The organism is Cryocola sp. 340MFSha3.1 (genome assembly GCF_000383315.1).
GTDB lineage: Bacteria > Actinomycetota > Actinomycetes > Actinomycetales > Microbacteriaceae > Leifsonia.
In genome coordinates this window covers 1,131,252-1,187,356 of sequence record NZ_KB911088.1, presented here as the reverse complement: position 1 = coordinate 1,187,356, position 56,105 = coordinate 1,131,252, and the positions used below count along the sequence as shown (strand labels likewise).

The window sequence follows — 56,105 nt, the reverse complement described above, 5'->3', positions numbered from 1 at the left end:
GTCGATGAAGTTGCCGCCCGCGTCGATGTAGTGCTCGAGGATGGCGTGCGAGGTCTGCTCGTCCGCCTCCGCTCCGAAGGTCATGGTGCCGAGGGCGAACTCCGACACGATCGTTCCGCTGTTTCCGAGGTTGCGTAGATCCATAGCGCGAAACTAGCCCCGTCCCGGCGGTTTGCGTACTGTGTGCCATCGTGAAGCTGCTCCTGATCTCCGACACGCACGTCCCGAAACGCGCTCGCGCTCTGCCCGCCCAGGTGCTGGCGGCGGTGGATGCGGCCGATGTCGTCATCCATGCCGGGGACTGGGTGGATGCGGCGACGTTCGACCTGCTGGAGGAGCGCGCACGGCGGCTCGTCGGCGTCTGGGGCAACAACGACGGACCCGAGCTGCGGCGCCGACTGCCGGAGGTCGCGCACGTGGAGCTGGGCGGGCTGCGGTTCGCGGTCGTGCACGAGACCGGCCCGGCGACCGGCCGCGAAATGCGGGCGGAACGCGACCACCCCGATGCGGACGTGCTGGTGTTCGGGCACTCGCACATCCCGTGGGACACGGTGTCGCCGCGCGGGCTCCGCCTCCTCAACCCCGGCTCGCCGACGGACCGGCGACGGCAGCCGGTCTGCACCTACCTGACGCTGGACGTCGCGGACAGGCGGATCGCCGACGTCACACTGGTGCCGGTCGAACGCAGCTGACGTTCCGTGGGGCGCAACACGCCGTTACACGCGCCCCATAACGGCGTGTTGCGACCCCGGGATGCCGCCCCGGGGAGGCGCCAGCGCGTCACGCGCGCAGGAAGCCGTCGACGAGCATGCCCCGGACGGCCGGCAGAAGGTCAGCGAGGAGCGCATCGTCGTCGACCTCCAGCAGCTGCGCCAGCGCCGCAGCGATCGCCGCGACGGACAGCTCGCCGTCGCACGCGCCGACCAGCGCGGCGAGTCCGGTGTCGGCCGACACCGTCCGCCCGAACCCTCCACCCTGCCGGAGCAGGATCGCCGTCGGTGCGTCGGCGCCCGGCCAGAGATGCCGCTCCTCCGTCACGTCGCCGGCGACCACCGGTCGCAAGCGGCCGAGCTCGTCGTCCGTCAGTGCGGCCTGCAGATCATGCGCTGCCAGCGCCTCGCCCAGGTGCACGCCGAGCCCTGCCTCGTTGGCGCCGAGCGAACCGTGCAGCCTCTCGAACCGGCGCAGCGTCGGCACGCCCGCCGACCGACGGAGCAGCAGGTAACCGAACCCGACCGAGCGCACATCGCGGGCCTCGAAGTCGTCGAGCCACGCGCCGAGCAGCCGCTCGAACTCCGGGGTGCCCGGGCGGGTGCCGCCGTCGCGGATCCACGTCTCCGAGTACCGCACCGCGTCCTCGACGTCGCGCTCGATGACCCAGGCGTCGACCGGGACGGGGGACGCATCCACCCAGTCGCGCACACGCAGGAGACCATCACCGGTGCCGCGGTACTCCCAGTTGCCGAGCAGCTGCGCGACCCCGGCGGGCTGGAGGTGCTCGCCGCATCCGCTCACGAAGGAGGCCACCAGCCCGTCGCCGACCATGCCGCCGTCGCGATACTCGTAGGCGGGCACACCCTCCGCTCGCGGCGTGATGACGAACGGCGGATTGGACACGATGTGGTCGAAGCGCTCGCCGGCGACCGGCTCGAACATGCTCCCGAGCCGCAGCTCGACGCCGTCGATCTCGTTGAGCGCGAGGTTCAGCGCCGCCAGGCGGAGGGCGCGCGGCGAGATGTCGGTCGCGACGACCCGGCGGGCGTGGCGTGCGGCGTGCATCGCCTGGATGCCGCATCCCGTCCCGAGGTCGAGCGCGCTGTCGACGGGGGTCTGCAGCATCAGTCCGCTGAGGGTGAGGGATGCGCCGCCGACGCCGAGCACATGGTCCTCGGGCAGCGCGTGGCCGAGGGCGAGCTCGCCGAGGTCGGAGACGATCCACCACTCGGCCGGGCCCGCCGCATCCACGAAGCCGTAGGGCCGGAGGTCGACCGCCGACGCGACCGTATCGCCCTCGACGGTGACGAGTTCGAGGCCGAGCGCACCGTCGATCCCGAGCTCGGGGAGGGCTTCGGCGACCTCGTCGCGCGGGACCGGCCGGCCGAGCACGAACAGTCGGGCGAGCGTAGCCAGCGCCGACGGACCGCGGCGTCGCAGCGCCCGCTCCGCCGGGACGCGCTGCCCGCGGTGCAGGGCGTCTGCCGCCTCCTCGCCCCAGAGGTCGGTCAGCGCGTCGACCGTGAGGCCGGCGCGGATCAGGTCGGACCGGAGGTGGGGGATGCGTTCGGCGGCCGGGACGGCGGGTGCGCTCATCCTTCCATTGAAGCAGGGGCAGAATGGGGCTGTGATCCGCAAGAGAGCGATCGTGTCCGGGGGCGTGCAGGGCGTCGGGTTCCGCTGGGGTGCGCGGGAGGCCGCGCAGCGCCTCGGCGTGACCGGATGGGCGGGCAATCGCCTCGACGGAACGGTCGAGGCCGAGATCGAGGGGACGCCGGAGCAGGTCGACGGGATGCTCGACTGGCTGCGCACCGGCCCGCCGGGCGCATCGGTCTCCAACGTCGCCGTCTCCGACCTCCCCCTCGCCCACGACGACGCCTTCCGCATCCACGAAACCCACTGACCCCCACCGTCGAGTCCGCAAACTTTGCACGTGACACGCCGCGGCGGTGTGCAAAAATCGCGGACTCGACGGTGGGCGGAGGCGCGGGAGGGATCGACGGAGAGGCGCGGGGCAGAATAGGGGCATGACGCGCGCGACACTGCTGACCATCACCACGCCGACCGGGACTCCGGAGGCCGGCGATCCCGGATTCGTGGTGTCCGACTTCGACGCGCCGCAGGTGCGCGTCACCGACCTGTCGGTCACCCGCGGCGACGGCGTCTTCGAGACGATCGCCGTCATCGCCGGCCACCCGCAGGCGCTCGAACCGCACCTCGCGCGACTGGCGCACTCCGCCGCGCTGCTCGACCTCCCGGCCCCGGCGCTCGACGTCTGGCGCGAGGCCGTACGCGCTGGCGTCGCCGACTACCTGACCCGCAACGGCGACCGGGATGCGGAGCTCTACGCCAAGCTCATCTACAGCCGCGGGATCGAGGGCTCTGGCGTCCCGAGCGGCTGGCTGTTCGTGGATCTGGGCGAGGACTTCTCGCGGGCCCGCCTCGGCATCCGGGTGGTCACCCTCGATCGCGGGTACCGCCACGACGTCGCCGAGACGTCGCCCTGGCTGCTCGCCGGCGCGAAGACGCTGTCGTACGCGATCAACCGCGCCGCGCAGCGCGAGGCGGTCCGCCGCGGGGCCGACGACGTGCTCTTCGTCAGCAGCGACGGCTACGCACTCGAGGGCCCCACCTCGAACGTCGTGACCCTCACCGACGGCGTCGTCCGCACGCCGAACACCGACCAGGGCATCCTCGCCGGGACCACGCAGGCGGCCGTCTTCGACTTCTTCGAGAGCCGCGGTCTGCGGACGGAGTTCGCTCCCATGACCCTCGACGACGTGACCGCCGCCGACGCCCTCTGGCTGGTGTCGAGCGTCCGCCAAGCAGCTCCCGTCACGCACCTGGACGAGCGCGAGTACCCGGTGAATGCGGCCCTCACCGCTGCGCTGAACGCCTACCTCCTCGCTCGCACCGAGTGACATCGCGCGACACGTAGACCCTTCGTTGCACCCCGATTGGCGTGGTGTCGCCGGCACCGCCTAGGCTGTTCCCACTGCGCGGGCGATGGGGCCGGCGCGGCGGGCGAACGACCCGTCCACGACCCGGGGAAGGAGGGTGCGAGATGACCGAACCGGTGCCGCGCAGCATCGAGCTGCTCCGCCAGCAGGCGCGCGACGAGCTGTCCGCGATCATCGAGCACCGCTGCCGTGCCGGGGAGGATCCGTGGCAGTTCATCCCCGATCTGCCGAGTGTCGACGAGCAGGTCGTCATCGGCCTCCGCGCCGCCGCGATCGAGGCGTTCGACCTCGCCGACGAGCAGTCCCGCGCACACCATCCCTCGGCCGGGCGCGATGTGTTCGCCCGCTTCGAGTACGGGGTGCTGCGCCGGATCGCCCTGGAGCATCCCGAACTCAGCGAAGCGGTCTGGGGGATGCTCGACAAGGTCGAGCGCGCCTGACTACTCTTCCCGCATGGGAATCGTCACCGCCGACATCGCCATCTCGCTCGACGGCTTCGCGGCCGGCCCCGACCAGTCGCTGGAGCAGCCGCTGGGCGGTGGAGCGGCCAACCGCCTGCACGCGTGGATGTTCGAGTACGCCGACGCGCACGCGGAGGAGATCGACGCCATCACCGCGGCGGGCGCCTACGTGATGGGACGCAAGATGTTCGGCCCGGTGCGGAACGAGTGGCCCACCCCGGACGAGCCGCTCGGCGACTGGATCGGGTGGTGGGGCGAGGAGCCGCCGTATCACGCGCCGGTGTTCGTGCTCACGCACTACGCCCGCGACCCGCTGGAGCTGACCGGGACCACGTTCCGGTTCGTCACCGACGGCATCCACTCGGCGGTCGAGCAGGCGCGAGAGATCGCCGGGGATGCGGACGTCGCCATCGCCGGCGGCGCCGAGACCCTCAATCAGGCGCTGTGGGCGGGGATCGTCGACGAGCTGCGGCTGCACATCGCTCCCGTCACCCTCGGCGCGGGTGAGCGTGTCTTCGACCGTGTGCCTTCGCTCGAGTTGGAGCTGCTGCGCGAGCGCGTGACCCCCGAGGTCGCGCACCTCACCTATCGCGTGCGCCGCTGAGAGGGCGGTCACCGGGCGCGCATACCCGCCCGGGATGCCGCTCGCACCTCATCAGGTTTAAACGCCCGATCCGGTCATGTTCGCGCGTCCGTCTCCGTCGGTTAAGGCGAGGGATGGAGTCGACATGGACCGGAGAACACTGCTCCGCACCGGATTCGGTGCGGCGATCGGCGCGGGGCTGGGCCTCTCGCCCACGACGATGGCGCACTCGGCGCCGGAGGCGGCGGCCTTCGGCGGTGACGGCCCCGATCTCGAGGAGCTCCGTCGAGCCCTCTCCCGGCCCGACTACCTCCTGATCCCCGGCCAGCCGCGGTACGAGCAGCTCGCGCCTCCGTTCAACCGCCAATTCGCCTCCGTCCGCCCGTTGGCGATCGTCACGCCGCGCAGTCCTGCCGACATCGCGGCGTGCGTCCGCTGGGCCGTGCGCAACGGCGTGCCGATCACGCCGCGCAGCGGGCTCGGCCACAACTACGCCGGGTTCTCGACCACCGGCGGCCTGCTGCTGGTGCTCTCGCTGATGACGGATGTGGTCTGGCGGGATGACGCCCGCGCGTCCGCGCCGGTCGTCGGCTACTCGACGGGCACGATGACGAAGAAAGCGGGAACCCTCTTGGTGGAGGCCGGTGTCACCAACGGCATGCTGCATCCCCAGCTGGAACGGGGCAACATCGTCCTCCCGACCGGTCGATGCAGCAGTGTCGGGGTTGCCGGGCTCGTGCTCGGCGGAGGCATCGGATTCAGCGACAAGATGGCGGGGCTCACCTGCGACCGGTTGGTGGAGACCCGGCTGATCGGGGCCGACGGCGAGTGGATCACGTGCAGCGAGAAGGAGAACGCCGACCTCTTCTGGGCGGTGCGCGGTGGAGCGGGCGACAACTTCGGCATCCATTTCGATTTCACCCTCGACTACGACAAATACCACGGGACGGTCGCCTTCTACCGCTTCAGCTGGAGCATCGACACGGCGGTGGATGCGGCCGTCGCGCTCCAGCGCGCGTGCGCCGACGCCTTCCGCGACCCACGGCTGCACATGCGCATCGGCCTGGGGACGTCCGGCACGTCAGCCCAACAGGTTCGCGCCAACGCTTCGGTGACGGCCATCGGGCAGTTCTATGGCAGCGCCCGTGAGCTGCGCGATCTGCTCGCCTCCGCGCTACGACTCGGCACGTCGTCGGAGCAGGCGACCAACGCGGCGAGCATCCGCGACGTCACCCTGGCCGAGGCGAGCGAACTGCTCAACGAGGATGTCGCGCCCGCTCCGTTCACGGGAGCATCGGCCGTGCTGACCGAGCCGCTTCCCGGCGAACGGATAGCCGCCGTCCGCGACCACCTGCTGACCTGGCCGGGCAGTTCCAACCCAGACGGCGTCGACATCGCCCTCTTCGCGCTGGGCGGCGCCGTGAACGACGTCGCCGCGGAAGCGACGGCATACGTCCACCGCGATGCCCTGTTCATCGCGCAGTTCAACGTCAACTGGTCGGAGCGCGATCCGGCGTCGAGCCTGCGGGTGCACCGCGAGTGGCTGGACGGTCTGACCGCCCTGGTTCCGTCGACGCGCGCCTACCAGAACTTCCCGGATCCGTATCTGCGAGATCCGCAGCAGGCCTATTACGGGCGCAACTACGCGCGGCTGCGAGCGGTCAAGTCCGCCTACGACCCGAGCGGCGTCTTCGGGTACGCCCAGGGCATCGCACCGCAATGATCCCGTCCGGTCGGAGGTTCCCGGTTGCGAGCCGGCTGCTACAACGCCGCCGCGTCCGTCACGGGCAGACGGCAGACGAAGTCGCGGCAGAGATACGCAGTCGGCAGGCTGTCGCGAGTGACGCGCCCCTCGAACAGCTCGAACCCGTCCGCGGCCAGGTCGATCGCATCCTGTTCGGTCACCAGAGCGATCAGCGGTGCCGGATGCCGCCGCGCGGCCTGCACGAGCCCTCCGGTATCCGCGCCCACCGATCCTGCGCCGACGCCCGCACCGCCCGTCTCCGGCCGCACCACGACGAGCTGCTCGGGCTCCTCCCCCAGGCGGGACATCAGCGTGAGCGACGCCCCGAAGCCGCTCGGCACCTGGGGCGCCTGCGCGGCGACCATCCGCATCGCCTCCCGTGCAGCCCGCTCGTACTTCCGCTCCCCCGACAGCAGGTAGAGCGTGTGCGCCGCCGCGGCGGTCGCGCTCAGACCCGAGGGATACGCGCCCTCGCTCGGGTCGACGCGCACGGCCAGCCCGGTCGCGGCCAACACCGGGTCGCCTCCGCCCGGGGTCTCGAACGGGCACGTCCCCTCGCCTGCCGCATCCAGGCACAGGTCCACCAGGTCGCGCGCCGCCGCCGCGTAGCGCGCTCCGCCGCCGGCGAGCGCCAGCTCCAGGAGGCCGCCGGCGAGCCCGCCGTAGTCCTCGAGGGTCGCCTCCGCGTCGCTGGCCCGGCCGCCGAGGGAGGCGCGGAGCAGCAGCCCGTCCGGCCGCCGGTGGCGGGTCAGCAGCATGTCGGCTGCCTCCCCCGCCGCCGCGATCCAGGCCGGTCGGTCGAGGATGCGACCGGCTCGCGCGAGGGCGCCGATCGCGAAGCCGTTCCACCCGGTCAGCACCTTGCCGTCAACGGCCGGCGGTTCCAGCCTGGCGCGCTCCTCCGGCGGGACCGTGTAGTAGGTGCCCTCGACCCGCGCGCCGTCGATCACGCTCTCGGAGTCCTGCGCCGAGGCGAAGCCTCCGGCCGGACGCCGCAGCACCGCCAGCAGGAACGCGGCGACCCCGTCGGCCGTCCGCTCCGCCCAGGCGGCGCCGCCCTGCTGCCACGCGGTGGCGTACGCGTCGAGCAGCAGCGCGTTGTCGTAGAGCATCCGTTCGTAGTGCGGGTCGCTCCAGTCGCGGCGGGTGGCGTACCGGAAGAAGCCGCCGTCGACCGGGTCGCGGAGTGGGGAGGCGGCCATGCGCTCCAGGGTCCGGTGCCCCAGTTCGCGCCCGGACGGCCGGGCGAGCAGAAAGCCAAGGACCGGCGCGACGGGGAACTTCGGCGCCGTCCCGAAGCCGCCGTACTGCGGGTCCTCCGCCTGCGCGAGCCGCTCGACAGCCGCGTCGAGGGCTCGGTCGTCGGGCAGGTCGGCGACCGCCGTCGCGGCTGCGGCCGCAGCGGTCATCGCCTCGCCGACCCGCGCGGCGTCCGACTCCACGGCGTCCCGGCGGTTCATCCACGCGTCGGCGACGGCGTCGAGCACCTGACGGAACGACGCGCGGCCGCCGATCGGCTCGGGCGGGAAGTAGGTCCCCGCGAAGAACGCGCGGCCTTCCGGTGTGGCGAACACCGTCAGCGGCCAGCCCAGGTTGTCGGTGAAGGCGCTCGCGGCGGAGAGGTAGGCCGCATCCACCTCGGGATGCTCCTCCCGGTCGACCTTGATCGCCACGTACCGCGCGTTCAGTTCGCCGGCGGCGATCGGATCGCTGAAGCTCTCGCGTGCCATGACGTGGCACCAGTGGCAGGTGGCGTATCCGATGGAGATCAGCACGGGCACATCCCGCCGCCGCGCCTCCGCGAACGCCTCGGCGCCCCACGGGAACCAGTCGACCGGGTTGGACGCGTGAGCGCGCAGGTAGGGGCTGACCGCGTCCGCGAGCCGATTCACCATGGGCTCACCCTACGACCCGGGCGCGGGAACGGAAGCCCTCGACGCCGCCAGACAGCAGCCGTACGGATGCGGTCAGGCCGGCCGATCCATCCCGTGCAGCCGCACGGACGAGTTGAGGTAGAACGCGGCGAGCACCGCGTAGGTCAGGCAGGAGACGGCCGGGATGAAGGCCCCCTCCGGGCGGCTGGCCAGGGCGCCGACGCCGGAGATGAACGCCAGGATCACCAGCGCTCCGCCGATCCAGAACCCGGCTGCGGGACGGGCGGTCGCGCGCCACCAGGGCCGCGGATCGGTGCGGTTCTCGCCGGCGCCGCGGAAGCAGCGCACCCCGACGATGACGTACGCCACGTTCAGGGCGGCGACGATCAGCACGTCGAGCGTGGCGTTGACGAGGTTCGCGATGATGAACCCGTTCACCAGCAGGATGAACGCGAAGACGCCGACGACGTAGGCGATCTTCCCCGTGACCGACGTGATCCTCACCCGTCGAGCCTAGCCGGGAGCGCCGACACGAATGGGCCGCACGCTCCCGGCCGGCCGATCAGTTGACCTCGTCCGGGTGCGCGCTGACGCGTCCCTCGCGCTCGAGCGAGCTGATCGCGGCGACCTCGTCGGAGCTCAGCTCGAAGTCGAACACGTCGAAGTTCTCGGCCATGCGCTCTCGGCGGTTCGACTTCGGGAAGACGATGTTCCCGGTCTGCAGGTGCCAGCGGATGACGACCTGCGCCGGCGTCTTGCCGTGCGCCTCGGCGGCCTGCGACACCTCGGGAGTCTCGAACAGCGGGTACTTGCCCTGGCCGAGCGGACCCCACGCCTCGATCGCGATGCCGTGCTCGCGGGAGAACGCGGTCACCTCCGGCTGCTGGTGCGCCGGGTGCAGCTCGATCTGGTTGACGGCCGGGACCACGTCCGTGTTGGCGAGCAGCTTCTCCAGGTGCGGGACCAGGAAGTTGGACACGCCGATCGCCTTCGCGCGGCCCGACGCGTAGATCTTCTCGAGCGACTTCCACGCCTGCACGAAGGTGTCCTTCTGCGGCGTCGGCCAGTGGATGAGGTACAGGTCGACGTAGTCGAGGCCGAGCTTGCCGAGCGACTCGTCGAAGGCCGCCTCCGCGTCGGTCTGGCGGTCGTTCCACAGCTTGGTGGTGATGAAGAGCTCGTCGCGCGGGATGCCGGCGGACGCGATCGCCTGGCCGACGCCCTCCTCGTTGCCGTAGGTGGCGGCGGTGTCGATGTGGCGGTAGCCGACCTCGAGAGCGTCGGTCACGATCCGGGTGGTCTCATCCGGATCGACCTTGAAGACGCCGAAGCCGAGCTGCGGGATGGTCGTCCCATTGTTCAGGGTCAGGAGCGGAGTATTTGCGTTTGCAACCATATCCGCCACGGTACCAGCGTCAGGCGACGCACGCGCGGGCGATACCTCTATTCTGTAGGTACTCACATATCGATTTGTATTTCAGAGAGTTCGAGGAGGGCGAGCTATGCCCGGGTTGATCTACGATCCGACCGATTCACGCAGCGTGATGGATGCGTTGACGTCCAATCTTGCGGCTGCCCGATCCACGCTCGGTACGACCTCCCGGGCCACCCGACAGCTGGTCGCCGCCATGGCTCCAGGCGGACCGCTGTCCGGCAAGGCCTACACTGCGGCCGGACAGCTGTTTTCGCGAGGCATCGCTCCTCGCCTCGCGACGGAGAACGCGAAGCTCGACGCGATCCAGGCCGACCTCGACACATACACCGTCGCGGACGCCAAGGTCTCTCGTCTGGGCGTGCTGGACGAAGACGCGCTGAACATCCAACTCACCGCGACACAACGACAACGGGACGCGACGGAGCGGCTGGTGGAGACGAATCGCGCGGTGGCGACTGCGACGTCCGTGATTCCCGGATTGAGCGACGCGCTGCAGTTGGTCAACGACCGGTTAGAACTCGTCCTGAATCAGCTCGAGCGCGACGTCCGCGAGCTGGAAGACAGGCTGAAAGCACTCCATACGTTCGATTCGGACACCCGCGGACTGTTCGCACAGCAGTTCCACCCACAGCCGGTGACCACTGCAACGCCAGCCGGATCGAAACCGAACCACTCAGCCGAGCAGGTCATCCAGGAACTGACCATGCAGTTCCTTCGCGGCGCGAGTCCCGCCGATTGGGTCGCGTGGGCCAAGAAGAACGGCTACAGCCCCCAGGACCTGGTCAACCTGATCAAGAAGATGACCCCGCAACAGCGGGACCGGCTCACAGACCTCCTCGCCGGGATGGGACCCGACCGGTACGGGCTGGCATCGTGGCTGTTCAGCGGTACCAAACGCGGCGATGTGGATTGGCTGCACGACCACTTTCCCGAGCTGGAGCCCGGGCTCATCGACGGCACACGGTGGAAGCAGTGGTCCGACATCGATGTCACCGGCAGGTTCTCTCCCGAAGACATCAATCAGGGCGCCGTGAACGACTGCTGGTGGATCGGCACCCTCGCCGCATACGCCAATAGCCCCGAAGGCGAGAAGTGGCTGAAGGACCACATCCGCGCCAATCCCAACGGGACCTTCACCGTCACCCTGTATGTCGACGGGAAGCCGGTCGAAGTCACCGTTACCGACCGCTTCCCCAGCGAGGACGACAACGCCGCCGGGACCGGGTTCTGGGATGAGCGGGACAAGAAAGTACCGAATTGGGCATCGATCTATGAGAAGGCCCGCGCAGCGCTCCCGGACACCGGCTCGTACGACAACCTCAGCGGCGGCTGGTCGGTCGTGAACCCGAACTTCGGGTCCGGCGGTGCCATGGGCACACTTACCGGCGACCAGGCACGCTGGATCACCCCCAGCGACCCCATAACCCGCCTCCCCCTCCCGGGATACCAACTCTCGGACCTGCGTAAAGACCTCTTCGACGGCCGCCCGGTCACGGTCACCACCTACATCAGCGGCCGCGCCGACATGGTCGACTTCCACCAGTACACCGTCACCAGCGTCAATCCCGACGGCACCGTCACCCTCCGAAACCCCTGGGGACCCAACATGTCCGATTCCAAGGGCGTTCCCAAACCGGAATACCTGCACCTCACCTTCGATGAAATGCAACGAGCCGGCTTCTACCTCAACATCGGAGCACCGATTAAATGACCGACCAGACCACCACTCCTGCCCGTAGGCGCGGGTGGATCGTCACCGCAATCGTGCTGGGCGTCCTGATCACGACCGGAGCCGTCGTCAACGCCTTCCTTGCCCCGCCCCCGAAGCCAGCGGGCACGAACAACGTCGTCACCGGCGATTTTCAACGCGCGGAATACCCGAACGTCCCCTCGCACGAGCAATACACCTACTCCGAGGCCGTCGACAGATGTCAGCTGAGCGTCGGGACTTATGGTGCATGGGAGTGGACCGAGGACTCTATTCGCCTCCGATTCGATCTGAAGACCCTTTCGATCAGGCCTGATTATGATCCCAGCAGCATTAGCCAGGACAGCCCATTCGAAGACAGCTGGCCCAACCGCACGATCTTCAATCAAATGGTGAAGGTCGGCCACAGCTACCGGTTCGGTCCCGCCACCGTGAAAGTCCTCCAGGTCTGGAACTCCCCCATCCCCCAGTACCGGCGCGCCTACCTCAAGGTCACCTTCGACGAATCCCAAGTCCTCTGCCCACCGCCGAAGACGTACACGGCCGGCTGACCCGGGTACCCACCGGGCCGCCACGACCTCAGCCGGATGCGCCCGAGGTCGACACCTCCGTGATCGACGCCCCCTCCCCCTCGAACCGCGCCACCAGCTCGCGCTTCAGCACCTTCCCGCTCGGCCCGAGCGGCAGCGCCTCGAGGATCTCCACGCGCCGCGGGTACTTGTACGCCGCCACCCGCTCGCGCGCGAACACGAGCAGCTCGTCGACCTCCACCTCGCCGCCGGGCATCAGCGTCACCGCCGCCATGATCTCCTGCCCGTGCGTCTCGTGCGTCACCCCGAAAACGGCCACCATAGCGACAGCCGGATGCGCGGACAGCACCTCCTCGACCTCGCGCGGGTACACGTTGTAGCCGTTGCGGACGATCATGTCCTTCTTGCGATCGACGATCGTGATGTAGTCGTCGTCGCTCTTCGTGCCGAGGTCGCCGGTGCGGAACCAGCCGTCGACGACCGCCTCCGCATTCGCCTCCGGGAGGTTGAGGTAGCCCTTCATCAGGTTGTGTCCGCGCACCACGATCTCGCCGAGCTCGCCGCGCGGGAGCAGCTGGATGCGGTCATCCACCTCCGCGTCGGCGATCTCCACATCCACGCCCCAGATGGGCGTTCCGACCGTGCCCACGCGGGTCGGCCGTCCGCGGTGGTTGAAGGAGGCGACCGGCGACGTCTCGGTGAGGCCGTAGCCTTCGTGCACGTCGATGCCGTACACCTCTTTCATGCGCTCGATCACGGCGACGGGGATGGCCGCGCCGCCGCTCATCCCGTACCGGAGCGGCGGACGGTCGGGGTTGGTCTTCGCGGCCTCCAGCAGTGCGATGTACATCGTCGGAACCCCGGTCATGACGGTGCAGGCGTGCTGGTTCATCAGCTGCAGGGCGGTGGCGCCGTCGAACTTCGGCACGAGCACGACGGCCGCGCCCGCGCGGAATCCCATGTTCATCACGCAGGTCTGCCCGAACGTGTGGAACAGCGGCAGGCAGCCGAGGATGCGATCCTCCGGCTCCAGGTCGAGCGTGCCGGAGAGCAGCACGTTCACCTGCTCGACCAGCGAGAAGTGGCATCCCTCCGCGCCCTTCGGCTTGCCGGTCGTCCCGCTCGTGTAGAGGATCGTCGCGGTGTCGAACGGGTCGCGCGGCACGTATGTGTCGACGGGCTCGGCGTCGGCGGCGAGCTCCTCCAGGCGCGGGAACGGCGCCTGTTCGTACATCTCGTCCGGCACCAGCACCGACACCGTCGGGACGCCGGCGAGCGCGGCCCCACGCGCGCCCTCCGCGAGCAGCGGCGCGGCGCAGATCAGCAGAGACGCCCCGGAGTCGCGCAGCACGTACGCGATCTCGTCGGCCTTGAGCAGCGCGTGCACGGGCACGACCACCGCGCCGAGGGCCAGGACGGCGTAGTACGACCGCGGGAAGTCGGGCACGTTCGGCAGCATCAGCGCCACCTTGTCGCCCGGCCCGACGCCCAGCCCCTTCAGCGCTCCGGCGTAGGCGCGGGTCTGATCCCACAGCTCGCTGTAGCGAATTTCCTGCCCCGCGAAGATCAGGGCGACGTTGTCGGGCATCCGATGCGCCGTCTCCGCCAGGATGCTCGCGACAGACATGGTCGCATAGCCGTGACTCATGGGTTCTCCTCGTCTCCATTGACGCCGGACCCGTTCCGGGTGTGATGCGAACCTACGTCAGCGGCGGGCGCGGGGCAACGCCCCCGGCTGGGGACCGTCCGGGATTGGCGCCCCACACGGGTAAACTGGAGGGCTCATGTCTTCGACCGCGACCCTCCCCCGCATCGTCTTCCCGCCCGAGCTGCCGGTCAGCCGGAAGCGGGAGGACATCGCGCGCGCCATCCGCGACAACCAGGTCGTCATCGTCGCCGGCGCGACCGGGTCGGGCAAGACCACACAGCTGCCGAAGATCGCGCTGGAACTCGGCCGCACCAGCATCGGTCACACGCAGCCCCGTCGCCTCGCCGCCCGCACCATCGCGGAGCGGATCGCGGAGGAGCTGGGCCAGTCCGTCGGCGAGCTGGTCGGCTACCAGGTCCGCTTCACCGACCGCGTGTCGAAGGCGACCAGGATCAAGCTGATGACCGACGGCATCCTGCTCAACGAGCTGCGCCGCGACCGCATGCTGCGGGCGTACGACACGATCATCATCGACGAGGCGCACGAGCGCAGTCTCAACATCGACTTCCTGCTGGGGTACCTCAAGCAGCTGCTGCCGCAGCGTCCCGACCTCAAGCTCATCATCACGTCGGCGACCATCGACCCGGAGAGCTTCGCGCAGCACTTCGCCTCCGCGGACGGCACGCCGGCGCCGATCGTCGAGGTCTCCGGTCGCACCTATCCGGTCGAGATCCGCTACCGTCCGCTGGTCGCCGAAGCGCTGGACGAGGACGACGACGATCCGGACCCGGTGCCGTCGGCCGACCGCGACTACCTTCAGGGCATCAACGACGCGCTCGACGAGCTGGCGCGTGAGGCCGCAGGCGACGTGCTCGTCTTCCTCTCCGGCGAGAACGAGATCCGGGATGCGGCCGACGCGATCCGTGGCCGCAATCTACCCGGAACCGAGGTTCTGCCGCTCTACGGCCGCCTCTCCTCCGCCGAGCAGCACCGCGTCTTCCAGCCGTCGACGCTCCCCGGCGTCCGGCGCCGCGTCGTCCTCGCCACGAACGTCGCCGAGACCAGCCTCACCGTCCCCGGCATCAAGTACGTGGTGGATGCGGGCACGGCCCGGATCAGCCGGTACAGCACGCGGGCGAAGGTGCAGCGGCTCCCGATCGAGGCGATCTCGCAGGCCAGCGCCAACCAGCGGTCGGGCCGCTCCGGCCGCACCAGCGACGGCATCGCCATCCGGCTGTACTCCGAGGAGGACTTCGCCAAGCGGCCCGAATTCACCGAGCCCGAGATCCTCCGCACCAACCTCGCCGCGGTGATCCTGCAGATGATCTCGCTCGGCCTCGGCGACATCGCGGCGTTCCCGTTCCTCACGCCGCCCGACTCGCGCGGTATCAAGGACGGCCTCGACCTGCTCACCGAGCTCGGCGCGATCGCGGCGGCGAAGGAGGGCACCAAACTCACTGCGGTCGGGCGTCAGCTCGCGCAGCTCCCGATCGACCCGCGATTCGCCCGCATGGTGGTCGAGTCGAAACGCCACGGCACCTCGCGCGAGGTGATGGCCATCGTCGCCGGACTCACCATCCAGGACCCGCGCGAGCGTCCCGTCGAGCGCCGCGGCAGCGCCGACGAGAAGCACGCCCGGTTCGCCGACCCGACCAGCGACTTCCTCACCCTCCTCAACCTCTGGAACTACCTCGAAGAGCAGCAGAAGGAGCTCTCGTCCAGCGCCTTCCGGCGGCTCTGCAAGGCCGAGTTCCTCAACTTCCTGCGGGTGCGCGAGTGGCAGGACGTCTACCGCCAGCTGCGGCAGCTCGCCAAGCCGCTCGGGCTGACCATCGGCGAGCCGTCCGTCAACCCCGACGGCATCCACCGCTCGCTGCTCGCCGGGCTGCTCTCGCACATCGGGCTGAAGGATGTGCGCGAGACCGGTCCTGCGCCGAAGGGTGCGGGCAAGGCCCCGCGCAGCAGGCAGGCCGAGTATCTCGGCGCCCGCCAGACCCGGTTCGTGATCTTCCCCGGATCCACCCTGGCCAAGAAGCAGCCGAACGCGGTGATGAGCGCCGAGCTGGTGGAGACATCCCGGCTGTTCGCGCGGATGAACGCGGCCATCGACCCGGCGTGGGCCGAGCCCATCGCGGGAGACCTCTGCAAGCGCCAGTACAGCGAGCCGCACTGGGAGAAGAACCAGGGCTCCGTCGTCGCCTACGAGCGCGTGACGCTGTTCGGCGTCCCGATCATCCCGCGCCGGCGCGTGCAGTATGCGCGGATCGACCGGGAGCTGTCACGCGAGCTCTTCATCCGGCACGCCCTCGTCGACGGCGAATGGGACTCCCATCAGGCGTTCGACCGCGCCAACCGGAAGCTCCGGGCAGAGTTGCGCGAGCTGGAGGAGCGCACCCGCCGCCGCGACATCCTCAACGACGACGAGGCGGTCTTCGAGTTCTACGACAAGCGCATCCCCGCCGACGTGGTGTCGACGCGGTCGTTCGAGGGCTGGTGGAAGAAGGCAAGGCAGGAGACGCCCGACCTCCTCACGATGACGCCGGAGGCGCTGCTCGACGAGGAGGCGGCCGAGGTCGACGAGGACGCCTTCCCGCCGGTCTGGCGCCAGGGCGACCAGCAGCTGACCCTGCGGTACCGGTTCGAGCCGGGCGCGGAGGACGACGGGGTGACCGTGCAGGTGCCGCTCCCGCTGCTCGCCGGGCTGCTCCCCGACGGCTTCGACTGGCAGGTGCCCGGGCTCCGCCACGAGCTCGTGACCGCGCTCATCAAGTCGCTGCCGAAGGCGATCCGGCGGCAGGTGGTCCCGGCCGCCGACTGGGCGCAGCGGCTCCTCGGCGAGCTGTCGGGCACAGCCGGGATGCGCGCCCACGAGGGTGAACGGCCCGCTGCCTCCCTCGCCGACACGCTCGCGGCGACGATCTCGCGGCTGACCGGATCCCGCGTCAGCGGCTCGGACTTCGACCTCGATCGCCTCCCCGCGCACCTCCGGCCGACCTTCCAGGTCGTCGGAGAGCGCGGACGCACGCTCGCCAGCGGGAAGGACCTCGGCGCGCTGCAGGAGCGGCTGCGATCGCGGGCCCGCGACTCGGTCGCCGCCGTCGCGGAGGCGCGAACGCCCAACGCGATCGAACGGACCGGGCTGACGACCTGGGATCTCGACGAGCTCCCCCGCTTCGTCGACTCCACGCACACCGGCCCGGGCGGCACGAAGAATGTGATCCGCGCCTACCCGGCACTCGTCGACGACGGCGACTCCGTCAGCATCCGACTGATGGGAACGCCCGCCGAGCAGGCCCGGGCGATGCCGGGCGGGGTGCGGCGATTGCTGCTCGCCAGCATCCCCTCGCCCGTCGCCTACGTGCAACAGCACCTGACGGCCAACGAGAAGCTCACGCTCGCCGCGAGCCCCTACCCCAACACCAAGGCGCTGTTCGACGACTGCCTGCTCGCCGTGATCGACTCGGTGCTGTACCGGATGAAGCCCGACGGCCAGGTGTTCATGCGCGCCGAATTCGAGGCGGTGCGGGATCGGGTGTCCGGCATCGTGATGGACTCGATGTTCGAGACGGTCGCGCTCGTCACCCGCATCCTCACCGCCGCCCGCACAGCCGAGAAGGCGATCGCGGGCGTGACGGCGCTGACCTACCTGGCGGCGCTGAACGACGCGAAGGGGCAGCTCTCCGGACTGGTCTGGGCCGGGAAGGGCGTCGGATTCGTGTCGGCGACCGGGCTCGAGCAGCTGCGGCATCTGCCGCGGTACCTCGCCGGGATCACGCAGCGCATGCAGGCGCTGCCCACGAACCCCGGCCGCGACCGGGCCTGGCAGACGCAGGTGGAGACGGCGGTCGCGCTGTACACGGACGCGGGCGGCCGCATCCCGCTCGTGCCCGGGTCGCCGCCGTCGCTGGTGCACGCGCGGTGGATGCTGGAGGAGTTCCGCGTCTCACTCTTCGCGCAGTCCCTCGGCACAGCCGAGACCGTCTCCCTCCAGCGCATCCGCAAGGTCCTCGCCTCCTGACCCTCGCGCCTCCGCGCCACTCCGTCCCACCGTCGAGTCCGCAAACTTTGCACACTCCGACCGCGTGTGGCGTGCAAAGTTTGCGGACTCGACGGTGGGACGGAGTGGCGCGGTGGACGGGGTCAGACGCCGAGGTGGAAGCCGCCGTTGGAGTGGAGGAGCTGGCCGGTGATCCAGCCTCCGCTCACGGAGAGGAGGAAGGCGACGAGGTCGGCGGTGTCCTGCGGACGGCCCAGGCGGCCGAGCGCGGTCTCCGCCGTCAGCTGCTCGACCAGTTCGGGCGTCATCCACCCGGTGTCGATCGGTCCGGGATTGATGAGGTTGGCCGTAATCCCGAGGTGCGCAAGCTCGACGGCGGCAGCCTTCACGATCCGGTCGAGAGCACCCTTGCTCGCGCCGTACGGCAGGTTGTGCGCGGTGTGGTCGCTGGTCAGCGCGACGATCCGCCCGAGACCGGATGCCTCGGACGGGAACTGCTCGGCGAACGCCTTCATCAGAAGCCAGGTGCCTCGGGTGTTCACGGCGAAGTGCGCGTCGAAGGCGTCCACACTGGTGTCGAGCAGCCCGCTGTCGACGGAGTGTGCGTGACTGGCGACCACAGCCTGGATCGGCCCGAGACCGGCGCGCACCCGATTGACGGCCAGCGCAGGCGACTCCGGATGCGAAAGGTCGACGGCGACCGGAAGCGCGCGTGCGCCGAGCGCGCGCAACTCGTCGGCGAACTCGTCGTGCGCATTCGCCTCCGCACCCCAGGGCATCGCGGCGTCGTAGTCATCCCAGAACGCGAACGCGACATCCCAGCCGAGAGAGGCCTGCTTGCGGGCGATGGCGGCTCCGATCGACCCCGGCCGGCTGGCGCCGGTCACGAAGACGACGGGGCGGGCAGAGCGGGCGTCGATGTCCATCCGACGATTCTGTCAGACGGCCGACGCCCGCTCCTGCCGATGAGGGGAGGCTAGAGCACCTTCGAGAGGAACGCCTGCGTCCGCTGGTGCTGCGGGTTGCTGAGAACTTCGCGCGGGTCGCCGGACTCGACGACGACGCCGCCGTCCATGAACACCAGCTCGTCCGCGACCTCGCGGGCGAAGCCCATCTCGTGCGTCACGACCACCATGGTCATACCGCTCGCGGCGAGGCCCTTCATCACATCCAGCACTTCGCCGACGAGCTCCGGGTCGAGCGCCGAGGTCGGCTCGTCGAACAGCATCAACTTGGGGTCCATCGCGAGCGCACGCGCGATCGCGACGCGCTGCTGCTGACCGCCGGACAGCTGCGACGGGTAGTGGTCGCCCTTGTCGCTCAGTCCGACGCGGGCGAGCAGCTCGGTCGCGCGCTCCACGGCCTTCGCCTTCGAGAGGCCCTTCACGCGGATGGGCGCCTCGATGATGTTCTCCAGCGCGGTCATGTGCGGGAAGAGGTTGAACCGCTGGAACACCATCCCGATCTCGCGACGCTGCCGGGCGGCCTCCTTCGGCTTCAGCTCGTAGAGCTTGTCGCCGTGCTGGCGGTAGCCGACCACCTCGCCGTCGACCGAGAGACGGCCGGCGTCGACGCGCTCCAGATGGTTGATGCAGCGGAGGAACGTCGACTTGCCGGAGCCCGACGGGCCGATGATGCACAGCACCTCGCCCGGGTTCACCTTGAGGTCGATGCTCTTGAGCACCTCGTTCGAGCCGAAGCTCTTCGAGACGCCCTCGGCCAGCACCATGGGGGTCTTCGTGTCGGTCATCCCTTGCCTCCGAGGTCGTTGCCGTCCGGTGCGCCGGCCGCGGGGAGCGCGCCGGTCGCGAGGGCCGGGTCGTTGCGGTCCGGGCGGCGCGCGTTGACGCCGCGGGAGAACCGCTTCTCCAGGAAGTACTGCCCCACCATCAGCAAGGAGGTGAAGAGCAGGTACCAGAGCGACGCCACGATGAGCAGCGGGATGGGCGTGTAGGTGACCGCCGAGATGTCGCGCGCGACACCGTACAGGTCGGTCGTCAGCGGGATCGCCGCCACCAGCGAGGTCGTCTTCAGCATCGAGATCACCTCGTTGCCGGTCGGCGGGATGATGACGCGCATGGCCTGCGGGATGACGATCCGGGTCATCGTCTGCCACCACGACATTCCGAGCGCGGTCGCCGCCTCCTCCTGGCCCTCGTCGACCGAGAGCAGGCCGGCGCGGACGATCTCCGCCATGTACGCGGCCTCGTTCAGCGCGAGGCCGATGATGGCGATGATGAAGGCGTTCTGCATGAAGCCGAGGTTCAGATCCACGCCGATGTTGGTCCACGGCACGCCCAGGAAGATCTGCGGGTAGATCAGCGAGAACAGGCCCCAGAAGACCAGCTGCACGTAGACCGGGGTGCCGCGGAAGATCCACAGGTACAGCCAGGCGACCGACTTCACGACCGGGTTCGGCGAGAGGCGCATCACCGCAAGGATGAGGCCGAGCACGACGCCGATGATCATCGAGTAGATCGTCAGCTGAAGGGTGACGAGCGCAGCAGCACTGATGCGCTTGTCGAAGACGTACTTGCCGACGTACTGCCAGCCGTAGGCCTCGCGCTGAGAGGCGTCCACGATGAACCAGACCAGCAGGAGGATGAGGATCGCCGCGATGACGATGCGCCAGGGGTGCCGGAGCTTGATCGCCTTGATCGGCTCGGGACGGGTCCCGCCCGGCGACGGGACGGATCCCGTCGCCGGGCGGGCGGTGTTGCTCTGTGACATGAAGGTCAGCCCTTCGAGGCCGCGTTGACCTCGGCCGACTCGACGGCGCCGTCGGCGACGCCCCACTTGTCGAGGATCTTCTTGTAGGTGCCGTCGTCGATGAGGGCCTGGACGGCCTTCTGCAGCACGGGGGTGAGCTCCGAGTCCTTCTTGACGGGGAGGCCGTACGGCGCCTCGTCGAAGGTCTTGCCGGCGGCCTCGAGCTTGCCGTTCGACTTGGAGATGGCGTACAGCGTGACGGGCGAGTCGGCGCTGAGGGCGTCGGCCTTGCCGAGGATGACCGCGTTGGTCGCGTCGTCCTGGGTGTCGTAGCGGAGGGCCTGGATGGCGGGCTTGCCCTCATCCGTGCACTTCTTCGACTTGGCGGGGACCTCGTCCGTGTCCTCGTAGGTCGTCGACTGGACGGCGACCTTCAGGCCGCAGGCGTTGTCCGGGTCGATGTTCTTGCCCTTCTGGGCGGCCCAGAGGATGCCGGCCGAGTAGTAGTTGACGAAGTCGACCTGCTGCTCGCGCTCGGTGGTGTCGGTGAACGACGACATTCCGTAGTCGTCCTTGCCGCCCGCGACGCTCGGGATGATGTTGTCGAACTTCGCGATCGCGAACTCCGTCTTCACCCCCAGCTTGTCGCCGATGGCCTTGGCGAGGTCGACCTCCCAGCCGACCGGCTGGGAGTTGTCGTCCTTGAACTCGTTCGGCGGGTACGTGTTGTCCATGCCGACCACCAGCTTGCCGGCGTCCTTGACCTTCTGGGGCAGCTGCCCGGCGAGGGTGTCGTCCTTCTTCACGTCCGAGACCGAGCTCGTCGTTGAGCTGCCGGACGGGGTGCTGTTGTCGACGCAACCGCTGAGCGCGAGCGCTGCGACGGCGGCGATTGCGGCGATGGGAGCCACGGTACGAATGCGCATGATTGTCGTTGTCCTTCTTCCTGTACAGGAATGTGCCTGATGCGTATTGCAAGGGTAAGGGGAGGATACCCCAGCGGCGTCGCCGCGCTTCAACACTAATTCGCGCAGGGAACGGCGTTTTTCACGGATGTTTCCGGAAGGTTTCGTCGATTCCGGCAGCGAAATCCGTGGAATTGTGCGTGGACGCACGGCGAAACCCGCGTGGGATGCGCCCGGACGCCGCGGTGGCGCGCGGAGGTCACGCTCCCGTAACGACCGGGCGTTCCGGGTCGTTCGACCACGCCGAGTACGAACCCGCGTACAGAGCGGGCAGCGGAAGACCGGCGACGACCATGGCGAGGGCTTCGTGGGCGGCCGTGACGCCCGATCCGCAGTACACACCGACGGGCGTGTCGGCGTCGATGCCGAGGCCGCGGAACCGTTCCGCCAGCGCGTCGGCGGGAAGCATCCGTCCGTCGGCGTCGACGTTGTCCGTGGTGGGCGCGCTGACGGCACCCGGGATGTGGCCCGGTCGCGGATCGACCGGCTCCACCTCACCGCGGAAGCGTTCGCCCGCGCGCGCGTCCAGTAACACGGCGTCCGCCGCGGCGGCGAGGGCGGCGGCCGCGTCGCCGTCGAGGGTCGGAAGCGCGCCGAACTGCACGTGGATGCTGCCAGGGATCGGCGGAGCGCCGGGCCCCTTCTCGAGCGGCATCCCGGCGTCGCGCCAGGCGGCGATCCCGCCGTCGAGGATGCGGACGTCGCGCACGCCCGCGTGGCGCAGCAGCCACCACGCCCGAGCGGCCGACGTTCCGGAGGCGTCGTCGTACACGACGACGGAGTCGCCGTCGCCGAGGCCCCAGCGTCGCGCCGCCTCCTGGAAGGCGTCCTGCGACGGAAGCGGGTGGCGACCATCCGTGGGCTCGCCGTGCCCGGCCAGCTCGGTGTCCAGGTCGACGTACACCGCGCCGGGGATGTGCCCGCGCTCGAACTCCTCGCGGCCGGGCGGTCCGCCCAGCTTCCAGCGGACGTCGAGCACGCGCCACGCCGAACGCCGCCGGCCGGCGCCGCTCCACAGGGATTCGGCCCCGAGAGCGACGTCCAGCGCGGCGGCGGTGATCAGCGGAGATGTCTCCGTTGCCATATCAGCGACCGGTGGAGGCCTTGGCGTTCGACTCGTAGGAGGTGTTGGTGGACTCGAAGAAGTTCACCAGCTCCAGCGTGTCGTTGGCGGTCGCCATCCACTTGGCCGGGTTGGAGACCTTGTACTCGGCCTCGAAGCCCAGCTCCTCCAGACGGCGGTCGGCCAGGTACTTCACGTACTGGTTGATGTAGTTCGCGTTCAGGCCCAGGATGCCGCCCGGGAGGAGGTCGCGGTTGTACTGCTCCTCCATCTCCACGGCGTCCAGGATCATCTGGCGGATCTCGTTGGCGAACTCCGGCGTCTGCAGGTCCGGGTTCTCCTCCAGCACCGTCAGGATGAGGTTGATGCCGAACTTGAGGTGCAGCGACTCGTCGCGCACCACCCAGTCGATGAGCGAACCGAAGTTGCGCAGCAGGTTCCGCTGGCGGAACGAGAGCGCCACCATGAAGCCCGAGTAGAACCAGATCCCCTCGAGGATGACGTTGTACGCCACCAGGTTGCGGATGAAGTCCTGCTTGCCCTCGGTCGTCGTGATGTCGAGCGCCTGCTCGGTCATCCGCTTGATGAAGCGGACCTCGAACTCCTCCTTCTTCGCCATCGACGGCACGTCGACGTGGGAGTTGTAGGCCTGCTCGCGGTCGATCGGGAACGTCTCGAGGACGTACTCGAACGACATGCAGTGGTTCGCCTCCTCCCACATCTGCTTGGCGAGGTAGAGGTGCGCCTCGGCCGCGTTGATGTAGGGGTAGACACCGAAGGCCAGGGCCTTGTTGACGAGCAGCTCGTTCGGGTTGAAGTAGCTCATCAGGAAGGTGACCGCGTGGCGCTCCTCGTCGGTCATCCGCTTGAAGTCGGCGATGTCCTCACCGAGCTGGATCTCGTTCGGGAACCAGGTGTTCGCGACGGCCTGGTCGTAGAGGTCCATCGCCCACTGGTACGTGACCGGCTTGAGCAGCAGGCCCTCTTCGATTCCCGTTCCCAGAATCCCCATGGTGTTCCGTCTCTTTCGTTATTCGGTGGGTCGGCGGGTTACTGGCAGGACTCGCACTGCAGGTCGTCCATCGGGTCGACCGGCACGTAGTACTCCTCGATCTTGGTGCTGTTCACTTGTTCTCACCGCCCGCCGGGGTGGAGGAACCGAGACCGCCGAAGCCGAAGCCACGGCGAGCGGGGGCGGAGGCCGGAGCGGTCTCCGTGACGGCGGGAGCCGCAGCCGGGGCCGGAGCGCCGGCGCCGACCGAGGCGAAGCCCTTGCGGCCTCCGCTGATCTCCTCGGCCTTGTTGACCTTGACGGTCGACTGCTCGGCCTGGTGACGCGGCTTCATGTGGAGGTAGTACGTCGTCTTGACGCCCTTCTCCCAGGCCGCGTAGTAGATATCCATCATGTCGCCGAGGTCGCGCGTCTCGAGGTACATGTTGCGGCTGATCGCCTGGTCGATCCACTTCTGGGCGCGGGCCGCGACCTCGATGAAGGCGTACGGCGAGAGCTGGAAGCTCGTCTTGAACGTGGCCTTCACCTCGTCCGGGATCTCCGCGATGTTCTGGATGTCGCCCTGCGAGCGCAGGATCGCCTCGCGGACGTCCTGCCAGATGCCGCGCTCCTGCAGGGTCTCGACCAGGTTGCGGTTGACCTCGAGGAACTTGCCCGAGGAGGTCGACCGGCTGAAGATCTGCGAGAACTGCGGGTCGAAGCCGGGCGTGGTGCCCGCGACGAGGCCGATGGACGCGGTCGGCGCGATTGCCATGAGGGTGGCGTTGCGCATGCCGCCCTTGACCTTCTCGCGGAGGCGATCCCAGTCGAGGCGGATGGTGCGGTCCACGGTGATCGGGACGCCGCGGTCGGCCTCGGTGAGGGCGATCGAGTCGTAAGGCACGAGACCCTGCGACCAGCGAGAGCCCTCGAAGTTCGGGTACGCGCCGCGCTCCTGCGCCAGGTCGGCGCTCTCGTCGATGGCGGCGTACGAGACGTGCTCCATGATCTCGTCGATCAGCTGGTAGGCCTCTTCGCTCTCGTAGCTCAGGCCGAGCTTCTCGACGACGTCGGTGAAGCCCATGACGCCGAGGCCGATCGCGCGGTTCTGCTGGTTCGAGAAGTCGGCCTCGGGAACGCTCGACACGGTGATGTCGATGAGGTTGTCGAGCTGGCGGACCGCCTGGCGGGCGCTGGCCTCGATGCGCTCCCAATCCATCTTCCCGTCGACCAGGTGACGCGACAGGTTGATCGACGCGAGGTTGCAGACCGAGACGTTGTCGCGGTCCTGCGGCAGCGTGATCTCGGTGCACAGGTTGGAGAGGTGGATGGTGCCCGTGTTGTTGTTGAGGGCACGGTTGTTGATGGTGTCCTTCCAGGTCAGCCACGGGTGGCTGGTGGTCTGGAGGCTCATCAGGATGTCCTTGAACTGCGCGCGGGCGCTGATCTTCTTGAACATCTTGAGGTTGCCCGCCTCGGCCTCGGCGACGTAGTGCGCGTAACGCTCCGAGAAGGCCTTGCCGTACAGCTCGTTGAGGTCGGCGACCTCCAGCGGGTCGAAGAGGTACCAGTCCTCGTCGTTCTGGACGCGCTTCATGAACTCGTCGCTGATCCACACCGCGGTGTTGGCGGTGCGGGTGCGGCGGTACGGGTCGCCGGAGTTCTGACGGAGGTCGAGGAACTCCGGGAAGTCCATGTGCCAGTTCTCCATGTAGAAGCACAGGGCGCCGAACTTCTTGCCGCCGCGGCTGACCGCGCGCAGCACCGAGTCGATCGTGTGCATGAACGGGATCGGACCGGTGGAGGTGGTGTTGTTGGAGCGGATGGGCGAGCCCTGCGCACGCAGCTTGGTGACCGAGAGGCCGATGCCGCCGGTGCCCTTGGTGAGCCACATGACGTCGCGGACGCTCTTCGCGATGTGCTCGATGTCGTCCTGCATCTCCATGACGAAGCAGTTGGAGAGCTGCGGGTAGGCGGTTCCGGCGTTGACCAGGGTCGATCCGGCGGCCAGGTACTCGAGCTTCGACATCTTGTCGTAGAACGCGATGGCGTGGCTCGTGGGGTCGGCCTCGTTGAGGGAGAGGCCCATCGCGATGCGCATCCAGAAGAACTGGGGCACCTCGAGGGAGTCGCCGTTGCGCGCCTTGATGCCGTAGCGGTTGTTGAGGGTGACGACGCCGATGTACTTCAGCAGCTCGTCGCGCGAGGGGTCGAGGTAGCCGGCCAGGCGGTCGAGGTCGAACGCGGTCGTGAAACGGCCGTCGAGCAGCGTCTCGGCGACGCCCCGCTCGATGTAGCCGCGGAAGCGGGAGGTGTGGAGCTCGACGAGCTCGTCGTGGCTCTCGTAGTCGCCGAGCACGCGCTTGTAGATCGTCTTGAGGAGGAGGCGCGCGGCGACGGTGTCGAACGCCGGGTCGTCCTTGACGTTCTGGAGGGCGACCTGGATGACCGCCTCATCGAGCTGCTGCGTCGTGATGCCGTCGAAGAGCGTGAGCTCGAGCTCGCTCGCGATCTGCGTCACCCACGTGATGTTCTCGTCAAGACCCTGGGCCGCATTCTCGATGGCCAGGTTGATCTTGTTGGCGTCGTACGGCTCGCGCTCGCCGTTGCGCTTCACGACTGTGATAGCCACTGTCTCTCCCTCATTCGCTAAGCCGCGTGAGCGGCGGAAATCCCCGCGGAACCGTGCCTTCCCGCATCGGGGGGAGGCTGACCGGCTCTGTGTGCTCGACCACTATATAGCGGGGGTCCGACATTTCCACTCCCCCACATCTAGTGGGCGTGTCGTCCACAGATGGGGAGAAGTTATGCACAGTTTCCACACCCCACGAAGGGGGGATGGACAGTGTGGATACTCCCGCGGAACCGCCTCCGCGACCGATAGTGTGGATGGCTGTGAGCACCTACACGAGCCTCCTGAAGACGCCGGGCGTCGCCCGCATCATCGCGGCTCAGCTCACCGCACGCTTCCCGTTCGGCATGCTGTCGCTCGCCTTCCTGCTGCACATCGAGCGCGTCCACGACTCATACGGCGCCGCGGGTCTGGTGCTCGGCGCGATGAGCATCGGACAGGCCATCGCCGGGCCGATGACCAGCCGGCTGATGGGCGTCCTGGGCATGCGGGTCGTGCTCTGGACGACGCTCGCGCTGTGCTCGGTGGCGGTCGCCGCGATCGGCCTCTTCGTCATGCCCATCCCCCTGACCATGGGCGTTGCGTTCTTCGCCGGCCTCAGCATGCCGCCCATCCAGCCGGCCGTCCGCACGATCTATCCGAAGATGGTCAACTCGCGGCAGCTGACCCCGCTGTTCTCGCTCGACGCCTCGGCGCAGGAGATCATCTGGATCGCAGGCCCGGTCGCCATCACCTTCGTCTCGACCCAGATCGGAACCGTCGAGGGGATCCTGATGTCGGTCGCGATCATGCTCGCCGGAGGCTGCTGGTTCATCTCGTCGCCCGAGGTCGGGCGTGTGCGCATCCCGCGTAGCAAGCGGCGGTTCGGGACGGTGCTGGCGCGGCCGCCCGTGCTCCTCGCGACGGTCGTCGGCTTCCTGCTCATCGGCTCCTGCTCGGCGGTCGAGGCCGGTGTGGTCGCGACGTTCGGAGAGGGGTCTCCGCTCGCGGGCATCGTGCTCGCCATCTGGTCGCTCGGCTCGCTGGTCGGGGGCCTCGCCCTCGGTCACGTGCCGATCGGGCCGTGGGCGACCGCGCGGCGCATGCTCATCGTCTTCATCGGCGTCGTGCTGTCGACGTTCATGCTGTGGTCGTGGTGGGGGCTGTCGCTCACCCTCCTGATCGCCGGAGTCGGCATCGCCCCCGCCCTCGCCGTGCTGTTCGCGATCGTGTCGGCGAGCGTGAAGTTCTCGGACACCGCGGAGGCCTACGGCTGGGTCGGAACCGGCCAGCTCATCGGAGCCGCCCTCGGTTCCGCGGTCGCGGGCTTCCTCATCGACGGCGTCGGCGCGGTCGGCGCCTTCTGGGTGGCGGGGGCCTTCGCCCTGGTCGGCTTCGTCGTGCCCGCCCTGGCGCACCGCATCCACCCCGACCTGCGCGGTCGCGACGCCTCCCCCATCCCCGACACGGAGCCCGTCCCCGTCCAACCCTCCTAACCCCTACCCAGTAACCCCCTTTCGCCGAAGTGCACGTAGTTGTGCACTCGTAAGGCGTGTCGACCGCATCTACGTGCACCTCACGGAAACGGCCTCGAGCGGGGGCTGTGGATAAGTCCCAGTGGGTGGATGCGGGGTGCCAGGGTGTGCGGATGGCACCATCGCATCCGCTCCCGTCCGACCTCCAGGGCGACGTGTTCCTCGTCCGGGACGCGCACCGCCGAGGGCTGTCCGCCGACAGCCTCCGCCGCGAGAGCCTGGCGCGGCCCATCCGAGGCGTGCGCGTGTCCGCCGACCACGCCGGACTGTCCGAACGCCTGACCGCGTATGCGATCCACCGCCAGCGCGATTTTGCGTTCAGCCACGTGACGGCGGCCGTTCTTTACGGGATACCGCTGCCCTCGTACCGTGCGGAGGAGATCCACGTGAGCGTCCCCGACCCTGGTCGCGCACCGAACATCGCCGGGTACGTCGGGCACAAGCTCAAGCGCTGGGCGGTCCGGGAGGTCGCGGGCTTCCCGGTGACGACGCCAGAGCAGACCTGGCTCGACCTCGCCCCGACCCTCGATCACGAAGCCTTGGTCGTAGCCGGCGATTTCCTGGTGTCCGGGCAGCCTCCCCTCACCCACCGCGCGGCCCTCCGTGAGGCCATCTCGGCATCGTCGGGCCGCCGGGGAATCGGTCGGGCGCGAGTCGCGCTCGAGCGGATACGTGCGGGCGCCGAGTCACCCGGAGAGACGCGACTCCGCCTGCTCCTGGTGGACGCCGGACTACCCGAACCGCAGCTCAATCACCGGATCCTCGATCGCGACGGGACGTTCGTCGCCCGCGCCGACCTGGTCTACACCGGCGCCCGCATCGCGATCGAGTACGAAGGCGACGTCCACCGCCTCGACAAGGAGGTGTGGCGCCGTGACATTCGGCGCCGTGAACGAGTGGAGGACCTGGGCTGGCGGATGGTGCGCGTCACAGCCGACGACCTCCGCTCCCCCGCAAGCCTTGTCTCCCGCATCCACCACCTCCTCCGCACGCGGCTCCCCCACCCGCCCACTCGCTGAAGTGCACGTTGTTGCGGTCGACACGCCGTGAAAGGGCACAACAAGGTGCACCTCGGCGCAGGGTGCCGGGGGGCGGAGCGGGGGCGGGGGCGGAGCGGGGGGAGGCGGGGCTACCAGCGGGGGTGGACGGAGGCGCGGAAGTGGGTGTCGTAGATGCGGTGCACGGCCTCATCGAAGCCGGAGGGGAGGCGCACGCCGGCCGCGGCCGCGTTCGCGCGCGCCTGCTCGGGCGAGCGGGCGCCGGGGATGACGGTGGTGACGCCGTCCTGCGCGATGATCCACGCGATCGCCGCCTGCGCGGGCGTCGCGCCCTCGGGCACCAGCTCCGCGAACTCGCGCGCGGCCTTCACGCCCTCCTCGAAGTCCACGCCCGAGAAGGTCTCGCCCACGTCGAACGCCTCGCCGTGGCGATTGTAGGTGCGGTGGTCGTCCGCCGCGAACGTCGTCTGCTCGGTGTACCGGCCGCTCAGCAGGCCGGAGGCGAGCGGCACCCGCGCGATGATGCCGACACCGGCCTCGCGCGCCGACGGGAGCACCCGGTCGAGCGGCTTGAGGCGGAAGGCGTTCAGGATGATCTGCACCGTCGCGGTTCCGGGCCGGGCGATCGCCGCGAGGGCTTCATCCACGGTCTCCACGCTGACGCCGTAGTTCTCGATGGCGCCCTCCTCCACCAGGGTGTCGAGCGCGTCGTACACGGCTTCGGTCGAGAAGACCGGAGTGGGAGGGCAGTGCAGCTGGACCAGATCCAGCCGGTCGACGCCGAGGTTCCGGCGCGAGCGGTCGGCCCACTCGCGGAACTTCGGCAGGGTGAAGTTGGACGGATCCTGCGCTTCGCGCCGCCCCATCTTGGTCGCGACGGTGAGTGGCAGTTCGGGATGCTCGGTCACGAACCGCCCGATGATCTGCTCGCTGCGGCCGTCGCCGTAGACGTCGGCGGTGTCGAAGAAGGTGACGCCGGATTCCGCCGCCGCTTCGAGCACACCGAGGGCGTCGTCTTCCGACACGTCTCCCCAGTCCGCTCCGAGCTGCCAGGTGCCGAGTCCGACGACCGACACCTCCCGTCCTGTTCCACCGAGGATGCGCTGTTCCATGCCTTCAGCCTATGCCGGGCGCGTCGCGGTGTCCGGGGGTTGCGATCCGCCGCTTCCGGGCCACCACGCGGGCGCGAGCCGCCCGACGAGTGCGAGGAACGCATCCACATCGCGAGGCCGCGGGCGGGTGAGCCAGACGTCGATCGCGCCGATGGTGCCGTCGGCGAGGTAGCGCGCGATCGCGCGGCGTTCCACGTCGTCGTCCGCCGGGACGACGAGGCTGTGCTGATCGAGGAGCAGGTCGATCGACGTCTGGAAGTGCTCGCTGAGCATGGCGTGCAGACTCGCGGCTCCGCTCTCGGTCCCCAGCCCGCGCCGGTAGATGATGTCGTGGTCGTCCACATGACGCAGCACCGCGCGGGTGACGCCGACGACCGCGGCTCCGGCATCCGACGGTTCGACGTCGACGAGGTACTCGGCGCGCAGCGCATCCAGCTCCGACCGCAGCACGCTCTCCAATAGGGCAGCGGGTGACGGCGCGTACTCGTACACCGTCGAGCGGTGGACGCCGGCCGCCGCGGCGAGCGCCGACACCGTGACCTCGCTCACCGGCCCGCGACTGGCGAGGTCGAGGATGGTGGCGCTGAGCCGGGCGAGCGTCTTCTGCTGGCGTGCATCCACCGGACGATCGTACAATGGAGTTATCCGACAGTTGTCGGATAACGAAAGGAGATTTTCATGGCTCAGTACGACGTCGCCGACCGGTCCGCGATCGTGACCGGAGGCGGCTCGGGCATCGGCCGCGCCATCGCGCTCACCCTCGCGGCGAGTGGCGCTTCGGTCCTCGTGACCGATCTGAACGAGGAGCACGCGAAGGCCGTCGTCGACGAGATCACCGCGGCCGGAGGCACCGCTCGCGCGCTCGCCGGGGATGTGACCGACCCGGAGTTCGCGACCGCCAGCGTCGCAGCGGCGAACGAGCTCGCCCCGCTCCGCATCGCGGTCAACAACGCCGGAATCGGCGGAGCGTCCGCGCCCGTCGGCGAGTACCCGGTCGACTCCTGGAGGAAGGTCATCGAGGTCAACCTCAACGCCGTCTTCTACGGGATGCAGCCCCAGCTCGATGCCATTGCCGCCAACGGCGGCGGCGCCATCGTGAACATGGCGTCCATCCTGGGCAGCGTCGGATTCGCGAACTCCTCCGCGTACGTCACCGCGAAGCACGCCCTGCTGGGCCTCACGCAGAACGCCGCGATCGAGTACGCCGGGCAGAACGTGCGCGTCGTCGCGGTCGGCCCCGGCTTCATCCGCACCCCGCTCGTCGCATCGAATCTGGATGCGGACGCCCTGAAGTTTCTCGAGGGCAAGCACGCGCTCGGGCGTCTGGGCGAGCCGGAGGAGGTCGCGGCGCTCGTCGCGTTCCTCGCCTCGGATGCCGCGAGCTTCATCACCGGCAGCTACCACCTGGTCGACGGCGGCTACACCGCCCAGTAATCCTCCACAGCCTCCGGCTTTCCACAGAAGAGCCGGAGGCCTGCCGTGCTCGGTCGCGCTCGCCTAGGGTGAGGAACGTGACCGAGCACGACACCTCCCCCGACACCACGCTGCTGTCCGACGACCTCCTCTCCCGCATCCGGGAGCGCGCCGCCGGCTACGACCGCGACAACCGGTTCTTCACAGAAGACTTCGCCGAACTGGCCGACGAAGGCTACCTCCGCGCCCTCGTGCCGACCGAGTTCGGCGGCCTGGGGCTCAGCCTGCAGCAGACCGCGCGCCTGCAGGCGCGCCTGGCCGGGGCCGCGCCCGCGACCGCCCTCGCCGTGAACATGCACCTGGTCTGGACGGGCATCGCCAAGACACTTCGCGACCGTGGCGACGACTCCCTGGAGTTCGTGCTCCGGGAGGCCGGCCAGGGCGAAGTCTTCGCCTTCGGTCTCAGCGAGGCGGGCAACGACCTGGTGCTGTTCGGCTCGACGACGGAGGCGCGCCCGGAATCCGACGGGTCGTACCGGTTCCACGGCAGGAAGATCTTCACGTCCCTCTCCCCCGCCTGGACCCGGCTGGGCACGATGGGCCTCGACAGCACGAGCGACGACGCCCCCAAGATCGTGTACGGCTTCATCGAGCGCACCGGAGGCGGCTTCGAGATCCGGGAAGACTGGGACACGCTCGGCATGCGTGCGACGCAGAGCAATACGACGGTGCTCGACGGTGCGCGGGCCTCTGCCGACCGCGTCGTGCGGCGCCTCGACCCCGGTCCGAATCCCGACCCGCTCGTGTTCGCCATCTTCGCGAACTTCGAGATACTGCTCGCCGCGGTCTACACGGGCATCGGATCACGGGCTCTCGACCTCGCGATCGAGGCGGCCCACCGCCGCACGAGCCTCAAGAACGACGGGCGCAGCTACGCGAACGACCCGGACATCCGGTGGCGGGTCGCCGAAGCCGCGATCGAGCAGGATGCTCTGCTCCCCCAGCTGGATGCGCTGGCCGGCGACGTCGACACCCTCGCCGACCACGGCCGGCTGTGGTTCCCGAAGCTGGTCGGACTGAAGGTCCGGGCCACCGAGACCGCGCGGCGGGTCGTGGATCAGGCCATCCGCGTCTCGGGAGGCTCCACCTTCTTCGCCGGTAACGAGCTGGGACGCCTGTACCGCGATGTGCTCGCCGGCATCTTCCATCCCTCCGACGCCGAATCGGCGCACAACACCGTCGCGAACGCCTGGCTCGGGCCGATCGAAGACTGAACCGGGCCGACAGCACCGGGAGAGGAGACGCACATGCAGGAGATCACAGCGCGCCACTTCGCGGAGCGCCTGGAGCGCGGCGCGACCCAGGCCCGCGCGGCGGGATTCGACGGCCTGGTGATCGCGCCCGGCCCCGACCTCGCCTACTTCGCCGACTACCTTCCCGTCGCCACGACCGAACGGATCACCCTGCTCGTCATCCCGGCCGACGGCGAGCCGACGATGCTCGTGCCTGCGCTCGAGCACGGCGGTGCCGCCGAGACCCGCGCCGCCGGGGCGATCCGGCTGACCGACTGGTCCGATGGTCAGGACGAGTACGTCCCGGCGGCCGCACTGCTCCGGCCGGACGGCCGATACGCGATCTCCGACGCGACCTGGGCGATGCACCTGCTCGGCCTGCAGGAGAAGCTGCCCGACGCGCGCTTCGCCGCCATCTCCAACGCCTTGCCGATGCTGCGGGCGGTCAAGACCGGCGACGAGGTCGACCGGCTCGCCGCCGCCGGGGCCGCGGCCGACGCGACCTTTGAGGACATCCTGCGCGTTCCGTTCGCCGGGCGCACCGAACTGCAGGTGGCGGCCGACCTCGACCGGCTGCTGCGCGAGCACGGTCATGCGCAGGTCGACTTCACGATCGTCGCCTCCGGTCCGAACGGCGCCGATCCCCATCACGAGCCGGGCTCCCGGACCATCGTCGAGGGCGACATGGTCGTCCTCGACTTCGGCGGCCTGCTCGACGGCTACGGGTCCGACACGACCCGCGCCGTCCACGTCGGCGAGCCCACGGACGAGGAGCGCGAGGTGTTCGACGTTGTCGCGCTGGCGCAGCAGACCGCCTTCGAGGCGGTGGCCGTCGGCGTCCCGTGCGAGGAGATCGACCGGGCCGCCCGCCGGGTGATCCGCGAGGCGGGATACGGCGAGTTCTTCATCCACCGGGTCGGGCACGGCATCGGAGTGACCACGCACGAACCGCCGTACATGGTCGAGGGCGAGCACCATCCCATCGAGGCGGGGATGTGCTTCTCCATCGAGCCGGGCATCTACCTGCCCGGTCGATTCGGGGTCCGGATCGAGGACATCGTCGTCGCGGCGGAAGACGGGGCGCACCGACTGAACAACTCCAGCAGGGAGCTGCACCTGGTCGGCTGAGGAGAGGCGCGCTGAAAACGCGCGCCGAGAAGAGGCTCTAGCGCACCGCGCGGTCGACAGCGACCTGCTGCGCGGCCGCAAGGGTCCGGCGCCGGCGCGCGAACGGCAGGGCGATCAGGCGCCAGCCGACAAGGAACACGCCGAGCACGACGGCAGCCACGGCGATGAACGACGGCTGGACGCCCTGGCCCGCGGATGTGCGGATGAGCATCCCCACAGCGACCGTCATCAGCCAGACGGGGATGCCCGGCCAGATGATCGCGAGCGGGCGGTACCAGGCCCACGTCACCAGCCAGCCGACGACCAGGCCGACGAGGAACGGCCAGAGGGTGTCGAGGATCCCGAGGACGGAGTTCGCCTCTCCGTGGCTGCGGCGCCCGATGAGCACGAAGAGGGTCACGAGGGCCACGTCGATGACGAATGCCGCGAGCGCGGTCCTCCAGGATTTCACGGGCACCAGGCTACGCGGACACCCCCGAGCGTTCGCTGGACGGGAGCCGAATTGATACCGGTGGTTATCCACAATCGGCAGCCTGTCCACAACCTCGGTCCACGGTCGACATAGCGTCCATACCCCCTCAATAGACTGGCGTCAGATCCGCCCCGCCCGAGCCCTGGAGCCCCGTTGCCGAACTTCGACTTCCTCACCCAGCCCGCTCTCCCGCGCCCGGATGTCACGGCCGACGACGCGGCGGCGATCGCGGCGGCGCACTTCGGCCTCGACGGCCGCATCACCGAGCTCGGCAGCAACCAGGATCGCAACTTCCGCATCGACACCGGCACCGACCGGTACGTGCTGAAGCTCGCCAACCCCGTGTTCTCCGCCGACGAACTGCGGGCTCAGAACGCGGCTCTCCGCGCGCTCGCGGGGTCGGGCATCCGCATCCCGGAGATCCTCGAGACCACCGGCGGCGACGAACTGATCGAGGTCGACGTCCGGGGCACGACCCTGCTCGCCCGCGCGCTGCGCTACCTGGACGGCGACCCGCTCACCGACGTCGGCCGTCCGACGCACGAACAGCTGCGCACTCTCGGCACCCTCGCCGGCCGCGTCGCCGCCGGGCTCTCGGCGCTCCGTCACCCCGGTCTCGACCGGACGACGCAATGGGATGCCCGCGTCAGCGGCGAGGTCGTCGACCTGCTGATCGAGCACGTCGCCCAGCCGGCGAAGCGCTCCGTCGTGCGGGAGGCGACCGACGCCGCCCTCGCCCGGCTGCAGGCGGTGCGCGACCGGCTGCGCGTCCAGGCGGTCCACGGCGACGTGACCGACGACAACATCGTGCTCGGCGACGACGGACCCGGCGTGATCGACTTCGGTGACGTATCCGACGGCTGGCTCGTGGCCGAACTGGCCGCAACCGTCACGAGCGCCCTGCACCACCTTCCGGACGAGCCGCTCGCCGTACTGGACGTGATCGAGGCGTTCCACGCCGAGTCGCCGCTCGACGACGCCGACCTCGCCGCGCTGTGGCCGCTGGTCGTCCTCCGCGGCGCCGTGCTCGTGGTCAGCGGCGAACAGCAGGTCGCGCTGGAGGCCAACAACGTCTACGCCGCCGAGAACCGTGCGCACGAGTGGGTCGCGTTCGACGTGGCCCGACGACTGGATGCGGCAGAGTTGGAGACGCTGATCCGCGCCCGGCTTGCCCGGTCCGCCGTCACCGGGGCGCCGACCGGACTCGGCCGCCTGGTCGCGCTCACCACCACTCCCGAGAACCTCGCCGACCTCTCCGTCACCGCCCGCGACCTCGATGCGGGAGCCTGGCTGGCGGTGGATGCCGAGGACGCGGTCCTCGCCCGCGTGTGCCGCGAGCACGGGCACGCCGTCACCCGGTACGGCGAAGCGCGGCTGACCCGCGCCCGGACCGACCGCGCACTTCCCTCCGCGACTGTCGCCCTCGCCGTGACACTGGATGCGCCCACCGGCGTCGAGGTGACCGCCCCGTTCGCGGGCGAGCTGGCGCTCGTCGGAGGCTCCTGGCTGCTGCGCGGTGACGATGCCGACCTGTGGCTGGACGGACTCACCCGTCCGCTCACGACCGCGACGGTTACGGCCGGCGCGCCGATCGGCACGGCCATCCGCCTCACGGCGCAGCTCAGCACGCTTCGCGGCCACCGCCCGCCGTCACTCGTTACGCCGACGCTCCCGTTCTCGTTCTGGACGGCCGTCTCCCCCGATCCGTCGGCGCTGTTCGGCGTCGATCTCACGGTGTCGGAGCCCGATCCGGAGGCGTCCCTGGCTCGACGGGACGCGACCTTCGCGCTGGTTCAGGAGCACTACTTCGCGCATCCACCGCTGATCGAACGCGGCTGGCGGCACCACCTCGTCGACACACAGGCCCAGAGCTACATCGACATGGTCAACAACGTCACGCAGATCGGCCACGGGCACCCGCGGCTGGTCGACGCGGTGCGGGACCAGTGGGCGCGGCTGAACACGAACTCGCGGTTCCACTACGACGAGCTGTCCCGCTTCACCGAGCGCCTGGCGGAGATCGCGCCCGAGGGGCTCGATACCGTCTTCCTGGTGAACAGCGGCAGCGAGGCGGTCGACCTCGCGCTCCGCCTGGCCCAGATCCACACCGGCCGCCGGACGATCCTGGCGGTGACCGAGGCCTACCACGGCTGGACCATCGGCTCCGACGGCGTCTCGTCGTCCCTCGGCGACAACCCGCGCGCCCTGGAGACCCGGCCCGATTGGGTGAAGCTCGTCGCCGCGCCCAACTCGCTGCGCGGGCGCCACCGCGGGTCCGACTCCGCGGCCGCCTACCTGGCTGACCTCGACGCCGACCTCGCGGAGCTGGAGGCGACCGGCACCGAGGTCGCGGGCTACATCGCCGAGCCGGTGTTCGGAAATGCGGGCGGCCTCATGCTCCCCGACGGCTACCTGGCCGGGGTCTACGAGCGCATCCGCTCGCGCGGCGGCGTCTGCATCGCCGACGAGGTCCAGGTCGGCTACGGCCGGCTCGGACACTACTTCTGGGGCTCCGAGCAGCAGGGGGTCGTGCCGGACGTCATCACGATCGCGAAGGCGATGGGCAACGGGCAGCCGCTCGGAGCCGTCATCACCCGGCGCGAGATCGCGGAGTCCTTCGCGGCCGAGGGCAGCTTCTTCTCCTCCGCCGGCGGCAGCCCCGTCTCGTCGGTGGTCGGCCTCACCGTGCTCGACGTCATGCGCGACGAGGGCCTCCAGCAGAACGCCGCAACGGTCGGCGACCACCTCGCCGCGCGTCTGCGTGAACTGGGCGAGCGGCATACGCTCGTCGGCGCCGTCCACGGCATGGGCCTGTACCTCGGCATGGAGCTTGTCCTCGACCGCGAGACGCTGCAGCCCGCGACCGCGGAGGCGGCGCTGGTGTGCGACCGCATGCTGGCGGAGGGCTGCATCGTCCAGCCGACAGGCGACTACAAGAACGTGCTCAAGATCAAGCCGCCGCTCTGCATCACGCGCGAGAGCGCCGATCGCTTCGCGGACGCGCTCGACCTCGTGCTGGCGACCCTGTAGGCCGGAGGACGCGTCGCGCCTCCTCTCCGATCGCGGCAGCGACGGCGTCGAGCGCGGCCGACCGCAGCGACCACTGGTGCCAGTACAGCGGAACCTCGGCCGTCCGCTCGTCGTCGAGCACGACCAGGGCGCCCGAGGCGACGAGCGCATCCGCCTGCAGATCGGGCAGCATCCCCCAGCCCAGCCCGTGCACCGCCGCTTCGACGAACTGGGTGGACGCCGGGATGTAGTGGCGCGGCGGTCGGGCACCGGGCGCGAACGCGTCGAGGTAGCGGTCCTGCAGGGCGTCCTTGCGGTCGAACACCAGCATCGGCGCGACGGCGGCCGCCTCCGGACTCCAGCCGTCCGCGCACCAGCGCGCGACGAAGGAGGGACTCGCCGCGGCGCGGTAGACCATCGAGCCGAGCGGCCGGGACGTGCACCCCTGCACAGGCTCCGGATCGGACCCGATCGCCGCCAGCGCCGTCCCGTCGCGCAGGCGGTCGAGGGTGTGCTCCTGGTCGTCGATGGCCAGCTCGTACGCGACACCGTCGAGCCGGGCGAGCGCGGGGAGGACCCAGGTGGCGAGGGAGTCGGCGTTGACCACGAGCGGGAGCGGCGTGGCGGTCGCCTCGTCGTCATCGCCCGCCAGCTCGGCCGCGGCCTCCGCCTCCAGCAGGGTCAGCTGGCGGGCCAGGCGAAGCAGAACGCTGCCCGCCTCGGTCGGCGCGACCGGCTTGCTGCGCCGGACGAGCACCCGCCCGCTCTGCTCCTCGAGCGCCTTGACGCGCTGGCTGACCGCCGAGGGGGTGATGTGGAGCGCAGCGGCGGCCGCCTCGAAGGTCCCGCCGTCCACCACGGCGGCGAGGGTCCGCAGGTGCTCCACGTTCGCCATATGAAGGGATGCTAATCCATCATCACGAACCTGAGCTGTACTTAGCCCACGCACAGCCCTAGCGTCGAGGAGTGCTCGCAACGTTCTTCACCGGCCTCGGCTCGGCCGCATCCCTCATCGTCGCCATCGGCGCGCAGAACGCCTTCGTCCTCCGCCAGGGGCTGCGCCGCGAGCACGTCCTCCCCATCGTCCTCATCTGCGTGATCAGCGACGCGCTCCTCATCGCGGCGGGCGTGGCGGGCATCGGGGTTCTCGTGAAGAACGCCCCCATCGCACTGGAGATCGTCAGCTGGGCCGGCTTCGCCTTCCTCCTCGGCTACGCCGTCTTCGCCGCGCGCCGGGCGCTCAAGCCGGAGTCGCTGACCGCCTCCGGCGCCGTGGCCGGATCCCTCGCCGCGGCCGTCGGCACCTGCCTCGCGATCACGTGGCTCAACCCGCACGTCTATCTCGACACCGTGCTGCTGCTCGGCTCGCTCTCGGCCTCGCACGGCGACCCGGGCCGCTGGATCTTCGGCGCGGGCGCCGCGACCGCCAGCCTGCTCTGGTTCGGTCTGCTCGGCTTCGGCGCGCGGTTCGCCGCTCCCGTGTTCGCGAAGCCGATCGCCTGGCGCATCCTGGACGGCGGGATCGCGGTGCTCATGGTCGCGCTCGCGATCCTGCTGGTCGTCTAGCCCGGCAGGCCGCGCATCTCAGCGGAGCCCATCCAGGTGTGCCGCCAACACGCCGACAGCCTGCCTGCGCTCCTCCGGTCCGTCCTCCCAGAGCAGGTGGAGAGCGACGCCGTCGACCAGCGCGTGCAGCCGGTCCGCCTCAGCCGGCGCATCTGCTCCCGCCCGAAGCTCCCCCGCCCGTTCGAGTTCCGCGATCAGGCGGACGCACAATTCGCGGATGGCGGCGTTGAACTCGAGCAGGACCGGTCGGAGCTGCCCGCTGCTGAGCGCCAGCGCGCCGAGCTGCAGGTGTGCGGTCAGCTCGATCCGCCGCTCCTCATCGAGGGGCAGCAGTTCCTCCAGGACGGCGAGCACGGCCATCCTGCCGTCGCCGCGAACCCGTTCGATGCGACGTGTCGCGTTCTGCCGGATGTGCTCGAGGCAGAAGCGGCGCAGCGCATCCTGCTCGGGGAAGGCCCGTCGGAGGGATGCGGTGGCGATGCCCGCTTCGGCCGCCACGTTGCGCACCGACAGCCCCGCCAGGCCGTCGCGCGCCAGCACGCGCAGAGCCGCCTCGGCGATCTCGCGGTCGCGCTCCTCGTGGTCGATCAGCCGGGGCATCGTCAGCTGCCCGACGCGGCCGGCTGCGTGGTCTTCTTGGGCCAGATCGTGTAGCTGACCGCCCACAGCACATCGATGCCGAGGATCACCCCGAGGAGGGGGAAGAACCCGACCAGCTCCGCGGTGCGCTCGGGGGCGCCGACCACGAGGATCAGGGCGCCGAGGATCGCCGCGGCGACGGCGCATGCGAGCAGCGTTCGCGCGGCATCCTTCCAGCAGGCGACCGTGTACGCCCGCCCCGTCGGCTTCGGACGCGGCTCGGCACCACGGAAGCGCTGCGCGAACTTCGCGTCGGCCCAGGAGATCATCCGGTGCCCATAGGCGACCGAGATGCCGATGTAGAGGGCGGCGAGGCCGTGATGCCAGGATGCCGTGGCTCCTCCGATCAGGTCGGCGGCGACCAGCACCAGCAGCACGACATCGATGAGAGGCGCGGCGATGAGAAGCGCGGCGCCCACGCGGGGCTTCCCCGCCGGATAACGGGCGATCAGGCCGGCGACGATGGCCACCCAGAACCCGATCTCGCATGCCACGATCGCCAGCAGAATCATCTCGCCCCCGCATCCCTCTGTGTTAGCACGACTGTACCAACAAACAAGGATGGGAGTGAACGCAGGCAAACAAAAAGGCCGCCCGACTGGGCGGCCTTTCCGGTTCTGGTGGAGCTAAGGAGATTCGAACTCCTGACCTCTTCGATGCGAACGAAGCGCGCTACCAACTGCGCCATAGCCCCGGGGAACTGCTTAGAAACAATAGCACCCCTCGCGGGTCCCGTCGAAATCGAGCACGGCTCAACTGGCCGCTCGGCGACGACGCAGGACGGCGTCCAGGTCCATGCTTCCGGTGTCCGCCTCGTCGAGGATCCCCATGCTCGCATAGCGGCTCGTGACGGTCGCCGCAGCGGGCGCAGAAGCCACCACGGAGGCCGCCACCGGGGCCACTGCGGACGCGACAGCGGACGGGGCCGTCGACTCCGCGACCGGCCGCTCCACGGCCCGCAGCGGGACGGGCGCGGCCACCGGCGCGGGCGGTGCGACCTCGGCCGCCTTCCGCTCGAACTCGGCACGGGCAGCCGCGCGGCGCAGCTCCGCGGCGGCATCCACCGACGCCATCGCGGCGGCCGCGACGGTTCCGGGTGACAGGTGCAGCGGCTTCGGGAGCGGGCGCGGCGTCCAGCTCTGACGCAGGCGCTCCTGCACCGGGACGTCGTCGTGCTGAGCGTCGTCGTAGAGCTCCGGCGCGACGACGGACGTGCGCACCAGGGGCTGCGCGACCCCGGTGGCGCGCTCCGGGCGCGCGAGGCGGCCGAGCATCCATCCGGACAGCGCGACCGCACCGACCGAAGCGGCGGCGAGCAGCCACGCTCCGGTCTCGAAGAGCAGAACCGTGCCGGAGACGAGCCCGATCAGTCCGGCGACGAGCACGAGGGTCGAGAGCCCGCGCGCCCGGCGGAGACGGCGGCGGCGCTGCGGCGACAGGGCAGGCCGAGAAGTGGATGTGGCGAGCACACGAGCGCGCTGCGCGGCGGCCGCGCGGGCGGCACGCTCCAGGGCGATCGCCTCCGCGGCGGCCCGCTCCGCCTCCTCTGCCGCGCGGCGGCGCTCCTCCGCGAGCGCCTGCTCGCGGCGCGCGTGGGCGGCGGCCTCCGCACGGGCGGCGGCGAGGGTCTTCTGCTCCGACCTGCGGAGGATGCGCTGCTGCTCGGCGACGGTCCTTGCTGTGGCCTCGAGGCGCACCTCGTCGGGAAGTTCGCTGGTCTCGGCGAGGATGCGCAGCGTCTGCTGCAGCCGCACGGCGTTCCGCTCCGTGGCGAGGTACTCGCGGCGGCGCAACCACACCGGGACCAGATAGGCGAGCCACAAAGCGGCCGCGAGCGCGACGACGACCCCACCGCCCATCACATCCCCGTTCATGTCCTCTACGGTAGGGGCGGCGACGGCCGTGCCTCGGTCACCCGCGGGGGTGTGTCACCCGATCCAGCGCGCTTTCAGCACATTTCCACCGGAAGCACACGGCTGAACGGCCCGGGATGAGAACCGGCTCAGTAATGCCGGGCGATCGGCAGCGGGATGGCCGCCGCCGCGCGGTCCTCCGCCGGAATGATCGCGGCGTCCTCCGGGACGTTGTGGTCGAGCCAGCGACGCAGCACGCCCTGGGTCAGCTCCTCGGACACCAGCGCGAAGCAGAAGTGGTCGCGCCAGTCGCCGTTGATGTGGATGTAGCGGCGCCGCAGCCCCTCGTAGCGGAAACCGAGCTTCTCGACCACGCGCAGGCTCGGGCCGTTCTCGGGCCGGATGCAGATCTCCATCCGGTGCAGCCCCAGCTGGTAGAAGCAGTAGTCGGTCGCCAGCGCCACCGCGGTCGGGGTGATGTTGCGGCCGGCGAACTCCTCGGCGATCCAGTAGCCGATCGTCGCGCTCGACAACGAGCCGTACGCGATCGACGAGACGTTCAGCTGCCCGGCGAGGCGCCCGTCCCACTCGACGATGAACGGCAGGCCGTGCCCGGCGCGCGCGTTCGCCAGCAGGGACCGGATGCTCGCCCGGGTGTCGAACGACCCGGGCGCGTACGGGCTCGTCGCCTCCCACTGCCGCAGCCAGCTGCGGTTGTCGAGCAGCGAACGCTCCAACGGCCGCGCATCGCGCAGGCGGATGGGACGCAACCCCACGCGACCCTCGGTGAGGGTGGGGACGACGAGCGCCAACGGAGTCCTCCTTCGGCCGGCCGTCAGCGGGACCGGTCGGAGAGCGTCTGGATGGGCCCGGTCGGGTCGACGGGCATCTCCTCGACGAACTCGACGGGCTCGTCCGCGAGCTCCGCGGCGAACTCGCGGAGCCACGGGCGCAGCTCGGGACCGAGGTCCTCACGGTCGACGGCGAGCCGGACGATCGCCTTGATGTAGTCGAGGCGGTCGCCGGTGTCGTAACGGCGGCCGCGGAAGACGACGCCATAGACGCCGCCGGTCCAGTCGGGCGCCTCCGCCATGGACTGCAGCGCGTCGGTCAGCTGGATCTCTCCGCCGCGACCCGGCTCGGTGCGCTCCAGGACGTCGAAGACCTCCGGGCGCAGCACGTAGCGGCCGATGACGGCGTAGTTCGAGGGGGCGTGCTCCTTGTCCGGCTTCTCGACGAGGCCGGTGATGCGGACCACGTCCTCCTCGTCGGTCTTCTCGACGGCGGCGGCGCCGTAGAGGTGGATGGAGTCGGGGTCGACCTCGAGGAGGGCGACGACGCTGGCGTGGCGCTGCGACTGAACGGTCAGCATCCGGCTCAGGAGGTCGTCGCGCGCGTCGATGATGTCGTCACCGAGCAGCACGGCGAACGGCTCGCGGCCGACGTGCATCTTGGCCCGCAGGACGGCGTGGCCGAGGCCCTTCGGGTCGCCCTGGCGCACGTAGTGCATGTCGGCGAGGGCGGTGGAGTAGTTGACCTTCTCGAGCCGGTCGGTGTCGCCCTTCTTGGTGAGGGTCTCCTCCAGTTCGGCGTTGCGGTCGAAGTGGTTCTCGAGGGCGTTCTTGTTGCGGCCGGTGACCATCAGGACGTCGTGCAGGCCCGCATCCACGGCCTCCTCGACGACGTACTGGATGGCGGGCTTGTCCACGACCGGCAGCATCTCCTTGGGCATCGCTTTCGTCGCCGGGAGGAAGCGGGTTCCGAGGCCGGCTGCGGGGATCACTGCTTTCGTAACGCGGTCGTGATTTGCCATGCCGCCTACAGTATCCGCATTTCGGCGGTGCACAGGATGGCATCTCCTAGGATTGCCGTATGGACTCGGACACTGCCGCTCATCGCAAGCGCGCCCTGCGTGCGGAGCTCCGCGAGCGCCGGCAGAACCTCACGACGACCGAGCGTCAGACCGCGACGGCGGGCCTGACCCGCAACCTCGTCGACCTCGCGACCGACCTCTCCGCCCGCTCCGTGGCGGCGTACCTCTCCACTCCGGTGGAGCCGGACACGCGCCCCTTCCTCAACTGGGCACACACGCAGGGCCTGCGCGTCCTGCTGCCGATCTCGCGCGAGGACGGCCTGCTCGACTGGACCACAGGCGACGGAGAGACCGAGACCGAGGGCCTGTTCGGCCTGCCCGAAGCGGTCGGCGAGCTGCTCGGGCCGATCGCGATCAACGACGTCGACCTCATCCTGGTGCCGGCGGCCGCGGTCGACGCGACCGGGATGCGGATGGGCTGGGGTCGCGGATACTTCGACAAGACGCTGGGCAGCATGGAAAAATGTCCCCCGGTGTACGCCGTCCTGTTCGACGGCGAACTGGTGGACGAGGTGCCGCGCGAGCGTCACGACCAGCCGGTGGACGGCGCGGTCACGCCGACCCGCATCGTCCAGTTCACCTGACCCCCGACCCCGACAGCGAGCGCAGCGGAAGAAGAATGCCGACCTACTCCTACTCGTGCCGCGACTGCGGCCACGCCTTCGACATCCAGCAGGCCTTCACCGACGACGCCCTCACGGTGTGCCCGAACTGCGGCGGATCGCTCCGCAAGGTGTTCGGGACCGTCGGCGTGACGTTCAACGGCTCCGGGTTCTACCGGACCGACTCGCGCGGCGGGGCGAAGAAGGCGGACTCGTCGTCCGGTTCGTCGTCGTCGGGCTCGTCGTCGTCCGGTTCGTCCTCGTCCGGCTCCTCCGGCTCCACCTCGTCCAGCTCCTCCACCTCCTCGACCCCGTCGACTCCGTCGTCGGGCTCCGCCGCGTAGAAGGGTTCGTTCCGGTCATGCTCAAAGGGTTCAAGGAGTTCATCCTCCGCGGAAATGTGATCGACCTGGCGGTCGCGGTCGTCATCGGCGCCGCGTTCACGGGCGTCGTCACCGCCATCGTGAACAACCTGATCAATCCACTCATCAGCGCGTTCTTCAAGGCCAGCGATCTGGACAACGCGATGATCGTGACCCTCAACAACTCGGACATCAAGTTCGGGGCGGTCCTCGGTGCGGTGATCAACTTCCTCATCGTCGCCGTGGTCGTCTACTTCGTCTTCGTCTACCCGCTGAACCAGGTCAAGAAGCGCGCAGAGCGCCTGCGCAAGAAGGGCGTCGTCGAGCCGGAGGCTCCCATCACGGAGCTCGACCTCCTCACCGAGATCCGCGACCTGCTGCAGGCGCAGCAGTCACCGCCGCAGCCGTCGGGCAAGCACGCCGACCCCCTCACCTAATCCCTCCCTCTTCGTCCCCCGGAGACTTCATCGCTGAAGTGCACGTTGTTGCGGTCGACACGCCGCGCGACCCCACAACAACGTGCACTTCGAGGAATTCGAACGCTCGCGGCCGCGCCGTCCCCCGGAGCCGTCATCCGCTGAGGTGCACCTTGTTGCGGGTGACACGCCGCGCAGGTGCGCAACGACGTGCACCTCGGCGAGAAGAGGAGGGGACGCGGGCGGGCTGCGGCGGGCTACCAGTGCGGGGGGACGTCGCGGCGCAGTTGCTCGTCGTTCGACGACCAACTGGGGGCGTCGTCGGAGTCGGGGGCGGCCGGCGCGGGCGGGGTGCCCTCCCGCGGGTCGACGCGCGGCGCGGGGTCGGTTCCGGGCGCGCCGGGGCGCTGCACGCGGCGGTGCCGCCGCTTTCCGGGTGTCTCGCTCATCCCGTCCAGCCTAGAACGGACGCGCCCTACGCGAGCGGCGGCAGCGTGATCGGCGCCGTCTCGGCATCCGGCTCCGACTTGCCGATGAGCTTGGCGATGCGGCCGGCGACGGCGTCCGGGTCGGCGAACAGCTCGAAGCTGTGCACGCGCAGGTAGTGCCAGCCGAGGCGACGCAGCACGTCCGGACGGAGGCGCAGCGACTCGCGGAGGCTTCCCTTCGACACGTCCTGGTCGGTCTCGACCGCGACCGCGCGGCCGCCGTGCGAGGCGACGAGGGTCAGCTTGCCGCGGTAACCGAGGTGCACGTCGAGGCCGCGACGGGCGAGGCGCTTGGCGAGGTCGAGCACCATCGGGTCGGCGTCCGGGCTCAGGTACTCCGGAGCGGCGGCCTGGATCTGGTCCGCCTCCCCCAGCACCTGGGCCAGCGCAGCGATGCCGTGACGCATCCGCGTCTCGTCGATGTCCTCCGGCCGGAAGCAGGAGACGATGTCCATCCCGCGGCGGCCACGGGTCATGCCGACCGCGAGCAGGCGGTCGCCGCCCGGCTCGGCGAGGGCGCCGAAGTTCGACAGCAGTCGCCCGTGCGGGGTGCGGCCGTAACCGATGGAGAAGATGACGCGGTCGCGGCTCTGCCCGACCGACTGGTCGAGGGTGACGACGGTGAACGGCTCCGCCCGGTCGCCGAGGATGAAGTCGGCCAGCTCCGAGCGCTTGGCGAACGCCGCCAGCACCGCCTGGTTGACGCGCACGGCGTGCCGCTCGCTCGCGGTGATGACCATGAGGGACTCGCGCGGACGCTCGGTCGCATGCGCGAGCACCAGCTCGACGACCTTCGCGACCTCGGCGTCGGTCGACTCGACGGCTCCCGTGTCGGTGTCCGGCATGCCCTGACCGCCGCTGACGTAGTGCAGCGACAGGCTGCCGTGGCCCAGGTAGGTTCCGGCCCAGGGCATCGAGTCGATCATCCCGCCGTAGAAGCGGCGGTTGACCAGCTCGGCGAGGTCTTCGCCGCCGGCGCGGTAACTGCGGCTGAGCGTGTAGACCGGGAGCAGCTCGGAGAGACGCGCGAGCGCGGAGTCGGCGTGGAGCGCATCCACGTCGACGTCTTCGACGGTCGTGCCGTACTCGTGCACGCCGATGTCGAAGCGCGACGGCGTCTGCGTCACCGGGTCGCCGAACGCGACGACCTGCTTCGCGCGGCGGATGACGGGGACGTTCTCGGCGAGGCTCGACGCGCCCGCATCCACCAGCAGCACGGCGTCGAAGCCGACCTCGCGGCCGATCGACGGGACCTCGTAGGGCGAGATCAGCCAGACCGGCGCGAGCGGGCGCGCGAGGTGCGGCGCCGCCTCGTTCAGCGTGGTCGCCGTCGGCGTCGTGCTCTTCAGTAGGCGCTTCAGCGCTGCGGCCTCGTCCGGCCAGTCGACGATGCCGATCTTCCAGGTCTCGGCGAGCATCCACGCCAGCTGTTTGCCGGTCGCAGAGGCGTGCGCCTCGTCCACCAGCCGGAAGTCGGCCTCGAGCCGATCGAGAACCCCGGTGTTGGCGTTGAGCAGGGCGCGGTCGGAGGCGAGCAGCGACTCCAGCACCGACTGCCACCACGCGAGCTCCAGCTCGGCGCTCACCTGCGTCTCCGGAACGTGACGGATGGACAGGTCGGAGATCAGCGGGTCGAGCTCCTGCTCCCGCAGCTGGGTGAGCAGCGCGGTGCGCTCCTGCAGGTTGGCGAGCACCTCGGACTCGGCGGCGAGCCCGGCGATCTGGCGGGTCAGCTCCTCCACCGGCAGCGCGGCGAGCGACTGCGGCGTCCCGGTGCGGCGGAGCGGGATGTCGAGGCGCGCCAGGTCTTCCGCCACGCGCTGGTAGGCGACCTGCACGTCCGCGATCCCGACAGGGACCTCGGGCACGACGCCGGCGACGGCGAACCGGTTCCAGAGGATGCGCTGCTGCTGGATGCGCCGCAGGCTCTCGTTGAGGTCGGTGACGTGCACGCCGGGCCGGACGTACTCCAGGGCGTGCTTGCGCAGGCGGCGGCGGTTGGCGCTGGACATCGACGGCGACTCGCGACGGGATGCGGTGGCCGCGATCAGCTCGGTCAGCGAACGGTCGTAGACGGAGGGGGTGAACTTGTCGAGCGTCTCGCGGATGTCGAGCAGGAGCCGCAGGTAGACGCCGAGCTCGGCGATCGAGGCGAACGGGCGCATCCGCGTCTGGCCGATGAGGGCCTGGGCGCGGTCGATGAGGCGCGGCAGCTCGGCGCGGTTGAGCTTCTTGGCCAGCTCGTGCGCGGCCTTCCCCTCTTCCGTCGTCGTGAAGGAGGCGCCGTACCAGGGAGAGTCGTTGGGTCCGTACCGGAACTCGCCGAGGCGGGCGGCGCGGATCAGCGCGTCCGCCGACGCGGCACGGTCGCGGGCGAGCCCCTCGATCGCCCGGCGGCCGAGACGGGCCGTCGTCGAGGGCGGGGCAGGAAGAAGGGAGAGGCGCGACAGCTCGCGCAGCGCATCCAGGACGGACACGCGCAGGACGGGGTCGCGGCGGGTCAGCGCGGCGCGGTAGTCGACGAGCACCTTGCGGAGCCGCACCAAGGCCTCGTCGACGTCGGTGACCTTCGGCTGGGTGGCCTTCTCGTTGCGGGCGATCGACTGGATGAGGTCGCGGCGGAGCGTGCGCGGCGTCACCGCGAGACCGGGCAGACCGGCCTTCGTCAGCCGCTGAGCGATATCGTCGAGGCTCGACCGCCGCGGGCTCACCACGAGCACCCGCTTGTGCTGGCCCACCAGGGCGCCGATCGCGTTGACGATCGTCTGGGTGCCGCCGGTGCCGGGCAGCGTCTTGACGACGAGCGAATTGCCCGCGGCGATCTGCGCGACCACGTTCTCCTGCGCCTCATCGGCGTCGAGCAGGAGGGTGTCGGTCGCAGGCGGACGCTCGTCCTGGCGGATGGGCTCCACCGGGTTGAAGGCGCTCTCGACCGTCGTGCGCGCGGTCGGGTTGCCGGCCAGCGCATCCAGCAGGACGGTGTCGAGGTCGCGGGCCTCTTCGCTCAGCGCCGGGGCGACATCGGCGAACGACGAGGCGACCAGCCGCGGCTGGACGTTGAACCACGGCAGGTGCGAGGTCAGGCCGCGCAGACGGTCGATCACCGGCTGCGGCTTGAACACGCCGTTGCTGACGGCGAGCGCGACGAAGGCGTCCGCATCCAGCGTGATCTGGAACTGCTCGTTGAGGGCGCGCGCGAGCTCGGGGTTGAGGAAGGTGTGGCCCTTCAGCTTCAGCTCGAAGTCGCGGCCGTAACGGCGGATGGCGAGCGGGCGCAGCAGGATCGGCGCCATGTACTCCTCGGAGCCGTGCCGCCACTGCGCCAGGCCGATCGCCAGGTGCACCGACTCGATGCCGCGCACGGAGCGCAGCTCGATGCCCTTCGCGGTGATCGCGTTCGCGGCCGCGCGCGCGGTGCGGAGCGCCAGCTCGTCGCGGATGAGGCTGGAGAGCAGCGTGCTCTGCCCGGTGATGAACTGCGGCAGGCCGCCGGGATGCGTCGTGCTCAGCTCGATGCGCGTTCGCGGGCTGTCCTCGAAGTGGAGCAGCGGGGAGACCCCGCCGACCGCCGCGATCTCGTCGCGCCAGCGCTTCCACACCGGGTCGGCGATGTTGCCGGCGACCAGGGCCGGGTCGCCCAGACTGAGCGCGTGCGGAGCCGTCGTCGTGCGCGGGTTCAGGGCGTCATCGTCTGGGATGCCCGACGTCGCGTCGTCATCCTCGGTCTTCCTGTCCAGTCGCCACACACCGACACCCTACGTTCACATCCCCGGAAACAGCGGGAACCCGGGCGGGTTTCGCGCCAATATCATGTGCCGGAATACCGGTGCCGGCCTCCAGGAGCACCCGGCGCGTCGTGACGCGCGACCGGCGAGCGCGACCGACGAGTGCGATCGACGGGCGCGATCAGGGCGCCGGGGTGAGCGTGCCGTACGGCGGGAGCGCACCCGTCACGACCGGCACCTGCAGGCCGACCGAGTCTCCCCCGCTCGTGACCGTCACGGTCGTGAGCGAACCGGGAGCCGAATTCAGGTCGCTCACCAGGCTCTCATCGTCCGGCGGGTCGCCGAGCTGCTGGGTGTCGCGCGGGTCGAGGGACACGGTGATGCTCTTCCCGCCGCTCGGCGCGATCTCGACCTGCTGGGTGTCGTTCCCCTGGTTCACCAGCGTGACGACCAGGTTCGCCGTCGCGCCGTCGTCGCTGGTGACCAGCACGGCGTTGCCGACGAACACGTCCCCGACGGTGGCGCTCGATCCGACGCTGGCCTCCTCGATGTCGAGTGTGTCCTGCGGCGCGAACAGGTCGCACGCGGTCAGTCCCCCGGTCAGGGCCGCGGCGAGCGCCACGGCGCCGACGGTGCGGCGGAACAGCGGGATGCGCGAGAGGGTGCGGTACGACATCATCCACCTCCGGGGGACCACTGTGGCAGCACCCTAGCGTCCGCGCGGGCCGTTACGTAAGACGGGTCCTCTCGGCAGCCACACCGCTTCCGGCGAGCCCGCGCCTGTCCCGCAACGCCACGACTCCGATCAGTCCGCAGAGCAGGTAGAGCGACGCCTGCACGTCGAGCACCGGGACGATGTCGCCCGAGTCGGCGAGGAGGCCGCCGATGAGCAGCCCGACCGCCTGTGCCGCGCCGTCGAGGGTCGTGACCGCGGCGATCACCCGCCCGAGGGCGCGCGCGGGGACGGTCGTCTGGACGAGCGTGATCTCGCCGGTCGCCGTCGTCACCCCGGGGATGCCCATCGCGATGAACAGCCCGGCGTAGACCCACAGCGCCGTGGTGAACGGAGCGAGGTTCCAGGTGACGAGCGACAGCGTCCCGAACACCAGGTAGCCGACGCCGATCATCCAGCGCGGCGCCAGCCGTCGCGCCAGGGCGCCGGTCACCAGGCCGCCGAGCACCCCGCCGATCGCCTGGACGCCGCGGATGATGCCAGCGCCGGTGTCGCCCGCTCCGAGATTCTGAGTCACATAGACGAGGAACAGCACGAGGAAGAGGCCCTGCGCGACGCCGGCGAGCGCGGCGATGCCCGCGAGCGTGCGCAGGGTAGCGGACCGCGCGATCAGCGCCAGTCCCTCCACCCACTCATGCAGGATGCGCCGCTCGGCGACCGTCGCAGGCTCGCCGTCCGCTGCCCGTGCGGCATCGGCCTTCCGCCGCTGCGCGCGCACGAACAGCACGAGCCCCGCGGTGATGAGGTACGACGCCGCATCCGCGATCACGACACCCGGCAGCCCCCACAGCGCGAACGAGAGGCCGCCGAGCGGGGAGCCGATGAGCCGGGCGAGGCTGTCGCTCACGGCGATCAGGGCGTTGCCACGAGCCAGCTGGTCGGCGCCGACCAGCTGCGGGATCATCGCCTGCCGCGCGGGGTTGATGATCGCGCCGAGCACCGCCTCGACGGCGGCGACCGCGTAGACGATGCCCATCCGGTCGGCGCTCGCCGCGAGGAGTGGAAGCAGGAGCAGTCCCTGCAACAGGGCGACGATGATGATCGTGCGGCGGTGATCCCAGCGGTCGACGAGCACGCCGAGGAAGCTGCCGACGAGGAGCATCGGGACCAGCTCGACCAGGAAGACGGTGGATGCGCCGAGCGCCGACCCGGTCGCCGACAGGGCGAACAGCGGCAGCGCGATCATGAGCAGCCAGTCGCCGGTGTCGGAGACCAGCCCCGCCGTCCAGACGAGGGCGAAGTCGCGGCGGAGCAATGGCGAACGCTCGCGGGTCGCTGTGGCGGTCACGACGCGCCTCCCTCGGAGTCCGTGTCGTCCTGCTGGTCCGACGTGCCCGCCGCCCGCGCCGCCGCGATCGCATCCGGATGCCGGAAGGCGTTCAGGTGCAGGGCGACGACATCGCTGCCCTCCGGCGCATCCACTCGCGTGAGGGCGATGTAGGGGCGGATGAGCGCATCCAGCCCCTGCATCAGCTCGCGCAGCTCGCCCGGCGTCAGTTTCAGGGCGTACCCCGTCAGCAGGCTCGCCTCGCGCCACTCGATCGGCTGCTCGTCGCGCTGAGCGATGGCGCGGTGGACGAGCGCCGCCTCGTCGTCGACCTGACGGTCGGCGAGCGCGCGCTCGACGGTGTCGGCACCGATCGCGAACTCGGGGTCCTCGGTGCGGCCGAAGGTCAGTCCGGTGGAGGACGACCGGTAGGGACGCTCGCGGCCGTCTTCCGCATCCACCGGCTCGACCAGCCCGACCTTGGCGAGTGCACGGAGGTGGTAGCTGCAGTTGGATGCCGTGGAGCCTACGACGGCGGCGCACTCGCTGGCGGTACGCGGCCCGAACGACATCAGGTGGTCGAGCAGCGCCAGACGCAGGGGATGCGCGAGCGCGCGCAGCGCCCGCGGGTCGGTGACCGTCGTGCGCCGTTCAGGACGCGCGCGGTCGGCGTCCGCGCCATCGTCCGACCCAGTTATGAAAGACATGTTTCAGATTGTGCCGCCTACGCTCTTTCACGTCAAGCAGGGAATGCGACCGGCTCCCCCGCGTTGTTGACCTCTATGAACGAACCCACCCGAGCGAGCGTCGGATTCCGGTCCGAACGCGGCCCCATCCTGATCGCCCTCATGCTGACGACCGGGCTCGTGGCCATCGACTCGACGATCCTCGCGACGGCGGTGCCCTCGATCGTCCAGGACCTCGGTGGGTTCGCGCAGTTCCCGTGGCTGTTCTCCGTCTACCTGCTCGCGCAGGCGGTGTCCGTGCCCGTCTATGCGAAGCTGTCCGACACCGTCGGCCGCAAGCCCATCGTGCTCATCGGCATCGCGCTCTTCCTCCTTGGCTCGGTGCTCTGCGGGTTCGCGTGGAGCATGCCCGCCCTGATCGCATTCCGCGCCCTCCAGGGGCTGGGCGCCGGCGCCATCCAGCCGATGTCCATGACGATCGCGGGTGACATCTACACCGTCGCCGAGCGCGCCAAGACGCAGGGCTACCTGGCGAGCGTGTGGGCCATCTCGTCCGTCGTCGGGCCGACGCTCGGCGGCGTGTTCTCGCAGTTCCTGTCGTGGCGCTGGATCTTCTTCGTCAACATCCCGCTGTGCATCCTGGCCGCATGGATGCTCATCCGCAGCTTCCACGAGAGCATCGAGCCGCGGAAGCACCGCATCGACTACGCGGGAGCCGCACTGCTCACCGGCGGGATGACGTTGATCATCCTCGCGGTGCTCGAGGGCGGACAGGCGTGGGCGTGGGACTCGGTGTGGAGCATCGGCTCGTTCGCGCTGGGCGGCGTCCTGCTGGTCGCGTTCGTCCTCGTCGAGCGGCGAGCCGCAGAGCCCGTGCTTCCGCTCTGGGTGTTCTCGCGGAGGCTGCTCGTCACCACGACCCTGATCTCGCTCGGTGTCGGCGCAATCCTCATCGGACTCACGTCGTACGTGCCCACCTACCTCGAGGGCACCATCGGCGTCGCCCCCATCGTGTCCGGTCTCGCCGTGGCCGCCCTGACCCTCGGCTGGCCGATCGCGGCCAGCCTCTCCGGCCGCTTCTACCTGCGCATCGGGTTCCGCAACACGGCACTGCTCGGGATGAGCATCGCCATCGTCGGCGCGATCTCGCTCGCGCTCACCTCGCTGACCCCGTCCGTCCTGCTCGTCGCGGTCAGCTGCTTCATCGTCGGCCTCGGGATGGGTCTGATCGCCACCCCGACGCTGATCGCCGCCCAGTCGAGCGTCGCGTGGAACGAGCGCGGCGTGGTGACCGGGAGCAACATGTTCGCGCGCTCCATCGGCAGCGCGGTCGGCGTGGCCGTGTTCGGTGCCATCGCCAACGCGATCATCGGGGCGTCCGCCGGCGGCGCGCACGCCGCGGCGACCATCCAGCAGGCCTCGACCGCCGTCTTCGTCGCGGTGGCGATCGCCGCCGTGCTGACGATCGTCGCGGGCCTCGCGATGCCGCGCTCACGCGTGGAGGACGTAGAGCTCGGTCGCGCGCCGGCCGCATCGAGTTGACGCAACACGCCGTGCGCGCACTCGCCCGCACGGCGTGTTGCGTCAACTAGACCGGTCGCGGGGTGGGGGTGGGGGGTCAGCCCGGCAGGCGGGTGAGCACGACGAACTCGTTGTAGGTGAACGCCTTTCCCGCGAAGCGCGGCAGCGGGAACGAGTACTCCCGCTCGACTGTGAGGCCCAGACGGTCGGCGAGGCGGTGGAGGCCGTCGAAGTCGGTGAACGCGACATGGGTGGCGTCGCTCGCATAGCCGCGCTCCTGCGGCGTGATGAAGAGGACGTGGCCGCCCGGTTTCACGTACGGCAGGTATGTCTGCACCAGCTCGACCGCGAAGTCCGGGTCGACGTGCTCCACGACGTGGGCGAGCAACAGCGAGTCGAACGCACCGGGCACCGCGTACTCGGTGGAGGGGAACTCGTCGCTCGTGAACGAGGTCAGCCCGCGCGCCCGCGCGATCGCCACGGACTCCGCATTGTGGTCGACGCCGACGCCGTTGTTGCCGAGGTGCGCAAGGTTGCGGCCGAGGCCGCTCCCCACATCCAGCACCCGTCCGAGGTGCAGCCGGCGGATGTTCCAGCGGTACGGCGCCTGCACGTTCAGCGTTCGACGCCACCAGCTCGTGTCCAAGCGACGAAGGCGCTCCGCGTAGTCGGCGCCCGCGGTGTCGCGGCCCTCGTTCGGCTCCGCGCCGGTTCCGTGCCCTTCGGAATCCGACGGCATCAGCTGGCTCGGTCTGTCGACTGCATGCGTCCACGGTAGAGCACCCGGTACAGCGCCTTCAAAGCAAAGTCCCCCTACGATCATGTGAGAACTGTCCACTGTTCGATGGGATGAGCTGAATGGCAACTGGCAGAGGGACGACTGGTCCTACCAAACGCGACCGCCGCGAGGAGGCGCGCGAAACCGCCAGGAGGATGCGCGAAGAGGCCGCCAAGAAGGCCAAACGGCGCAAGATCATCGTTCAGGGATCGGTCATCGCCGGCGTCATCGCCGTGCTCGCCATCATCGGCGTCGTCATCTTCACCACGGTGGGAACCGGGGGCGCCGGAGCCGCGAACCCGAAGAACATGGCCAGCGGCGGCATCCTGCTCGAGTCGTCGAGCAAGGCCGTGACCACGCCGGCGATCCCGTCGGGCGGCCAGCCGACGCCGAACAAGATGGAGCTCGACGGCAAGACCGCGCACATCCAGATCTGGCTCGACTACCAGTGCCCCTACTGCGACCAGTTCGAGACCACGAACGACGACCAGATCAAGCAGTGGATGGCGGACGGCTCGGCGACGGTCGAGATCCACCCCGTCGCGATCCTCGACAGCGTCCAGAACAAGAACTACTCGACGCGCGCCGGCGCTGCCGCATCGTGCGTCGCCAACTCGCAGCCGAACAAGTTCTGGGACGTCAACTCCGCGCTCTTCGCGAAGCAGCCGGACGAGCAGACCGGCACCGGGCTCACGAACGCCGAGATCCTCAGCATCTTCAAGGATGCGGGCGTCAGCTCCAAGGCCGTCACCGACTGCGTGAACAACCAGACGTACGCCGACTTCGTGACCGCGATGACGAAGGACGCGACGACCAACTCGCAGCTGAAGAACCCGACGACCGGCGGTTTCGGAACCCCGACCGTCTTCGTCAACGGCGAGCGCTACCAGGGCGGGTTCACCGACGCCTCGCAGTTCGCCGCGTTCACGCAGGCAGCCGTAAAGGACGCCGGCTCGGGCAAGACCATCACCTTCCCCACCGCCAAATAACGCCCTCCCACTCGCCCCACCCACCGTCGAGTCCGCACAAATTGCACACCGCTCAGGCGTGTCGCGTGCAAAGTTTGTGGACTCGACGGTGGGTGTAGCGTCGGGGGCGAAAGGGTGGAGAGCGGAAGGGACGAGGCGATGGATCGGATTCCGGAAGACGGCGTCGAGGGCGTCGAGGTCGGCGAGACGGATGCGGGCGAGACGCCCGGCTGGGCCGATCCGGCCGACGGCGACGTCGACTACGCGCTCAATGACCCCGAAGCCGAGGCCGACTTCGCGGACGAGCTCGTCACGAACGACGCGGTCGCCGGCGAGACGATCTGGCCGGGACCGGGCGACGGCAACGACGGCCCCACCGGCGGTCAGGCGCGCGAGGCCGAGCCGGTCTACGACGAGCACGGCGACGAGCCGGAGGATGACGGCGTGCTGACCGAAGAGGACGTCGAGGAAGAGGGCATCTAGCCCAGCGCATCCACCACTCCGCGGGCACTTCGCTCGAGGAAGCCGACGATCTCCTCCGACGGCAGGTCGGTGCCGATCGCGCTCTCGACGAGCGTCTCCTCGGCGAACGCGATCCACGATCGCAGCGCGATGCGCAGCAGCACGGTGTCCGGCACGCCCAGTTCGAGGAACACCGCGATCACGCGATCCGCCTGCTCCCCGCGTGCCTCCTCGACGACCTGGCGCACCTCTGTATCTCCGGAGGCGACGCCGCGCACCAGCGAGTAGAACGTCCCGCTGTGCTCGCGCACGAAGGCGACGATGCGCTCCAGCGTGTCGTGGAGGCGGTCCAGCGGCGCGAGGCCGGCGACCGGTTCCGTGGCGTGCAGCATGCTGTCGCGGGCCGTCCGCACGACCTCTCGATGGAGCCCCTGCTTGGACCCGAAGTAGTGGAACAGCAGCCCGCGCGAGACGCGCGCGCGCGCCGACAGCTCCTCGATGGAGAGCTGGTCCAGCGGGTTGTCGGCGAGGAACGCCACCCCGAGCGCGACGAGCTGCCCCCGACGCTCGTCCGGCGTGAGCCTTGTGCGCCGGTCGGTGTCCATGCTTCGAGACTATCGGCCGCCTCCCGAACGCTGAGGTGCCGGATCACCTATTGACAGCCTGTCAATAACGTCTAAGCTCGCATCTGGACCTGACTGCGCCGACGCTGTCAAGCCCCCCGAACAGGAGGATCGATGAAGTTCCGAAAGCTCGCCGGGTCGCATGCCGGACGGATCGTGCTCGCCGCCGTCCCCGTCGCCCTCGTCTCCACCGTGCTGATGACCGGCGTCGCCCAGGGCGCCGTCCCCGTCTCGTTCGCCGTCTCCGGCAGCCAGTTCCAGATCAGCGCCACCAAGCTCGACGGCACCGGATTCTCGCAGTACGCCGGCGTCGCGCCCGACACCGCGGGCAAGGAGCACCAGGTCGCCATCGCGAACATCAAGTCCGCCACCCTCTCCGACCTCTGCCAGGCCGTCGTCACCGACACCCCGCTCGGCAAGGTCGGGATGCTGATCACCGCGGGCGGCGGCGGGAACCCGGCCTCGGCCTCCGACCTGCAGATCGGCATGACCGACCTCAAGGGCGACTCCGAGTTCCACAACATCCGCATCGGCGTCGACGCCTCCACCGTGAACACCACGGCCAAGGGCTCTGCAGGCGACTTCGCGCAG

Annotated in this window: 52 protein-coding genes and 1 tRNA gene (2 of these 53 cut by a window edge); 23 read left to right on the top strand and 30 right to left on the bottom strand. The window is 69.8% G+C overall.

The window, feature by feature from the left end:
• Positions 1-144, bottom strand: partial view of an aldo/keto reductase gene (locus H284_RS0116825; protein WP_020077147.1) — the beginning only. It extends 888 nt beyond the left edge of the window; the window shows 144 of its 1,032 coding nt (coding positions 1-144); the start codon lies at positions 142-144; the stop codon falls past the left edge of the window.
• Positions 145-191: 47 nt separating this feature from the next.
• Here H284_RS0116825 and H284_RS0116820 point away from each other — a divergent pair, with 47 nt between their 5' ends.
• Positions 192-692: a metallophosphoesterase family protein gene (locus tag H284_RS0116820; RefSeq protein ID WP_020077146.1), complete on the top strand. Its 501-nt coding sequence runs from the start codon at positions 192-194 to the stop codon at positions 690-692.
• 88 nt (positions 693-780) lie between these two features.
• Here H284_RS0116820 and H284_RS0116815 read toward each other — a convergent pair whose 3' ends face one another.
• Entirely contained in the window at positions 781-2,310 is a 1,530-nt protein-coding gene (locus H284_RS0116815) for a DUF7059 domain-containing protein (protein ID WP_020077145.1), read from the bottom strand.
• 31 nt (positions 2,311-2,341) lie between these two features.
• Here H284_RS0116815 and H284_RS0116810 point away from each other — a divergent pair, with 31 nt between their 5' ends.
• From H284_RS0116810 to H284_RS0116790, 5 genes are all read left to right on the top strand, one after another.
• A complete protein-coding gene (locus H284_RS0116810) occupies positions 2,342-2,617 on the top strand; it encodes an acylphosphatase (RefSeq protein WP_039731519.1) in 276 nt (91 codons plus the stop codon).
• A gap of 124 nt (positions 2,618-2,741) precedes the next feature.
• A complete protein-coding gene (locus H284_RS0116805; protein ID WP_020077143.1) occupies positions 2,742-3,635 on the top strand; it encodes an aminodeoxychorismate lyase in 894 nt (297 codons plus the stop codon).
• A 143-nt stretch (positions 3,636-3,778) separates the two neighbouring features.
• Complete coding sequence (locus H284_RS0116800) at positions 3,779-4,114, top strand: hypothetical protein (protein ID WP_020077142.1); 336 nt, start codon at positions 3,779-3,781, stop codon at positions 4,112-4,114.
• A gap of 13 nt (positions 4,115-4,127) precedes the next feature.
• Positions 4,128-4,739, top strand: coding sequence for a dihydrofolate reductase family protein (locus H284_RS0116795; protein ID WP_018191665.1), 612 nt, complete (start codon positions 4,128-4,130; stop codon positions 4,737-4,739).
• 124 nt (positions 4,740-4,863) lie between these two features.
• Entirely contained in the window at positions 4,864-6,441 is a 1,578-nt protein-coding gene (locus H284_RS0116790; protein ID WP_020077141.1) for an FAD-binding oxidoreductase, read from the top strand.
• A 38-nt stretch (positions 6,442-6,479) separates the two neighbouring features.
• Here H284_RS0116790 and H284_RS0116785 read toward each other — a convergent pair whose 3' ends face one another.
• From H284_RS0116785 to H284_RS0116775, 3 genes are all read right to left on the bottom strand, one after another.
• Positions 6,480-8,357: a thioredoxin domain-containing protein gene (locus H284_RS0116785; RefSeq protein ID WP_020077140.1), complete on the bottom strand. Its 1,878-nt coding sequence runs from the start codon at positions 8,355-8,357 to the stop codon at positions 6,480-6,482.
• A gap of 72 nt (positions 8,358-8,429) precedes the next feature.
• Positions 8,430-8,840, bottom strand: a complete 411-nt coding sequence (locus H284_RS0116780; RefSeq protein WP_018191668.1) for a hypothetical protein — start codon at positions 8,838-8,840, stop codon at positions 8,430-8,432.
• A gap of 58 nt (positions 8,841-8,898) precedes the next feature.
• Positions 8,899-9,732: an aldo/keto reductase gene (locus H284_RS0116775; RefSeq protein WP_020077139.1), complete on the bottom strand. Its 834-nt coding sequence runs from the start codon at positions 9,730-9,732 to the stop codon at positions 8,899-8,901.
• A 106-nt stretch (positions 9,733-9,838) separates the two neighbouring features.
• Here H284_RS0116775 and H284_RS0116770 point away from each other — a divergent pair, with 106 nt between their 5' ends.
• Together H284_RS0116770 and H284_RS0116765 are read left to right on the top strand one after the other, a co-directional pair.
• Complete coding sequence (locus H284_RS0116770; protein WP_020077138.1) at positions 9,839-11,482, top strand: C2 family cysteine protease; 1,644 nt, start codon at positions 9,839-9,841, stop codon at positions 11,480-11,482.
• Complete coding sequence (locus tag H284_RS0116765; protein ID WP_020077137.1) at positions 11,479-12,030, top strand: hypothetical protein; 552 nt, start codon at positions 11,479-11,481, stop codon at positions 12,028-12,030. Before H284_RS0116770 ends, H284_RS0116765 begins: the two co-directional genes overlap by 4 nt.
• A gap of 28 nt (positions 12,031-12,058) precedes the next feature.
• On the opposite strand, the gene H284_RS0116760 is transcribed toward H284_RS0116765, so the two are convergent.
• Positions 12,059-13,657 (bottom strand): long-chain-fatty-acid--CoA ligase, encoded by a 1,599-nt coding sequence (locus H284_RS0116760; RefSeq protein ID WP_020077136.1) that lies wholly within the window; start codon positions 13,655-13,657, stop codon positions 12,059-12,061.
• 136 nt (positions 13,658-13,793) lie between these two features.
• On the opposite strand from H284_RS0116760, the gene hrpA reads away from it, so the two are divergent.
• Positions 13,794-17,675: an ATP-dependent RNA helicase HrpA gene (gene hrpA, locus H284_RS0116755; RefSeq protein ID WP_020077135.1), complete on the top strand. Its 3,882-nt coding sequence runs from the start codon at positions 13,794-13,796 to the stop codon at positions 17,673-17,675.
• Between the two features lie 122 nt (positions 17,676-17,797).
• Here hrpA and H284_RS0116750 read toward each other — a convergent pair whose 3' ends face one another.
• From H284_RS0116750 to H284_RS0116720, 7 genes are all read right to left on the bottom strand, one after another.
• Positions 17,798-18,580: an SDR family oxidoreductase gene (locus tag H284_RS0116750; protein WP_020077134.1), complete on the bottom strand. Its 783-nt coding sequence runs from the start codon at positions 18,578-18,580 to the stop codon at positions 17,798-17,800.
• 50 nt (positions 18,581-18,630) lie between these two features.
• On the bottom strand, positions 18,631-19,404 hold the full coding sequence (locus H284_RS0116745) for an amino acid ABC transporter ATP-binding protein (protein ID WP_018191676.1): 774 nt from the start codon (positions 19,402-19,404) through the stop codon (positions 18,631-18,633).
• A complete protein-coding gene (locus H284_RS0116740) occupies positions 19,401-20,384 on the bottom strand; it encodes an amino acid ABC transporter permease (protein ID WP_020077133.1) in 984 nt (327 codons plus the stop codon). Before H284_RS0116740 ends, H284_RS0116745 begins: the two co-directional genes overlap by 4 nt.
• A gap of 5 nt (positions 20,385-20,389) precedes the next feature.
• The gene (locus tag H284_RS0116735) at positions 20,390-21,289 is read right to left on the bottom strand and encodes an ABC transporter substrate-binding protein (protein ID WP_026307250.1); all 900 of its coding nucleotides are present in this window, start codon (positions 21,287-21,289) and stop codon (positions 20,390-20,392) included.
• A gap of 238 nt (positions 21,290-21,527) precedes the next feature.
• Positions 21,528-22,412 carry a sulfurtransferase gene (locus tag H284_RS0116730; RefSeq protein WP_020077132.1) on the bottom strand — a complete coding sequence of 295 codons (885 nt, stop codon included), beginning with the start codon at positions 22,410-22,412 and terminating at the stop codon, positions 21,528-21,530.
• Position 22,413: 1 nt separating this feature from the next.
• Positions 22,414-23,403: a ribonucleotide-diphosphate reductase subunit beta gene (locus H284_RS0116725; protein ID WP_018191680.1), complete on the bottom strand. Its 990-nt coding sequence runs from the start codon at positions 23,401-23,403 to the stop codon at positions 22,414-22,416.
• Positions 23,404-23,515: 112 nt separating this feature from the next.
• Positions 23,516-26,014, bottom strand: a complete 2,499-nt coding sequence (locus H284_RS0116720; RefSeq protein WP_026307251.1) for a ribonucleoside-diphosphate reductase subunit alpha — start codon at positions 26,012-26,014, stop codon at positions 23,516-23,518.
• 263 nt (positions 26,015-26,277) lie between these two features.
• Between H284_RS0116720 and H284_RS0116715 the strand changes: the two genes are divergently transcribed.
• Together H284_RS0116715 and H284_RS0116710 are read left to right on the top strand one after the other, a co-directional pair.
• Positions 26,278-27,489: an MFS transporter gene (locus tag H284_RS0116715; RefSeq protein ID WP_029042987.1), complete on the top strand. Its 1,212-nt coding sequence runs from the start codon at positions 26,278-26,280 to the stop codon at positions 27,487-27,489.
• 152 nt (positions 27,490-27,641) lie between these two features.
• A complete protein-coding gene (locus tag H284_RS0116710; RefSeq protein WP_020077130.1) occupies positions 27,642-28,547 on the top strand; it encodes a hypothetical protein in 906 nt (301 codons plus the stop codon).
• Positions 28,548-28,657: 110 nt separating this feature from the next.
• Here H284_RS0116710 and H284_RS0116705 read toward each other — a convergent pair whose 3' ends face one another.
• Both H284_RS0116705 and H284_RS0116700 read right to left on the bottom strand, forming a co-directional pair.
• Complete coding sequence (locus tag H284_RS0116705) at positions 28,658-29,638, bottom strand: aldo/keto reductase (RefSeq protein WP_020077129.1); 981 nt, start codon at positions 29,636-29,638, stop codon at positions 28,658-28,660.
• Positions 29,639-29,647: 9 nt separating this feature from the next.
• Entirely contained in the window at positions 29,648-30,259 is a 612-nt protein-coding gene (locus tag H284_RS0116700; protein ID WP_020077128.1) for a TetR/AcrR family transcriptional regulator, read from the bottom strand.
• Positions 30,260-30,316: 57 nt separating this feature from the next.
• On the opposite strand from H284_RS0116700, the gene H284_RS0116695 reads away from it, so the two are divergent.
• From H284_RS0116695 to H284_RS0116685, 3 genes are all read left to right on the top strand, one after another.
• The gene (locus H284_RS0116695; protein WP_020077127.1) at positions 30,317-31,072 is read left to right on the top strand and encodes an SDR family NAD(P)-dependent oxidoreductase; all 756 of its coding nucleotides are present in this window, start codon (positions 30,317-30,319) and stop codon (positions 31,070-31,072) included.
• A gap of 77 nt (positions 31,073-31,149) precedes the next feature.
• Complete coding sequence (locus tag H284_RS0116690) at positions 31,150-32,325, top strand: acyl-CoA dehydrogenase family protein (protein ID WP_020077126.1); 1,176 nt, start codon at positions 31,150-31,152, stop codon at positions 32,323-32,325.
• A gap of 33 nt (positions 32,326-32,358) precedes the next feature.
• Positions 32,359-33,471 (top strand): aminopeptidase P family protein, encoded by a 1,113-nt coding sequence (locus H284_RS0116685; protein WP_020077125.1) that lies wholly within the window; start codon positions 32,359-32,361, stop codon positions 33,469-33,471.
• Positions 33,472-33,508: 37 nt separating this feature from the next.
• On the opposite strand, the gene H284_RS0116680 is transcribed toward H284_RS0116685, so the two are convergent.
• Positions 33,509-33,922: a DUF3054 domain-containing protein gene (locus H284_RS0116680; RefSeq protein ID WP_502685490.1), complete on the bottom strand. Its 414-nt coding sequence runs from the start codon at positions 33,920-33,922 to the stop codon at positions 33,509-33,511.
• Positions 33,923-34,096: 174 nt separating this feature from the next.
• Between H284_RS0116680 and H284_RS0116675 the strand changes: the two genes are divergently transcribed.
• Complete coding sequence (locus tag H284_RS0116675; protein ID WP_020077123.1) at positions 34,097-36,973, top strand: aminotransferase; 2,877 nt, start codon at positions 34,097-34,099, stop codon at positions 36,971-36,973.
• Here H284_RS0116675 and H284_RS0116670 read toward each other — a convergent pair.
• Positions 36,912-37,847 carry a LysR family transcriptional regulator ArgP gene (locus H284_RS0116670; RefSeq protein WP_020077122.1) on the bottom strand — a complete coding sequence of 312 codons (936 nt, stop codon included), beginning with the start codon at positions 37,845-37,847 and terminating at the stop codon, positions 36,912-36,914. The two genes, H284_RS0116675 and H284_RS0116670, sit on opposite strands and share 62 nt — an antisense overlap.
• A 71-nt stretch (positions 37,848-37,918) precedes the next feature.
• Between H284_RS0116670 and H284_RS0116665 the strand changes: the two genes are divergently transcribed.
• A complete protein-coding gene (locus tag H284_RS0116665) occupies positions 37,919-38,518 on the top strand; it encodes a LysE/ArgO family amino acid transporter (RefSeq protein WP_020077121.1) in 600 nt (199 codons plus the stop codon).
• An 18-nt stretch (positions 38,519-38,536) separates the two neighbouring features.
• Here H284_RS0116665 and H284_RS0116660 read toward each other — a convergent pair whose 3' ends face one another.
• The 6 genes from H284_RS0116660 to galU all read right to left on the bottom strand — a co-directional run bounded on the left by H284_RS0116660 (position 38,537) and on the right by galU (position 42,823).
• A complete protein-coding gene (locus tag H284_RS0116660; protein ID WP_020077120.1) occupies positions 38,537-39,118 on the bottom strand; it encodes a TetR/AcrR family transcriptional regulator in 582 nt (193 codons plus the stop codon).
• Positions 39,119-39,120: 2 nt separating this feature from the next.
• Positions 39,121-39,669 carry a hypothetical protein gene (locus H284_RS0116655; protein WP_020077119.1) on the bottom strand — a complete coding sequence of 183 codons (549 nt, stop codon included), beginning with the start codon at positions 39,667-39,669 and terminating at the stop codon, positions 39,121-39,123.
• Between the two features lie 106 nt (positions 39,670-39,775).
• Positions 39,776-39,851: transfer RNA gene (locus tag H284_RS0116650), tRNA-Ala, on the bottom strand.
• Between the two features lie 58 nt (positions 39,852-39,909).
• Positions 39,910-41,031: a hypothetical protein gene (locus H284_RS0116645; protein WP_020077118.1), complete on the bottom strand. Its 1,122-nt coding sequence runs from the start codon at positions 41,029-41,031 to the stop codon at positions 39,910-39,912.
• Positions 41,032-41,159: 128 nt separating this feature from the next.
• The gene (locus tag H284_RS0116640) at positions 41,160-41,822 is read right to left on the bottom strand and encodes a GNAT family N-acetyltransferase (RefSeq protein ID WP_018191696.1); all 663 of its coding nucleotides are present in this window, start codon (positions 41,820-41,822) and stop codon (positions 41,160-41,162) included.
• 23 nt (positions 41,823-41,845) lie between these two features.
• Positions 41,846-42,823 (bottom strand): UTP--glucose-1-phosphate uridylyltransferase GalU, encoded by a 978-nt coding sequence (gene galU, locus H284_RS0116635; protein ID WP_029042986.1) that lies wholly within the window; start codon positions 42,821-42,823, stop codon positions 41,846-41,848.
• Between the two features lie 59 nt (positions 42,824-42,882).
• Between galU and H284_RS0116630 the strand changes: the two genes are divergently transcribed.
• The 3 genes from H284_RS0116630 to mscL are packed head-to-tail and all read left to right on the top strand — an operon-like array spanning position 42,883 to position 44,284.
• Positions 42,883-43,467 carry a 5-formyltetrahydrofolate cyclo-ligase gene (locus tag H284_RS0116630; protein ID WP_018191698.1) on the top strand — a complete coding sequence of 195 codons (585 nt, stop codon included), beginning with the start codon at positions 42,883-42,885 and terminating at the stop codon, positions 43,465-43,467.
• A 35-nt stretch (positions 43,468-43,502) separates the two neighbouring features.
• Entirely contained in the window at positions 43,503-43,829 is a 327-nt protein-coding gene (locus tag H284_RS0116625) for an FmdB family zinc ribbon protein (protein WP_020665335.1), read from the top strand.
• A gap of 17 nt (positions 43,830-43,846) precedes the next feature.
• On the top strand, positions 43,847-44,284 hold the full coding sequence (mscL, locus tag H284_RS0116620; protein WP_020077115.1) for a large-conductance mechanosensitive channel protein MscL: 438 nt from the start codon (positions 43,847-43,849) through the stop codon (positions 44,282-44,284).
• A gap of 236 nt (positions 44,285-44,520) precedes the next feature.
• On the opposite strand, the gene H284_RS20950 is transcribed toward mscL, so the two are convergent.
• The 5 genes from H284_RS20950 to H284_RS0116600 form a co-directional block, all read right to left on the bottom strand.
• Positions 44,521-44,712 carry a hypothetical protein gene (locus H284_RS20950; RefSeq protein WP_020077114.1) on the bottom strand — a complete coding sequence of 64 codons (192 nt, stop codon included), beginning with the start codon at positions 44,710-44,712 and terminating at the stop codon, positions 44,521-44,523.
• A gap of 26 nt (positions 44,713-44,738) precedes the next feature.
• Positions 44,739-48,497 (bottom strand): ATP-binding protein, encoded by a 3,759-nt coding sequence (locus H284_RS0116615; protein ID WP_020077113.1) that lies wholly within the window; start codon positions 48,495-48,497, stop codon positions 44,739-44,741.
• A gap of 160 nt (positions 48,498-48,657) precedes the next feature.
• Positions 48,658-49,173: a hypothetical protein gene (locus tag H284_RS0116610; RefSeq protein WP_231371265.1), complete on the bottom strand. Its 516-nt coding sequence runs from the start codon at positions 49,171-49,173 to the stop codon at positions 48,658-48,660.
• A 31-nt stretch (positions 49,174-49,204) separates the two neighbouring features.
• Positions 49,205-50,497 (bottom strand): MFS transporter, encoded by a 1,293-nt coding sequence (locus H284_RS0116605; protein ID WP_020077111.1) that lies wholly within the window; start codon positions 50,495-50,497, stop codon positions 49,205-49,207.
• Positions 50,494-51,183 (bottom strand): ArsR/SmtB family transcription factor, encoded by a 690-nt coding sequence (locus H284_RS0116600; RefSeq protein ID WP_020077110.1) that lies wholly within the window; start codon positions 51,181-51,183, stop codon positions 50,494-50,496. The genes H284_RS0116605 and H284_RS0116600 overlap by 4 nt, the downstream gene beginning before the upstream one ends.
• Before the next feature lie 75 nt (positions 51,184-51,258).
• Between H284_RS0116600 and H284_RS0116595 the strand changes: the two genes are divergently transcribed.
• Entirely contained in the window at positions 51,259-52,704 is a 1,446-nt protein-coding gene (locus H284_RS0116595) for an MDR family MFS transporter (protein ID WP_020077109.1), read from the top strand.
• A gap of 76 nt (positions 52,705-52,780) precedes the next feature.
• Here H284_RS0116595 and H284_RS0116590 read toward each other — a convergent pair whose 3' ends face one another.
• Positions 52,781-53,422, bottom strand: coding sequence for a class I SAM-dependent methyltransferase (locus H284_RS0116590; RefSeq protein WP_018191707.1), 642 nt, complete (start codon positions 53,420-53,422; stop codon positions 52,781-52,783).
• A gap of 194 nt (positions 53,423-53,616) precedes the next feature.
• Between H284_RS0116590 and H284_RS0116585 the strand changes: the two genes are divergently transcribed.
• Both H284_RS0116585 and H284_RS0116580 read left to right on the top strand, forming a co-directional pair.
• Positions 53,617-54,450 carry a DsbA family protein gene (locus tag H284_RS0116585; RefSeq protein ID WP_020077108.1) on the top strand — a complete coding sequence of 278 codons (834 nt, stop codon included), beginning with the start codon at positions 53,617-53,619 and terminating at the stop codon, positions 54,448-54,450.
• A gap of 138 nt (positions 54,451-54,588) precedes the next feature.
• On the top strand, positions 54,589-54,912 hold the full coding sequence (locus tag H284_RS0116580) for a hypothetical protein (protein ID WP_018191709.1): 324 nt from the start codon (positions 54,589-54,591) through the stop codon (positions 54,910-54,912).
• On the opposite strand, the gene H284_RS0116575 is transcribed toward H284_RS0116580, so the two are convergent.
• On the bottom strand, positions 54,909-55,496 hold the full coding sequence (locus H284_RS0116575) for a TetR/AcrR family transcriptional regulator (protein WP_020077107.1): 588 nt from the start codon (positions 55,494-55,496) through the stop codon (positions 54,909-54,911). The two genes, H284_RS0116580 and H284_RS0116575, sit on opposite strands and share 4 nt — an antisense overlap.
• A 132-nt stretch (positions 55,497-55,628) precedes the next feature.
• Between H284_RS0116575 and H284_RS0116570 the strand changes: the two genes are divergently transcribed.
• A protein-coding gene (locus H284_RS0116570; protein ID WP_020077106.1) for a DUF6230 family protein crosses the window boundary here: on the top strand, positions 55,629-56,105 show its 5' portion. The gene runs 120 nt beyond the window's last position; only the first 477 of its 597 coding nucleotides appear in the window; the start codon lies at positions 55,629-55,631; its stop codon lies beyond the right edge, outside the window.

What these genes read in the sequence shown, in the direction of transcription:
- H284_RS0116750 (WP_020077134.1), bottom strand. Translation starts at nt 18,580, where the DNA reads ATGGACATCGACGCCCGCTCTGCCCGCCCCGTCGTCTTCGTGACCGGC.
- H284_RS0116685 (WP_020077125.1), top strand. Translation starts at nt 32,359, where the DNA reads ATGCAGGAGATCACAGCGCGCCACTTCGCGGAGCGCCTGGAGCGCGGC.
- H284_RS0116785 (WP_020077140.1), bottom strand. Translation starts at nt 8,357, where the DNA reads ATGGTGAATCGGCTCGCGGACGCGGTCAGCCCCTACCTGCGCGCTCAC.
- H284_RS0116790 (WP_020077141.1), top strand. Translation starts at nt 4,864, where the DNA reads ATGGACCGGAGAACACTGCTCCGCACCGGATTCGGTGCGGCGATCGGC.
- H284_RS0116805 (WP_020077143.1), top strand. Translation starts at nt 2,742, where the DNA reads ATGACGCGCGCGACACTGCTGACCATCACCACGCCGACCGGGACTCCG.
- H284_RS0116585 (WP_020077108.1), top strand. Translation starts at nt 53,617, where the DNA reads ATGCGCGAAGAGGCCGCCAAGAAGGCCAAACGGCGCAAGATCATCGTT.
- H284_RS0116710 (WP_020077130.1), top strand. Translation starts at nt 27,642, where the DNA reads ATGGCACCATCGCATCCGCTCCCGTCCGACCTCCAGGGCGACGTGTTC.
- H284_RS0116740 (WP_020077133.1), bottom strand. Translation starts at nt 20,384, where the DNA reads ATGTCACAGAGCAACACCGCCCGCCCGGCGACGGGATCCGTCCCGTCG.
- H284_RS0116705 (WP_020077129.1), bottom strand. Translation starts at nt 29,638, where the DNA reads ATGGAACAGCGCATCCTCGGTGGAACAGGACGGGAGGTGTCGGTCGTC.
- H284_RS0116625 (WP_020665335.1), top strand. Translation starts at nt 43,503, where the DNA reads ATGCCGACCTACTCCTACTCGTGCCGCGACTGCGGCCACGCCTTCGAC.
- H284_RS0116760 (WP_020077136.1), bottom strand. Translation starts at nt 13,657, where the DNA reads ATGAGTCACGGCTATGCGACCATGTCTGTCGCGAGCATCCTGGCGGAG.
- H284_RS0116655 (WP_020077119.1), bottom strand. Translation starts at nt 39,669, where the DNA reads ATGATTCTGCTGGCGATCGTGGCATGCGAGATCGGGTTCTGGGTGGCC.
- H284_RS0116645 (WP_020077118.1), bottom strand. Translation starts at nt 41,031, where the DNA reads ATGAACGGGGATGTGATGGGCGGTGGGGTCGTCGTCGCGCTCGCGGCC.
- hrpA (WP_020077135.1), top strand. Translation starts at nt 13,794, where the DNA reads ATGTCTTCGACCGCGACCCTCCCCCGCATCGTCTTCCCGCCCGAGCTG.
- mscL (WP_020077115.1), top strand. Translation starts at nt 43,847, where the DNA reads ATGCTCAAAGGGTTCAAGGAGTTCATCCTCCGCGGAAATGTGATCGAC.
- H284_RS0116670 (WP_020077122.1), bottom strand. Translation starts at nt 37,847, where the DNA reads ATGGCGAACGTGGAGCACCTGCGGACCCTCGCCGCCGTGGTGGACGGC.
- H284_RS0116815 (WP_020077145.1), bottom strand. Translation starts at nt 2,310, where the DNA reads ATGAGCGCACCCGCCGTCCCGGCCGCCGAACGCATCCCCCACCTCCGG.
- H284_RS0116795 (WP_018191665.1), top strand. Translation starts at nt 4,128, where the DNA reads ATGGGAATCGTCACCGCCGACATCGCCATCTCGCTCGACGGCTTCGCG.
- H284_RS0116730 (WP_020077132.1), bottom strand. Translation starts at nt 22,412, where the DNA reads ATGGCAACGGAGACATCTCCGCTGATCACCGCCGCCGCGCTGGACGTC.
- H284_RS0116775 (WP_020077139.1), bottom strand. Translation starts at nt 9,732, where the DNA reads ATGGTTGCAAACGCAAATACTCCGCTCCTGACCCTGAACAATGGGACG.
- H284_RS20950 (WP_020077114.1), bottom strand. Translation starts at nt 44,712, where the DNA reads ATGAGCGAGACACCCGGAAAGCGGCGGCACCGCCGCGTGCAGCGCCCC.
- H284_RS0116765 (WP_020077137.1), top strand. Translation starts at nt 11,479, where the DNA reads ATGACCGACCAGACCACCACTCCTGCCCGTAGGCGCGGGTGGATCGTC.
- H284_RS0116770 (WP_020077138.1), top strand. Translation starts at nt 9,839, where the DNA reads ATGCCCGGGTTGATCTACGATCCGACCGATTCACGCAGCGTGATGGAT.
- H284_RS0116725 (WP_018191680.1), bottom strand. Translation starts at nt 23,403, where the DNA reads ATGGGGATTCTGGGAACGGGAATCGAAGAGGGCCTGCTGCTCAAGCCG.
- H284_RS0116735 (WP_026307250.1), bottom strand. Translation starts at nt 21,289, where the DNA reads ATGCGCATTCGTACCGTGGCTCCCATCGCCGCAATCGCCGCCGTCGCA.
- H284_RS0116800 (WP_020077142.1), top strand. Translation starts at nt 3,779, where the DNA reads ATGACCGAACCGGTGCCGCGCAGCATCGAGCTGCTCCGCCAGCAGGCG.
- H284_RS0116580 (WP_018191709.1), top strand. Translation starts at nt 54,589, where the DNA reads ATGGATCGGATTCCGGAAGACGGCGTCGAGGGCGTCGAGGTCGGCGAG.
- H284_RS0116595 (WP_020077109.1), top strand. Translation starts at nt 51,259, where the DNA reads ATGAACGAACCCACCCGAGCGAGCGTCGGATTCCGGTCCGAACGCGGC.
- H284_RS0116745 (WP_018191676.1), bottom strand. Translation starts at nt 19,404, where the DNA reads ATGACCGACACGAAGACCCCCATGGTGCTGGCCGAGGGCGTCTCGAAG.
- H284_RS0116600 (WP_020077110.1), bottom strand. Translation starts at nt 51,183, where the DNA reads ATGTCTTTCATAACTGGGTCGGACGATGGCGCGGACGCCGACCGCGCG.
- H284_RS0116590 (WP_018191707.1), bottom strand. Translation starts at nt 53,422, where the DNA reads ATGCCGTCGGATTCCGAAGGGCACGGAACCGGCGCGGAGCCGAACGAG.
- H284_RS0116630 (WP_018191698.1), top strand. Translation starts at nt 42,883, where the DNA reads ATGGACTCGGACACTGCCGCTCATCGCAAGCGCGCCCTGCGTGCGGAG.
- H284_RS0116575 (WP_020077107.1), bottom strand. Translation starts at nt 55,496, where the DNA reads ATGGACACCGACCGGCGCACAAGGCTCACGCCGGACGAGCGTCGGGGG.
- H284_RS0116695 (WP_020077127.1), top strand. Translation starts at nt 30,317, where the DNA reads ATGGCTCAGTACGACGTCGCCGACCGGTCCGCGATCGTGACCGGAGGC.
- H284_RS0116660 (WP_020077120.1), bottom strand. Translation starts at nt 39,118, where the DNA reads ATGCCCCGGCTGATCGACCACGAGGAGCGCGACCGCGAGATCGCCGAG.
- galU (WP_029042986.1), bottom strand. Translation starts at nt 42,823, where the DNA reads ATGGCAAATCACGACCGCGTTACGAAAGCAGTGATCCCCGCAGCCGGC.